The 55,530-nt window shown below is 70.3% G+C and carries 54 protein-coding genes and 4 tRNA genes (1 of these 58 only partly in view); 40 read left to right on the forward strand and 18 right to left on the reverse strand.

Going from position 1 to position 55,530, the window contains the following annotated elements:
• Positions 1 to 2,962, forward strand: partial view of a hypothetical protein gene (locus KNO15_RS22060; protein WP_241706108.1) — the 3' portion only. 608 nt of this gene lie to the left of the window's left edge; the window shows 2,962 of its 3,570 coding nt (coding positions 609–3,570); its start codon lies off the left edge, out of view; the stop codon is at positions 2,960 to 2,962.
• A 50-nt stretch (positions 2,963 to 3,012) separates the two neighbouring features.
• Here the strand turns inward: KNO15_RS22060 and KNO15_RS22065 are convergent, their stop codons facing one another.
• The 3 genes from KNO15_RS22065 to KNO15_RS22075 are packed head-to-tail and all read right to left on the reverse strand — an operon-like array spanning position 3,013 to position 4,486.
• Complete coding sequence (locus tag KNO15_RS22065; RefSeq protein WP_241706109.1) at positions 3,013 to 3,387, reverse strand: hypothetical protein; 375 nt, start codon at positions 3,385 to 3,387, stop codon at positions 3,013 to 3,015.
• Positions 3,384 to 4,166 carry a permease prefix domain 1-containing protein gene (locus KNO15_RS22070; RefSeq protein WP_241706110.1) on the reverse strand — a complete coding sequence of 261 codons (783 nt, stop codon included), beginning with the start codon at positions 4,164 to 4,166 and terminating at the stop codon, positions 3,384 to 3,386. The genes KNO15_RS22065 and KNO15_RS22070 overlap by 4 nt, the downstream gene beginning before the upstream one ends.
• Positions 4,163 to 4,486, reverse strand: a complete 324-nt coding sequence (locus KNO15_RS22075) for a PadR family transcriptional regulator (RefSeq protein WP_241706111.1) — start codon at positions 4,484 to 4,486, stop codon at positions 4,163 to 4,165. Before KNO15_RS22075 ends, KNO15_RS22070 begins: the two co-directional genes overlap by 4 nt.
• Before the next feature lie 211 nt (positions 4,487 to 4,697).
• Between KNO15_RS22075 and KNO15_RS22080 the strand changes: the two genes are divergently transcribed.
• The 5 genes from KNO15_RS22080 to KNO15_RS22100 all read left to right on the forward strand — a co-directional run bounded on the left by KNO15_RS22080 (position 4,698) and on the right by KNO15_RS22100 (position 7,659).
• The gene (locus tag KNO15_RS22080) at positions 4,698 to 5,582 is read left to right on the forward strand and encodes a methyltransferase domain-containing protein (protein ID WP_241706112.1); all 885 of its coding nucleotides are present in this window, start codon (positions 4,698 to 4,700) and stop codon (positions 5,580 to 5,582) included.
• A 120-nt stretch (positions 5,583 to 5,702) separates the two neighbouring features.
• Positions 5,703 to 6,440, forward strand: a complete 738-nt coding sequence (locus KNO15_RS22085; protein WP_241706113.1) for an SDR family NAD(P)-dependent oxidoreductase — start codon at positions 5,703 to 5,705, stop codon at positions 6,438 to 6,440.
• Between the two features lie 41 nt (positions 6,441 to 6,481).
• Entirely contained in the window at positions 6,482 to 7,060 is a 579-nt protein-coding gene (locus KNO15_RS22090; protein ID WP_241706114.1) for a TetR/AcrR family transcriptional regulator, read from the forward strand.
• An 80-nt stretch (positions 7,061 to 7,140) separates the two neighbouring features.
• Positions 7,141 to 7,213 (forward strand) — tRNA-Cys (locus tag KNO15_RS22095).
• A gap of 14 nt (positions 7,214 to 7,227) precedes the next feature.
• On the forward strand, positions 7,228 to 7,659 hold the full coding sequence (locus tag KNO15_RS22100) for an SRPBCC domain-containing protein (protein ID WP_241706115.1): 432 nt from the start codon (positions 7,228 to 7,230) through the stop codon (positions 7,657 to 7,659).
• Positions 7,660 to 7,683: 24 nt separating this feature from the next.
• Here KNO15_RS22100 and KNO15_RS22105 read toward each other — a convergent pair whose 3' ends face one another.
• The 5 genes from KNO15_RS22105 to KNO15_RS22125 all read right to left on the reverse strand — a co-directional run bounded on the left by KNO15_RS22105 (position 7,684) and on the right by KNO15_RS22125 (position 13,661).
• On the reverse strand, positions 7,684 to 9,210 hold the full coding sequence (locus KNO15_RS22105; protein WP_241706116.1) for an ATP-binding cassette domain-containing protein: 1,527 nt from the start codon (positions 9,208 to 9,210) through the stop codon (positions 7,684 to 7,686).
• A complete protein-coding gene (locus KNO15_RS22110) occupies positions 9,207 to 10,139 on the reverse strand; it encodes an ABC transporter permease (RefSeq protein WP_241706117.1) in 933 nt (310 codons plus the stop codon). Before KNO15_RS22110 ends, KNO15_RS22105 begins: the two co-directional genes overlap by 4 nt.
• Before the next feature lies 1 nt (position 10,140).
• Positions 10,141 to 11,181, reverse strand: a complete 1,041-nt coding sequence (locus KNO15_RS22115; RefSeq protein ID WP_241706118.1) for an ABC transporter permease — start codon at positions 11,179 to 11,181, stop codon at positions 10,141 to 10,143.
• Between the two features lie 60 nt (positions 11,182 to 11,241).
• On the reverse strand, positions 11,242 to 12,789 hold the full coding sequence (locus KNO15_RS22120) for an ABC transporter substrate-binding protein (RefSeq protein ID WP_241706119.1): 1,548 nt from the start codon (positions 12,787 to 12,789) through the stop codon (positions 11,242 to 11,244).
• Positions 12,790 to 12,866: 77 nt separating this feature from the next.
• Entirely contained in the window at positions 12,867 to 13,661 is a 795-nt protein-coding gene (locus KNO15_RS22125) for a DUF427 domain-containing protein (protein ID WP_241706120.1), read from the reverse strand.
• 144 nt (positions 13,662 to 13,805) lie between these two features.
• On the opposite strand from KNO15_RS22125, the gene KNO15_RS22130 reads away from it, so the two are divergent.
• From KNO15_RS22130 to KNO15_RS22140, 3 genes are read left to right on the forward strand one after another with little or no spacing between them, the layout of a single operon-like run.
• Positions 13,806 to 14,837 carry an LLM class flavin-dependent oxidoreductase gene (locus KNO15_RS22130; RefSeq protein ID WP_241706121.1) on the forward strand — a complete coding sequence of 344 codons (1,032 nt, stop codon included), beginning with the start codon at positions 13,806 to 13,808 and terminating at the stop codon, positions 14,835 to 14,837.
• Complete coding sequence (locus KNO15_RS22135) at positions 14,834 to 16,168, forward strand: LLM class flavin-dependent oxidoreductase (RefSeq protein WP_241706122.1); 1,335 nt, start codon at positions 14,834 to 14,836, stop codon at positions 16,166 to 16,168. The genes KNO15_RS22130 and KNO15_RS22135 overlap by 4 nt, the downstream gene beginning before the upstream one ends.
• Positions 16,165 to 17,490 carry an NtaA/DmoA family FMN-dependent monooxygenase gene (locus KNO15_RS22140; RefSeq protein WP_241706123.1) on the forward strand — a complete coding sequence of 442 codons (1,326 nt, stop codon included), beginning with the start codon at positions 16,165 to 16,167 and terminating at the stop codon, positions 17,488 to 17,490. The genes KNO15_RS22135 and KNO15_RS22140 overlap by 4 nt, the downstream gene beginning before the upstream one ends.
• Here the strand turns inward: KNO15_RS22140 and KNO15_RS22145 are convergent.
• Genes KNO15_RS22145 through KNO15_RS22155 form a run of 3 tightly spaced genes read right to left on the reverse strand, consistent with a single transcriptional unit; the run spans position 17,424 to position 21,146 of the window.
• The gene (locus KNO15_RS22145; protein ID WP_241706124.1) at positions 17,424 to 18,473 is read right to left on the reverse strand and encodes an EamA family transporter; all 1,050 of its coding nucleotides are present in this window, start codon (positions 18,471 to 18,473) and stop codon (positions 17,424 to 17,426) included. The two genes, KNO15_RS22140 and KNO15_RS22145, sit on opposite strands and share 67 nt — an antisense overlap.
• A 1-nt stretch (position 18,474) precedes the next feature.
• The gene (locus KNO15_RS22150; protein WP_241706125.1) at positions 18,475 to 19,794 is read right to left on the reverse strand and encodes an NtaA/DmoA family FMN-dependent monooxygenase; all 1,320 of its coding nucleotides are present in this window, start codon (positions 19,792 to 19,794) and stop codon (positions 18,475 to 18,477) included.
• Positions 19,795 to 19,802: 8 nt separating this feature from the next.
• On the reverse strand, positions 19,803 to 21,146 hold the full coding sequence (locus KNO15_RS22155) for an O-acetylhomoserine aminocarboxypropyltransferase/cysteine synthase family protein (RefSeq protein WP_241706126.1): 1,344 nt from the start codon (positions 21,144 to 21,146) through the stop codon (positions 19,803 to 19,805).
• 328 nt (positions 21,147 to 21,474) lie between these two features.
• On the opposite strand from KNO15_RS22155, the gene KNO15_RS22160 reads away from it, so the two are divergent.
• The 12 genes from KNO15_RS22160 to KNO15_RS23535 all read left to right on the forward strand — a co-directional run bounded on the left by KNO15_RS22160 (position 21,475) and on the right by KNO15_RS23535 (position 33,117).
• Positions 21,475 to 22,041, forward strand: coding sequence for a flavin reductase family protein (locus KNO15_RS22160; RefSeq protein WP_241706127.1), 567 nt, complete (start codon positions 21,475 to 21,477; stop codon positions 22,039 to 22,041).
• A 77-nt stretch (positions 22,042 to 22,118) separates the two neighbouring features.
• Entirely contained in the window at positions 22,119 to 23,189 is a 1,071-nt protein-coding gene (add, locus tag KNO15_RS22165; protein ID WP_241706128.1) for an adenosine deaminase, read from the forward strand.
• Between the two features lie 11 nt (positions 23,190 to 23,200).
• Entirely contained in the window at positions 23,201 to 23,914 is a 714-nt protein-coding gene (locus KNO15_RS22170; RefSeq protein ID WP_241706129.1) for a GntR family transcriptional regulator, read from the forward strand.
• A 176-nt stretch (positions 23,915 to 24,090) separates the two neighbouring features.
• Positions 24,091 to 25,116, forward strand: a complete 1,026-nt coding sequence (locus tag KNO15_RS22175; protein WP_241706130.1) for a BMP family ABC transporter substrate-binding protein — start codon at positions 24,091 to 24,093, stop codon at positions 25,114 to 25,116.
• Between the two features lie 19 nt (positions 25,117 to 25,135).
• The gene (locus KNO15_RS22180; protein ID WP_241706131.1) at positions 25,136 to 26,647 is read left to right on the forward strand and encodes an ATP-binding cassette domain-containing protein; all 1,512 of its coding nucleotides are present in this window, start codon (positions 25,136 to 25,138) and stop codon (positions 26,645 to 26,647) included.
• Entirely contained in the window at positions 26,644 to 27,729 is a 1,086-nt protein-coding gene (locus KNO15_RS22185) for an ABC transporter permease (RefSeq protein WP_241706132.1), read from the forward strand. Before KNO15_RS22180 ends, KNO15_RS22185 begins: the two co-directional genes overlap by 4 nt.
• Complete coding sequence (locus KNO15_RS22190; protein ID WP_241706133.1) at positions 27,726 to 28,700, forward strand: ABC transporter permease; 975 nt, start codon at positions 27,726 to 27,728, stop codon at positions 28,698 to 28,700. Before KNO15_RS22185 ends, KNO15_RS22190 begins: the two co-directional genes overlap by 4 nt.
• Positions 28,697 to 29,842 carry an acyl-CoA dehydrogenase family protein gene (locus KNO15_RS22195; RefSeq protein ID WP_241706134.1) on the forward strand — a complete coding sequence of 382 codons (1,146 nt, stop codon included), beginning with the start codon at positions 28,697 to 28,699 and terminating at the stop codon, positions 29,840 to 29,842. Before KNO15_RS22190 ends, KNO15_RS22195 begins: the two co-directional genes overlap by 4 nt.
• 2 nt (positions 29,843 to 29,844) lie before the next feature.
• Entirely contained in the window at positions 29,845 to 31,218 is a 1,374-nt protein-coding gene (locus tag KNO15_RS22200; RefSeq protein WP_241706135.1) for an LLM class flavin-dependent oxidoreductase, read from the forward strand.
• A gap of 471 nt (positions 31,219 to 31,689) precedes the next feature.
• The gene (locus KNO15_RS22205) at positions 31,690 to 32,421 is read left to right on the forward strand and encodes a helix-turn-helix transcriptional regulator (protein ID WP_241706136.1); all 732 of its coding nucleotides are present in this window, start codon (positions 31,690 to 31,692) and stop codon (positions 32,419 to 32,421) included.
• A gap of 37 nt (positions 32,422 to 32,458) precedes the next feature.
• Positions 32,459 to 32,809, forward strand: a complete 351-nt coding sequence (locus KNO15_RS22210) for a VOC family protein (protein ID WP_241706137.1) — start codon at positions 32,459 to 32,461, stop codon at positions 32,807 to 32,809.
• A gap of 2 nt (positions 32,810 to 32,811) precedes the next feature.
• Positions 32,812 to 33,117, forward strand: a complete 306-nt coding sequence (locus KNO15_RS23535) for a TfoX/Sxy family protein (RefSeq protein ID WP_374113195.1) — start codon at positions 32,812 to 32,814, stop codon at positions 33,115 to 33,117.
• Between the two features lie 31 nt (positions 33,118 to 33,148).
• Here the strand turns inward: KNO15_RS23535 and KNO15_RS22215 are convergent, their stop codons facing one another.
• The 4 genes from KNO15_RS22215 to KNO15_RS22230 all read right to left on the reverse strand — a co-directional run bounded on the left by KNO15_RS22215 (position 33,149) and on the right by KNO15_RS22230 (position 34,299).
• Positions 33,149 to 33,307 carry a hypothetical protein gene (locus KNO15_RS22215; protein WP_241706138.1) on the reverse strand — a complete coding sequence of 53 codons (159 nt, stop codon included), beginning with the start codon at positions 33,305 to 33,307 and terminating at the stop codon, positions 33,149 to 33,151.
• A gap of 668 nt (positions 33,308 to 33,975) precedes the next feature.
• A tRNA-Phe gene (locus KNO15_RS22220) sits at positions 33,976 to 34,051 on the reverse strand.
• Positions 34,052 to 34,112: 61 nt separating this feature from the next.
• Positions 34,113 to 34,189, reverse strand: a tRNA-Asp gene (locus KNO15_RS22225).
• Between the two features lie 37 nt (positions 34,190 to 34,226).
• Positions 34,227 to 34,299, reverse strand: a tRNA-Glu gene (locus tag KNO15_RS22230).
• A 347-nt stretch (positions 34,300 to 34,646) separates the two neighbouring features.
• On the opposite strand from KNO15_RS22230, the gene KNO15_RS22235 reads away from it, so the two are divergent.
• Positions 34,647 to 35,909 carry a M23 family metallopeptidase gene (locus KNO15_RS22235; protein ID WP_241706139.1) on the forward strand — a complete coding sequence of 421 codons (1,263 nt, stop codon included), beginning with the start codon at positions 34,647 to 34,649 and terminating at the stop codon, positions 35,907 to 35,909.
• 55 nt (positions 35,910 to 35,964) lie between these two features.
• Complete coding sequence (locus KNO15_RS22240) at positions 35,965 to 37,218, forward strand: C40 family peptidase (protein WP_374113196.1); 1,254 nt, start codon at positions 35,965 to 35,967, stop codon at positions 37,216 to 37,218.
• Positions 37,219 to 37,315: 97 nt separating this feature from the next.
• On the opposite strand, the gene ppa is transcribed toward KNO15_RS22240, so the two are convergent.
• Entirely contained in the window at positions 37,316 to 37,807 is a 492-nt protein-coding gene (gene ppa / locus KNO15_RS22245) for an inorganic diphosphatase (RefSeq protein ID WP_241706141.1), read from the reverse strand.
• Between the two features lie 45 nt (positions 37,808 to 37,852).
• On the opposite strand from ppa, the gene tilS reads away from it, so the two are divergent.
• The 14 genes from tilS (at position 37,853) to lysS (ending at position 51,248) form a co-directional block, all read left to right on the forward strand.
• Complete coding sequence (gene tilS, locus KNO15_RS22250; RefSeq protein ID WP_241706142.1) at positions 37,853 to 38,956, forward strand: tRNA lysidine(34) synthetase TilS; 1,104 nt, start codon at positions 37,853 to 37,855, stop codon at positions 38,954 to 38,956.
• 16 nt (positions 38,957 to 38,972) lie between these two features.
• Positions 38,973 to 39,524 carry a hypoxanthine phosphoribosyltransferase gene (hpt, locus tag KNO15_RS22255; RefSeq protein ID WP_241706143.1) on the forward strand — a complete coding sequence of 184 codons (552 nt, stop codon included), beginning with the start codon at positions 38,973 to 38,975 and terminating at the stop codon, positions 39,522 to 39,524.
• 152 nt (positions 39,525 to 39,676) lie between these two features.
• Entirely contained in the window at positions 39,677 to 40,027 is a 351-nt protein-coding gene (locus KNO15_RS22260) for a nuclear transport factor 2 family protein (protein ID WP_241706144.1), read from the forward strand.
• 101 nt (positions 40,028 to 40,128) lie between these two features.
• Positions 40,129 to 42,132 (forward strand): ATP-dependent zinc metalloprotease FtsH, encoded by a 2,004-nt coding sequence (ftsH, locus tag KNO15_RS22265; RefSeq protein ID WP_241706145.1) that lies wholly within the window; start codon positions 40,129 to 40,131, stop codon positions 42,130 to 42,132.
• Between the two features lie 12 nt (positions 42,133 to 42,144).
• Complete coding sequence (gene folE / locus KNO15_RS22270; protein WP_241706146.1) at positions 42,145 to 42,720, forward strand: GTP cyclohydrolase I FolE; 576 nt, start codon at positions 42,145 to 42,147, stop codon at positions 42,718 to 42,720.
• Positions 42,721 to 43,015: 295 nt separating this feature from the next.
• On the forward strand, positions 43,016 to 43,819 hold the full coding sequence (gene folP, locus KNO15_RS22275) for a dihydropteroate synthase (RefSeq protein WP_241706147.1): 804 nt from the start codon (positions 43,016 to 43,018) through the stop codon (positions 43,817 to 43,819).
• Positions 43,812 to 44,210 (forward strand): dihydroneopterin aldolase, encoded by a 399-nt coding sequence (gene folB / locus KNO15_RS22280; RefSeq protein ID WP_241706148.1) that lies wholly within the window; start codon positions 43,812 to 43,814, stop codon positions 44,208 to 44,210. The genes folP and folB overlap by 8 nt, the downstream gene beginning before the upstream one ends.
• Positions 44,207 to 44,833: a 2-amino-4-hydroxy-6-hydroxymethyldihydropteridine diphosphokinase gene (folK, locus tag KNO15_RS22285; protein WP_241706149.1), complete on the forward strand. Its 627-nt coding sequence runs from the start codon at positions 44,207 to 44,209 to the stop codon at positions 44,831 to 44,833. Before folB ends, folK begins: the two co-directional genes overlap by 4 nt.
• Entirely contained in the window at positions 44,830 to 45,306 is a 477-nt protein-coding gene (locus KNO15_RS22290) for a DUF3180 domain-containing protein (protein ID WP_241706150.1), read from the forward strand. The genes folK and KNO15_RS22290 overlap by 4 nt, the downstream gene beginning before the upstream one ends.
• Positions 45,290 to 45,775: a PH domain-containing protein gene (locus KNO15_RS23010; RefSeq protein ID WP_241706151.1), complete on the forward strand. Its 486-nt coding sequence runs from the start codon at positions 45,290 to 45,292 to the stop codon at positions 45,773 to 45,775. The genes KNO15_RS22290 and KNO15_RS23010 overlap by 17 nt, the downstream gene beginning before the upstream one ends.
• Positions 45,772 to 47,691 (forward strand): PH domain-containing protein, encoded by a 1,920-nt coding sequence (locus tag KNO15_RS22300; RefSeq protein ID WP_241706152.1) that lies wholly within the window; start codon positions 45,772 to 45,774, stop codon positions 47,689 to 47,691. The genes KNO15_RS23010 and KNO15_RS22300 overlap by 4 nt, the downstream gene beginning before the upstream one ends.
• Positions 47,688 to 48,482, forward strand: a complete 795-nt coding sequence (locus tag KNO15_RS22305) for a Rossmann-like and DUF2520 domain-containing protein (RefSeq protein ID WP_241706153.1) — start codon at positions 47,688 to 47,690, stop codon at positions 48,480 to 48,482. Before KNO15_RS22300 ends, KNO15_RS22305 begins: the two co-directional genes overlap by 4 nt.
• A gap of 174 nt (positions 48,483 to 48,656) precedes the next feature.
• Complete coding sequence (gene panC, locus KNO15_RS22310; RefSeq protein ID WP_241706154.1) at positions 48,657 to 49,532, forward strand: pantoate--beta-alanine ligase; 876 nt, start codon at positions 48,657 to 48,659, stop codon at positions 49,530 to 49,532.
• A gap of 174 nt (positions 49,533 to 49,706) precedes the next feature.
• Positions 49,707 to 51,248, forward strand: coding sequence for a lysine--tRNA ligase (gene lysS / locus KNO15_RS22315; protein ID WP_241706155.1), 1,542 nt, complete (start codon positions 49,707 to 49,709; stop codon positions 51,246 to 51,248).
• Positions 51,249 to 51,332: 84 nt separating this feature from the next.
• On the opposite strand, the gene KNO15_RS22320 is transcribed toward lysS, so the two are convergent.
• Entirely contained in the window at positions 51,333 to 52,244 is a 912-nt protein-coding gene (locus tag KNO15_RS22320) for a cytochrome c oxidase assembly protein (RefSeq protein ID WP_241706156.1), read from the reverse strand.
• Between the two features lie 27 nt (positions 52,245 to 52,271).
• Here KNO15_RS22320 and KNO15_RS22325 point away from each other — a divergent pair, with 27 nt between their 5' ends.
• Together KNO15_RS22325 and cls are read left to right on the forward strand one after the other, a co-directional pair.
• Positions 52,272 to 52,445, forward strand: coding sequence for a hypothetical protein (locus tag KNO15_RS22325; RefSeq protein ID WP_208040214.1), 174 nt, complete (start codon positions 52,272 to 52,274; stop codon positions 52,443 to 52,445).
• Between the two features lie 62 nt (positions 52,446 to 52,507).
• Entirely contained in the window at positions 52,508 to 53,986 is a 1,479-nt protein-coding gene (gene cls, locus KNO15_RS22330; protein ID WP_241706157.1) for a cardiolipin synthase, read from the forward strand.
• Between the two features lie 23 nt (positions 53,987 to 54,009).
• On the opposite strand, the gene KNO15_RS22335 is transcribed toward cls, so the two are convergent.
• Positions 54,010 to 54,993, reverse strand: coding sequence for a pirin family protein (locus KNO15_RS22335; protein ID WP_241706158.1), 984 nt, complete (start codon positions 54,991 to 54,993; stop codon positions 54,010 to 54,012).
• A 109-nt stretch (positions 54,994 to 55,102) separates the two neighbouring features.
• Between KNO15_RS22335 and KNO15_RS22340 the strand changes: the two genes are divergently transcribed.
• Positions 55,103 to 55,525: a hypothetical protein gene (locus tag KNO15_RS22340; RefSeq protein WP_241706159.1), complete on the forward strand. Its 423-nt coding sequence runs from the start codon at positions 55,103 to 55,105 to the stop codon at positions 55,523 to 55,525.
• Positions 55,526 to 55,530: the final 5 nt, after the last annotated feature.

A 55,530-nucleotide genomic window follows, 5' to 3' on the forward strand; every position in this document is an offset into this window, starting at 1 on the left:
CCGCTGGTCGATCGCGCGCACCTACCACCTCGCCGGCGCGACCGCGTTGACCCCCACGACCGGCGCGATCACCTGGGGTGCGGACACCTGGGAGAACGTCCGTCGTCCCGCCGACGGCGGAAACATCCCGGTCGGTGGCGCCGCTCTCGACGCAGCCTCGGACGTGTTCACCGAGCACGACGCGCTCCACCGCAATGGGATCCTGCTCGAGCGCGCGCCCAACCATGCCGTGTTCGACACCTCCCAGCTCGTCTACCTGACCCACGGGTCCGCCGCCGGGCTGTCCGTGACGGCGTCCTCGACCGGCACTGTCGCGGCCCTGCTGGCCCGCGAAGGCACCCCCACGGCTCGGGGCGGCCTCACCGGGGGCTGGCGTCTGACCGCGGGGGCGACAGCGTACGCCAACGGGAATCCGAAGGGATACAAGGGCCGCTTCTCCGAAGTCGCCGGCCAGGAGCTTCTCGCGCCCTCCACCTATTCCGACGGCGCGACCGAGCAGGCCGCCTTCACCGTCACGCCCGTGGCCACGGCCGACTACTACGGCTCGGACCAGCTCACCGGGTTCAACGACGCGGCACTGAGCGACCTGATCGGCGACTTCGGCCGCACGATCGTGCAGGGCGCCACGATCGGGGCCAGCTCGGAGCGTTCCTTCCGTGCGGGCGAGGCCCCCGGTTTCACGTCGCCGTGGAACGTGTGGTCGCTCGAGCTGCTGCAGGATCCCGGGGCCTTCGCCTCCATGCGCGGCCAGTTCGACGACATCTTCGCGGAGCCCAAGCGCAACCCGGACGACATCAACGCCCCGGTCGGCGGCAAACTCGGCGGCCTGCAGGACACCACAGGACGCCTGCACTGCTGCGACCCCTACGGGAAGCTGCTCGATGACGCGCAACCCACGTACGAGACCACCGACAACACGCTCAATGCCGTGTTCTCCGTGGCCACGCTCTACAACCTCGACCCCGACCGGGTCTGGCTCACCGGCGTGAAGGACTCCGTCAGGCTGGCGCTCGGCTACGCGGAGAACCACCTGCTGATCCGGTCCGGCCCGACCGCCGGCCTGTTCGCCAACGCCCAGTGCCCCGACCCGCAGAGTCCGACCGGATGCTTCACCGACTGGTCGGAATGGAACGACCAGTACGACATCGGCCAGGTCAGTGCCTACCAGAACGTCTTCGCCTACGGCGCACTCACCCGATGGGCGGAACTCGAACGGAACGTGCTGGGCGACTCCGCCAGAGCCGACCACTACGACCAACTGGCGGCGAACCTCAAGGCGGCATACAACCGGGGCACCGCCGACGGAGGCTTCTGGTCACCGGCGACCACGTCGTTCGCCTACACCCGTGACGCCTCCGGCGCGATCGTGAAGGACTGCTCCAACCTGTTCGCCAACGGCTACGCGTCGATGCTCGGCCTGGTCGACGGCCGACGAGAGCTCAGCTCGGCGCTCGCCGTCTCCGGCCGGTACTCCGCGCTGGAGCAGACCGGCTACGTCTACGATCACGGCGCCCAGGGCGGCACGGACTTCACCTGGAAACTCCCGGGATCGAGCCCAGCCGACTGCGCGTCCGGTGAGAAGCTGGACGACGGCGTCACCCCGCGCATGTACTTCCCGTTCTTCGAGGACGGCGGTGTGCACCCCCTGAACGTCCAGGCAGCTGCGCCGCTCGCGACGGCGACCGGGGACACGAGTGCGCTCGTCGACCAGGCGCGCACCGTCGTCGAGCGCTACACGGAGGACGGCTTCCTCGGCTGGAGCAACATCCAGCCCGACACCCTCCAACCGCGACGTGACATCTGGCAGGAGCCGTTCATGGTCAACAACGTGCTCGGCGTCTGGCCGCTCTACCACGACGTGCTCGGTTTCCAGCCTGCCTACGACCGGCTGGACATCGCTCCCGCGATCGACGCCTCGCTCGTCGGCAGTCACGTCACTTACCGGCTCCGCGGAACGCAGGACGTCGCCGTCTCGTACAACGGCGTCGCGGACTATACCGTGACGACCTCCGGCACGACGCCGATCCGCATCGGCTGGGCGCGCGAAGCGGGCGGGCAGTACACCGTGACGGTCGACGGGGCGGCGCGCACCGTCACGGCGGACGCCGACGGGATGGTGCGCCTCGACGGGCTGCCGAGCGGAACTCATCGGTACGCCCTCACCGGCGCTGCACCGCGAACGGAAGACGATACCGCCGTCCAGTTCTCGTCGCAGTGGTGGGCGGCGCCCGGCGACGCGTTCCTCGGCGGGAGCCTGCGCGGCACCTCCGAAGCGGGGGCGACCGCCCGTGTCGACTTCACCGGCACAGGCATCGACGTCCTCGGATCGGTGGGAGCGGACAAGGGCCGGGCGTCGGTCTCGATCGACGGCCAGGACCTCCCGGACGCCGATTGGTACTCCGCGACATCGGCGAACGGGGCACCGGTCGTCAGAGTCCGCGGGCTGGCGCCGGGCGCGCACGTGCTCACTCTGACCGTCCTCGGCACGCACTCCGCCGGCGCACAGGGCGATCAGGTCACCGTCGATGCCGTCACCGTCATCGGCGGCGCCACCACCCCTCCCGATCCGGCGGCCGGCGCCGAGACGGCCGTCCCCGCCGCCCTGATGACCTACTCCGCGGGCTGGTGGGCGGTCGGCGATCCGGCCTTCCGCTTCGGGCAATTGCGCGGGAGTTCACAGGCCGGCGCCTCGGCCGAGCTCACGTTCACCGGCACCGGGTTCGCGCTCTCCGGCTCCGTCGGCGGGGACAAGGGCATCGCCGTCGTCTCGGTCGACGGTGTCGAGGTCGGCCGCCCGGACTGGTACTCGGACACTCCGGCGAACCAGAGGCGGGTGTTCGAGCTCGGCGGCCTCGCGCCGGGCACGCACGTGCTCCGGGTCGTGGTGGCGGGCGAGCACGGCTCCGCTTCGGTGGGCGACCAGATCAATCTCGACGCGGTCCTCGTACGCACCGGTACCTGAACCGCGTCTCGGCGGACAGCCGTCCCCGCTCCGCCGCGCGCGGCAACCGCCTACCGGTCTCTCTCCATTCGGGCGCCTCGCCATCGTCGGAGGACACGCAGCCGGAGGAGCCGGGTGAGCAGTGTGAGCGCGATGGAGCAGAGGGGGCCGATGAGGGCGAGGGTGAGAGCGAAGAGGATGCGTTGGGCCGGCGGCGTGTTGCTGGTGTTCGCTGCGAAGAGGAAGACCGCCACGAGGAGATAGCCGTAGATCCCGGACGCCAGGAGGGCGGTGAGTCGGTTCGTGGGGATGAGGCCGATGGCGATCGCGACGATCGCCCAGGGGATCAGGTTCCACGCGGACCCGCCGAACAGGATGCGGCCGCTGAGGGCTCCGAGGCCGATTCCGATGGCGCCGCAGAGGATGACGGTGAGTGTCCGGCTCATGCTGCGGACGTGCGCACGGGACGGATCGTCAGAAGGAACCGGGCGAGGAAGACGATGCCGAAGATCAGCGCCACGACTCCGTCGGTGTAGAGCACGCCCTGCCCCCACGCGACGCGAGAGACGCCGTGGGCGGCTCCGGCGGCCAGCAGCGCGAGACCGGCGCCGAGGAACGCGGTCGCCCCGATCGACGTGACCACCGTGCGTGGGAGGCGAGCCCTGGCACCGAGTGGACGCCGCCGGGACAGCCGCATCGCTGTGAGTACCACGCCCGCGATGACCAGCCCGATGACGGCGGCGGCGAGGACGAAGAGGAAGGAGTCGTCGGAGCTCTCCAGTGCGGCCGCGGTGCTGCAGGTGCTCGCTCCGGGCTGGACGGCGAGCCAGTGCGCGCACTCCGCAGCGCTGAACCGGTAGGCGGCGGGCGCGCCGTAGACCCACTGGGTCGAGGTCACGAGCGCCAGGGCCCGGGCGAGGAGGGTGGCCAGCCCGATCGCGGCGAAGCCGTAGACGGCGAGCTGCGCGGCCGCGCGAACGCAGGCGGCGATCAGCTCGGCGGGTCGGCGGTGGTTGGCGACGCGTGCGATCGCCGGGGCGTCGCCGAAGGCGTCGATCGCCGCGTTCTGGGCGGCATCGGCGTCCATCCCGCCGCGCTGGAACGCGTCGGCGGAGTCGCGCAGGTGCGTTTCGGCCTCGGTGAGCATCCGGCGGCGCTCGGCCGGGGTGCCCTCCAGCCGGTCGAGCATGTCGTCGAGGTAGGCGTCGATGCGATCACTGGTCATGCGGATGCTCCCAACACTCGATTCATGCCGCTGGCGAAGCGCTGCCAGTCGGCGGCCTGCTGATCCCGGGCCTCGCGCCCGGCTCCGCTGAGTTCGTAGACGCGGCGGCGCCTGCCGGCGACGACCTCCCACGAGCTCGTGATCAGTCCGCGGGACTCGAGCCCGTGCAGCGCGGGGTAGACGGTGCCTTCGGCCAGCACGAACTCGCCGTCGCTGCGTTCCCGGATGCTCGCGGTGAGTTCGTACCCGTGCGCCGGGCCGGCGGCGAGAGCGGCGAGGAGGAGGAGGTCGAGGTTCCCCTTGATTCGGTCGTGGGCCATACCTAGGGATTCTAGGCATGGGAGTTCTAGGTATCAAGAGGCGGGGGAGGTAGAGTTCCGTTCACGGCGTGGCTCGCGCCGAACCTCGATGCCGGCACCCAGCGCCGGCCGCACGCGAGGCAAAGGGTCTCATCGACTCGGGCCGGTCAGGAATCCTGGATCGCCTCGAGGCGAGCCGCTGGGGGCATCGCTCGGGGTGTGAAGGAGCGCCATGACCAAGAACCGCAACCTCAAACGCCGGATCCGCGCGCGGGCGTCGAAGACCGGGGAGTCCTACTCGAGCGCGCGCCGGCACGTGCTGCCCCCCACAGGGCCGGTGTCGATCTTCGAAGGCGAGAGACCCGCTGACTACCTGCTCCGTGCGGCGGCATCCGCGGCCGGCCAGGCGTACAAGGCTCTGGCGATCGAGCAGCTCGCGGTGCAACCCGGCGACACCGTCCTGGACCTCGGGTGCGGCACCGGCGGAGAACTCGAGCCGCTGCTCCGCAGCCTCGGTCCGGGCGGCTCCCTGATCGGTGTCGACACCGACGAGAATGCACTCCGCGCCGCGCGGGAACGGTTCGCGGACCCGCGGCTTCGTCTGCTGACCGGCGACGCGCACGCCCTCCACTTCGGCGACGACGCGGTCGACCGGGTCTATGTCGACCGGACCGCGCAGCACCTCGCCGCTCCGGCGACCGCGCTGGACGGGCTCCGGCGGATCCTGCGGCCGGGTGGGCGGGTCGTCCTCGCCGAGCCCGACTGGCAGACCCTCCTCGTCGACAGCCCCGAGCCGGAACTCGCAGAGGCGTACCGGCGGTTCGTCATCGATCGGCTGATCCGCAATCCGCGTATCGGCAGCGAGCTGCCGCGGCTCGTGCAGGACGCCGGACTGCGGCTCGACACCGTGATCCCGGTCACCGCGACCTACACCGACCCCGTCGAGGGCGATCGCATCTTCGGCTTCGCCCGGGTCACGCGCCGGTCGGTGGCCGCGGGATACCTCGACCAGGCCCAAGCCGACCGCTGGCTCCAGCACCTCGCCGGCAGGACGTTCTTCGCGTCGTTGACGATCTTCATCACCGTCGCCCGTCGGCCGTCGGTCCCCCTGTGCTGAGCGTGTTCTCGCCTGGTTCGTTCGGCGAGCTCGATTCCTCCCGGTTGGGTATTGCGCTATTAGACAGACCTGTCTAAAGTGTCGTTTAGACAGATCGGTATAAACGAAAGGATCGATCCCATGGACACCCAGAACTCGTGGTCGCTCACCGGAAAGACAGCGCTCGTCACGGGCGCCACCTCCGGACTCGGGCGGGCTGCCGCCTTCCAGCTCGCCGCTCAAGGCGCGACGGTCGTCGTGCACGGCCGCAACGTCGACCGCGGCGTGCAGGTCGTGGAAGAGATCGAGCTGGCCGGAGGTCGAGCACGCTTCGTGGCGGCCGACCTCTCCGACGCCGACCAGGCCCTGCGGTTGGCGGAGGACGCGGGCGAGGTCGACATCCTGATCAACAACGCCGGGCTCGCGTGGTTCGGGCCGAGCAACCAGCTCTCGGCGGAAACCCTTGGCGAGCTGTTCGCCGGGAATGTGGAGTCGGCCTACCTCGTGACGTCCCGGCTGGCCGCGGGCATGGCCGATCGAGGCGACGGGGCGATCGTGAGCATCTCCAGCATGGCCGCCAACGTGGGCCTCGCCGGCGGCGCGGCCTACAGCGCGACCAAGGCCGCGTTGTCCGCGCTCACACGTGCGTGGGCGGCCGAGTTCAGCCCGCGAGGAGTCCGTGTCAACGCGGTCGCACCCGGCCCCGTCGCGACCCCGGGCGCCAAGGGTGACACCGTGGCGCTCGGCGAGACGACCATCATGGGGCGCCCGGGAACCGACCAGGAGATCGCGGACGCCATCGGGTTCCTCGCCTCTCCGGCGGCGAGCTACATCACCGGCGTCACCCTGGCGGTCGACGGCGGGCGAGCGGCCATCTGATCCGAGATCCCGCCGACGGGCGGAGAGGTACAGTGATCAGGATGACCGATTCTCCGGCCAAGAAGCCGTCCGCCCGTGAACGACTGCTCCGGGCGAGCGACGAGCTGTTCTACAACGAGGGCATCCACACCGTGGGCATCGATCGAGTGCTCGAGAAGGCGCAGGTCGCCAAGGGATCGCTCTACTACAACTTCGAAGGCGGCAAGGACGAGCTCGTCTCCGCCTACCTGGCCGGCCGCCACGCCGCCTGGGAGAAGACCATCGACGACGGTATCGAAGCCGCCGGGCCCGACCCCAGGGATCGTCTCCTCTCGATCTTCGACTCGCTCGGCATCCTCTTCGCCCGGCCGGACTACCGCGGCTGCGCGTTCGTGAACGCGGTCGCAGAAGCGGAGCCGGGTGGCGTGGAAGAGGCGGCGAGCGAGAAGTTCCGCGACTGGCTCCACGGACTCATCGGTGGGCTCGTCGCCGAGATCGGCGTTCGCGATCCGTCCTGGACGACGCAGCAGTTGGTGATCCTCTACGACGGCGCCACGACGACCGCGCAGATGGACAAGCAGGTCTCGGCCGCCGAGGCTGCACGACGGATGGCGGCACTGATCATCGACTCGTCACGGTGAAGGGCCGAGGGCCGAGCCCTCCTTCACTTTTCGCAACATCCCGTCGTCATCGCCTTCGGCCCGCTCTAGCGTTGCGCTATCGCGGCGAACCGGGCGGTCCCGGGCTTCGGCAGCAGACCAGAGGTGTTGCGGGTTCGACTCCTGCCGTCGCGTCGGAGGTGTCGAGGATGTTCTTTCGTGACGATCTGGTGGAGGTGAGCGCGGAAGCGGTGCTGGCTGCACCGGCCGCCTGGGTCTTCGACGGGTTGGTGCGCCCCACGGCGTTGTCCCGATGGTTCGCCGAGCGGGCCGAGGTGGAACTGCGGCAGGGCGGAGCGGTGCGGATCGAGCGGGGCGGCGCCGGTGCCACGGGTCGGATCCTCGACGTCGCACTCGGTCGGCGCCTGCTGATCGGGTGGGACGCGGTGCAGGAGTCGTCGCTCGTGTACCCCGGTTCAGACCTGGAGTTCTTCGTCTCCGCGTCGCAGGCCGGCTCGAACCTCCGGGCGGTCCTGTGGAAGATCCCGGCGAACGACGCGGCAGCCTTCGGCTCCGAGCTGACCGAGCAGCTCCAGCGTCTGACGAGCTTCGCTGCGAGAACGGGTCGCCCGGGAGCGTGACCGGGCCGGGCCGCCCTGCCGCGGTCAGCGCAGCGCGGCCCTCAGCGCCGTCGCAGCGCCGACCAGTTCCCTCGTGTACTCCTCGCGCGGGGAGGTGAAGAGCTCGTCGGGGCGCCCCTCCTCCACGATGCGCCCGTGTTTGAGCACGATGATGCGGTCCGCCAGCGAGCGGACGACCGCGAGGTCGTGGCTGATGAAGAGGTAGGCCACACCTGTGCGGTCCCGGAGGTCGGCCAGCAGGTCGAGGATCTGCGCCTGGACCGAGACGTCCAGTGCCGAAGTGACTTCGTCGCACACCACGAGTGGCACAGGCCCTGCGAATGCCCGCGCGATGGCGACGCGCTGCTTCTGGCCGCCCGACAGCGCCCTGGGAAACTTGTCGAGCACGTCGCCGGTCAGCCCGACCGCGCCGGCGAGCGCCCGGGGCTCCCAGTCGCCGCCGAGCAGGCGGATGGATCGGGTCAGGACCTGGCGGACCGTGCGGCGGGGATTGAGGGAGGCGTCCGGGTTCTGGAACACCACCTGGACCGGGATGCGTCCCGCTGGGCCGTTCAGCTCGCGGATCCCACCGTGCGAGGTGAGTCCGGCGGCGATGCGACCGAGCGTCGACTTCCCGCTGCCCGACTCGCCGACGACGCCGAGTGTCTCGCCGGCAGCGACGGTCAGGGAGACCCCGTCGAGGGCGCGCTTGCGGCCGAAGTCCTTCGTGACCGACCGGAGGTCCAGCAGCGTCCGTGACTCCGGCCGTTCCCGCCCTGGCCGGCCGTCGAGCGAGGGGAGCGCCGCCACGAGCTCGCGGGAGTACGGGTGCGTCGGCCGCGTCAGCAGCCGGCGTGCCTCTGCGCGCTCCACCACCGTTCCCTGACGCAGCACGGCCACGCGATCGCAGTGCGTCGCCACCAGCGGCAGATTGTGGCTGATGAGCAGCGTCGCGAACCTGCGCTCCCTCCGTAGCCGCTCGATGAGGTCGAGGATCCCGGCCTCCACCTTGCTGTCGAGACCGGTGGTCGGCTCGTCGAGGATCAGCAGTCGCGGATCGGTCGCGAGCGCCATGGCGATGATGGCACGCTGCTGCTGGCCACCCGACAGCTCGTGCGGGTACCGGCGCAGGATGGCCTCCGGTTCGGGAAGGTCGACGCTCGCCGCCGCGTCGACGGCGGCGGCCCAGGCGTCCGAGCGCGACGCGCCCGCGATGCGGTACACCTCGGCGAGCTGGGCCCCGATGCTGGAGGTGGGGTTCAGCGCGAGCCCCGGCTCCTGGTAGACGACCCCGACGGATCCGGCGCGGTACCGGCGCAGGGCGGCGGAGTCGAGGGCCGGCACGTCGTGGCCGTCGACGATGAGCCGATCGGCGGAGATGGTGGCGTTGGCGGGCAGATACCGGGTGAGGGCCAGCGCGATCGTGCTCTTCCCCGAGCCCGATTCGCCGACGAGCCCGTACGACTCGCCCGCGTGGATGGTCAGGTCGACGTCGGAGACCACCCGGCGCGCCATTGCGCCGATCCGGTACTCGACGTTCAGGGTCTTCACGTCGACGATGGGGTCGCTCAACGGTCGAGCACCTCCTTGAGGTTGTCGGCGATGAGGTGCACGGCCACGACCAGGGACGCGATCGCGGCGGCCGGGAACAGCACGGTCCAGCCGGCACTCTGCAGATACGCGCGGTTGTCGCTGATCGCGAGGCCCCAGTCCGGCGATGGCGGGGCGGAGGCCAGACCGAGGAACGACAGCGACGACGAGATGAAGATCGCCGCGGCGAGGCTGAGGGTGGCCTGGATGAGGATGGTCGGGAAGATGTTCGGCAGCAGCTCGCGGAACAGGATGCGCACCGTGGACTCCCGCTGCAGCTTCGCGCTCGTCACGTACTGCTTTCCCATCTCGGTCAGCACGGCGGCGCGGATGATCCGCGCGATGCCCGGGGCGAAGACGAGGCCGACGGTGAGGATCAGAGTCGGGACGCTCGCGCCGAAGGCTCCGACGATCACCAGGATGAAGATGAGTGTCGGCAGTGCCAGGAAGACGTCGAAGACCCGCATGAGCGCCGTGTCGACCCAGCCGCGGTGGTACCCGGCGATGAGTCCGAGGGTGCTTCCGAGCACCGTCGCGAGGATGGTCCCGGCCGGCCCGATCGCCAGAGCGGGCTCGGCTCCGGCCAGAACGCGCGCGAACACGTCACGACCGATGTCGTCGGTGCCGAACCAGTGGGAGGCCGAAGGAGGTGCGAGGTGCTGACCGGTGTCGGCGAACGGGTGGAGGCCGAACCACCGCCAGCCCACGGCGGCGACGATCCAGAACAGCACGACGAGCGCGCTGAGCACGAACGTCGGGCGCCGCAGCAGCTGGAGCGCGACCCTTCGCTGTGCCGCAGGACGGGGATCCGCCGGATCGGCGGTCTCCTTCGATTCGCCCCGTGATGCCCGGGCCGTGGCGGATGCCGCCTGCGCTTCCGTGTCCACCAGCCCCACGTCGTCGATCGCCATCTCACTCCTTCGCATCGAAGCGGATCCGTGGGTCGACGAGCGCGAAGACCACATCGGTGAGCAGGAGTGCCAGCAGCGAGACGACTCCGGTGATCATCACGCCGGCCTCCAGGAGCACGATGTCCTTCTTCTGCGTCGCGGTGACGAGCAGTGCTCCGAGTCCGGGGTAGCCGAACAGGGACTCGACGATGGCGCTGCCGCCGAGCAGGGTGCCCAGGTAGATGCCGAGGAGGGAGATCGTGGGGATCAGTGCGTTGCGGGCGACGTGCGACCGGACCACCTGCGAGGGGGTCAGACCTTTGAGCACCGCCGTGCGGTGGTACTGCGACGTCAGCGTCTCGAGGGTTCCGGTGCGGACCATCCGCACGAGGACGGCCAGATAACCGAGCGCCAGTGTGATCGCCGGCAGGGTCATGGCCCTCAGGTGCAGCAACGGATCGGCGGAGGTCGCATCCGCGGCCGAGCTGACCGGCACCCAGCCGAGCCACACCGCGAAGACGATGAGGAAGACGATGCCGATCACGAACTCGGGGACGGCGGACAGCGACATCAGCACCACGGTGATGAATCGATCGGTGCGTCTGCCCTCCCGGTACGCCTGCACCGCGCCGAGGGCGATCGCCACCGGCACGACGATCACGAAGGCGTACAGGCCCAGCAGCAGGGAGTTGCCGAGGCGGCCGAGGATGAGCTCCGACGCGGGCTGGGCGTAGATGAGGCTGACGCCCCAGTCGCCCGTGACGAATCCGCCGAGCCAGTGCACGTACCGTTCGACGATGCTCCCGTCGAGACCGTGCTCGGCGTTCCACGCGGCCACCTGGGTCGCCGTGGCGTACGGGCCCAGGGCGTTCCTCCCCGGGTCGCCGGGGACGACCTGGACGAGCCAGAACACCAGCACCGAGACCACGAGCAGCACCAGCGGGATCTGCACGAGCCGCCGGCCGGCGAGGCGGGTGAGCGCGAGGTGGCGCGGCGCGAGCGCACGCAGCCCCCGCCTGCGCGACGGATCGGCGTCGCGGAGGCGGGGGCTGGTGGTCGTCACGAGTCGTCTCCTGGTGGGATTCGTACGGGTGGGATTCGGTGCGGTGGGATAGCGGCGGGGTCAGCCGGTGATCGTGATGCCCTTGAAGGAATAGCCGGTGTAGAAGTCCAGCGCTCCCGGGAACTCGCCGTGCACCCGCTTGTTCTGCAGGACCTTGGCTTTGGCGAACGTGGGGACGATCACAGCCAGGTCCTTCCACTGGGTCGCGGCGATCTCGTTCACGAGCTTCTGGCGCTCGGTCTTGTCGGTCGCCTTGTCGTAGGCCGCCGAGGTCGCCTCCAGCTGCGGGTTGGAGTAGTGCGACGCGTTCCATGCCGCTCCGGAGGTGAAGATGAGCGAGATGTACTGCGACGGGGCGCGCACGGCCCAGTTGGTGATGGTCAGCGGCGCGTTCAGCCAGGGCGAGTCCGCACCGTCGGCGTAGTACTGCTCGCTCGTGAGCACCTTCAGGCCGACTTTGAAGCCCTTCACCGCGTTGAGCTGCTGCTGAAGCACCTCGCCGTAGAGCTTGTTGTCGGTGGTGATGTCGAACGAGACCGTCTTGCCGCCGAGGAGCCCGGCCACCTTGTCGGTGTTCTTCTGGCGCTGGTCGAGGCCCTGCGGCTGGAGCGGGTAGTCCGGGAAGTAGGTCGTGTCGTTCGCCACGACGGCGTTGCCGCCGTAGACGTTCTTCACCAGGCCGGGCCGGTCGATCGCCCAGGCGACGGCCTGGCGAACCTTCGGGTCGTCGAACGGCGCCGCGGTGACATTGAGGAAGATGCCGTCGAACTTGTTGTAGCCGGAGCTGACCTCGTTGTAGTCGGAGGCCTTCACCGCCGCGGCGACCTCGCTCGACTGGTCGATGCGGTCGATCTCGCCGGCCTGGAACGCGAGCAGCTCGGCCTGGGTGTCGGCGTAGACCTTGAGCTGGACGCCCGAGATCTTGATGTCCTTGGCGTCCCAGTACTTGGGATTCTTCGAGAACGTCGCCCCCTGGCCGGGAGTGAACTTGTCCAGGACGAACTGGCCGGCACCGACCGGGTGCTTGAGCCAGCCGCCCGGCGTGTAGCCGGCCGGCAGGATCGCTGTGTTCGCGCCCGTCAGCAGACGGGGGAAATCGGAGAACGGGCGTGCCAGTGTGAAGACGACGCTCTCGTCGTCGTTTCCCGCCGCCACGGACGAGAGGATGCCGTCGAACGAGCTCTTGCCCGGCGACTTGCTGTCCTTGGCGGTGATGGCGTCGAAGGTGGCGACGACGTCTTTCGCGGTGACGGGCGTGCCGTCGTTGAAGTCGGCCCCCTTCCGCAGGGCGACGGTCCAGGCGAGGCCGTCGGCCGACGGCTTCCAGGAGGTGGCCAGCCGGGGCACGAGTTCGCCCTTCGCGTCGAGGCTGATCAGGCCCTCGGACGCGAGGCCGGTCAGGAGCATGGCGTTGTAGTCGGCTGCGGTGAGCGGATCGATGTCGCCGCCCGGATCGGTGATCGGGATGCGGTAGACGCCGCTCGCGCCGCTCGACGATGTCGGTGTCGCGCCTCCCGAGGTGGCGCAGCCGGCGAGGAGCAGGGCGGCAGAGGCGAGAGTGGCGGCGAGTGCGGCCGCACGTCGTCGGTGGGACGTTCGGATGGTCATTCGGGTCTCCTGGCTGTGAGAGTTCGGGCTGTGAGCGGTCGGGCTGTGGCGTGGTGCGGATGGTGCGGGTGCTGCGGTCAGCGACGTTCGCCGTCGACGGTCAGGTCGAGGCGTTCGGTGTAGAAAGCGACGCGCCCCGCGATCGCGGCGACGTCCTCCTTCGGATCGCCGTAGGACCACGCGACATCGTCGAGGGATCCATCGGCGAGGCTCCAGTACTGCGTGGTATGCCCCTTGTACGGGCACGAGGACGCCGTGCCGCTCGCCGTCAGTGCGGAGAAGTCCACGTGCTCCGGCGGGAAGTAGTAGCGGGGGAGGAGCCCGGTCTCGTAGACGATGACGGTCTCGTCGCTGTCCGCGAGGACGACGCCGTCGCGCGAGACGGTGACGGGGCGGCTGCTGGGCAGCGCATCCACCCGGCTGAACTGATCGCGTGGATGCGTGAACACCGGCTGCTCCTCCTCCAGCCAGCGGTCGAGCACTCCGGGGAACCAGCTGACCCCGAGGAAGCCGCCCAACTCCGGGACGTCCCAGCTCCACGCGGCATGCCGGACGAGCCGGTCGCCGATCCGCAGGTCGTACCACTGCGCCGGCGCGCGGCGCGGACGGTAGTAGCCGAGGTCGGCCCCTGGCGGGTCCGCCTCCTCGAACAGGTCGGTTCGGATGTCGGCGAGCGGGAATCCGTACTCGGGGACCTTGTGACCCGGCTCCCAGACGAGGAGCTGCCGTCGGCTGTCGACAATGGCGACGTCGTCGGCGAAGCCGCGGACCCAGCGTTCGCTGGGCTGGAAGCTCCAGGTCTCCGGGTAGGCCGGGAAGCGCTGAACGAGGTTCGCGGTCACGGGTGGGAGCCATGTCTGATCGGTGGGCATGGGTGGAACCTTCACGCGGTTCGTGTCGGCAGCGCCACCCTCGCCGACACACAACGAAATCTCTGACATATCCCGCAACAGAGGCTCCCTCGACACCGGGAGCCGTGGCTAGATTGGCCGCCTTCACGAGAAACGGAGACCCCGGTGACCGATCGGATCGTCGACGCGCCCCTGCAACTCGGCCTCTTCGCGCACTTCGCGGAAGAGGCCGGCGAGGCGGAGTCGTACCGCGAATTCCTGCAGCTGTTCGAACACGCCGAGGAGGTCGGGTTCGGCTACGCCTGGGTCCGGCAGTTCCACTTCCGGAGCCCAGGGAGCACGCGCTCGGGCGGCCTGCCGTCGCCGTTCGTGCTGCTGGCGGCTCTCGCCGCGGCGACATCCCGGCTGCGCCTCGGCACCGCCGCGATCACCCTGCCACTGGAGAACCCGATCCGGGTGGCGGAGGACGCGGCGGTTCTCGACGCGATCAGCGACGGGCGTCTTGAGCTCGGCGTCGCGAACGGCGCGGGAGCGCCGGCGGCGGCCGAGGCGCTGGGCCGGCGGCTTCCGGAAGACCGCGACGAGCGCAGGCGGGCCTTCGTCGACGCGCTCGACGTACTGCTGGACGCCCTCCGCGGCGAGCCGGTCACCGCGGACGGGCACACCCTCGCCCCGACGGCGCCGACTCTTCCCGACCGCATCTGGGAGGCGACGCTGACCGCTGAGAGCGCCAGGGCCGTAGGAGAGCGCGGCTTCGGAGTGCTTGTCGGCACCACCCAGACCGTCCCCGCCGAGGTCACGGCCGCCGCCTATCTGGAGGGGCTGCGCCTCTCGGGCGCCGCGCCCCGGCTGGGGCTGTCAACGCTGGTCCTTCCCGGGCGTACCCGCGAGGAGGCTCTCGCCGCGGCTCGAGAGGGCATCGAGCGGAAGTGGGCGTGGGGCAAGGACTTCCTCCCGCCGGCGAGCACGCTCGCCGAGAAGGCGGCGTCGGTCGGCCTCCACTACGGCACGACCGACGACATCGTGGAGTCGATCGCGTCGCAGCCCGCGTTCCGCTTCACCACGCACCTCCAGGTGCAGCTCGAGCTGGTGTATGACGGCTTCGCGCGGCGGCACGACGCTCTGGAGCAGTTCACGGCCGAGATCGCGCCGGCCCTCGGCTGGACCTCACCAGTTCTCGCGGGGGCCGGGCGATGAGCGCGCAGCGGCACCCGATCGTCCTGGGAGCCGGGCTGTTCTATCCCGGTGGGGAGCACATCACCGGGTGGCGATCGCCGGCCGCGGAACCCGATCGCTATCTCGACCTCGACTATTACGCCGAGTTCGCTCGGACGGCCGAGGACGGCCGGTTCGCCACTGTGTTCATCGCCGATGAGCTCTACGTGTGGGATCGGTACGACTCGGGGATCGACCACGGTGTCAACATCCGGCCAGAGCCCCTCACGCTGCTCTCCGCCCTCTCGCAGCTGACGACGAAGATCGGCTTGGCTGCGACGGTCTCCACGACGTACAACGAGCCGTACCACGTCGCACGCAAGCTCGCATCGCTCGACTACCTCAGCGAAGGCCGGGCGGCCTGGAACCTCGTCACGAGCGCGAGCGACGAGGAGGCACGCAACTTCGGCAAGGACGCCAACCTCGATCACGCCGTGCGCTACCGACGCGGCGAGGAGTTCGTGGACGTGGTCCAGGGGCTCTGGGACAGCTGGGACGACGACGCGCTGCGCTATGACAAGGCGTCGGGGTTCTTCGCCGACCGCGGGAAGGTGCACGTCCTGGATCATCAGGGCGAGTTCCTCTCCGTCCGCGGCCCGTTGAACATCGCGCGGCCGCCGCAGGGTCATCCGCCGCTGTTCCAGGCGGGCGCGTCGGAGGCCGGCCGCGCGCTGGCCGGACGAACCGCCGATGCGGTCTTCACGCTCGGCTCCGACGACCTCGCCGCGGGGCAGCGGCTCTACCGTGACTACAAGCTCCGGGCCCGCCGCAGCGGCAGGGACCCGGAGGCGGTGAAGGTCCTCCCTGCACTGCAGCCCGTGATCGGCCGAACCCTTGCGGAGGCGGAGGAGAAGCTGCGGTCCATCGAAGAGCTCACGCCGGAGCAGGTCGCCCTCGATCTGCTGTCGCACTGGCTCGGTGAGGACCTCGGAGCGCGCGAGCTCGACGAGAAGTTCGAGTTCGACCCCGACGTCGCCGGGTTCAACCAGTCGAAGTCGCTCTACGCCTCGATCATCGCCCTCCTGGGCGAGCGCGACTACACCCTCCGGGAGCTGTACCGCACGGTGCTGCGCCGCCGTTTCGTGCTCGGGACGCCGGACTCGTTGGCCGATCGACTGGCCACGACCTACGAGGAGCACGCCGCTGACGGGTTCATCCTGATGTTCCCCACCCTCCCTGACACCCTCACCGACTTCGTCACCGAGGTCGTGCCGCGGCTCACCGACCGGGGCGTCTACCCCGCCGAGTACGCGGGCGACACCCTCCGCGAGCACCTCGGGCTCGCCCGACCGGGAAGCAGGTACGCCGCATGACCCGCCGCATCCACCTCGGCGCGTTCGCCTTCCACCCCGGCGGCGCCCACGTCACGGGATGGCGCCACGAGACCGCGCATCCCGATCGGCACCTGACGATAGGGCACTACCGGCACTTCGCCGAGACGGCGGAGCGCGGGGTGTTCGACACGATCTTCCTCGCGGACGGGCTCTACTTCTGGGATCGTCACCCGTCGGGCGTCGACCACTACGGCCAGCTGCGGCTCGAGCCGCTGACCCTGCTGTCGGCGCTCGCCGTGCACACGTCGCACATCGGCCTCGCTGCCACGATCTCCACGACCTACAACGAGCCGTACCACGTGGCACGTTCGCTGGCGTCGCTCGACCATCTCAGCCGCGGACGTGCGGCGTGGAACCTGGTCACGTCGCGCTACGACGAGGAGGCCAGGAACTTCGGCGGCGATCACCACCTCGACCACTCGCGCCGCTACGAGCGCGGCGAGGAGTTCGTGCGCACGGTCGAGGAACTTTGGGACAGCTGGGACGACGACGCGTTCCCCGCCGACCGGCAGAGCGGCATCTTCGCCGACCGCAGCCGGCTGCACACCGCGGACCATCGCGGAGAGTTCTTCCGGGTCAGGGGGCCGCTCAACATCGCTCGCCCGCCGCAGGGCCACCCCGTCCAGTTCCAGGCGGGCGGCTCACCAGCCGGCCAGCGGCTGGCGGCTCGGACCGCCGACGCCGTGTTCGCCGGGTACCGGCCGTTGGCCGAGGCGCAGGCGTTCTACGCGGGGCTCAAGCAGCAGGTGGCGGACGCCGGTCGCGATCCCGAGGCGTTCCACATCCTCCCGACGCTGCAGCCCGTGGTCGGCAGCACGCGGAGCGAGGCGGAGGATCTCGCCGAGCAGCTGCTCGCCTCGACACCGGATGCACTGATCGTGGAGGACGTCTCGCACTCGATCGGCCAGGATCTCACGGGGCGGTCGGCCGATGAGCCCTTCGAGTTCGATCCGGACATCGACACGTCGAACGAGTCGCGTTCGCCGAACCGCCGGGCCGAGGGGTTGCGCACCGGGGACGCCCCGGCGACGCCGCGGCAGGTGTACGCCCGCTCGTTCCGCGAGGGGATCGTCGTCGGCACTGCGACGGAGGTCGCCGATGTGATCGAGGAGCGGGTGGAGGCGCGCGCGGCCGACGGTTTCATCGTGCAGTCGCTGACGCTCCCGCACAGCCTCGACCGGTTCGTCGAACTGGTCACGCCGGAGCTGCAGCACCGTGGTCTGACGCCCGAGTCCTACGCGTCGGGCACCCTGCGCGATCGGCTGGGACTGGAGAGGCCTGCGCGAGTCGTGCCGGTCTGAACGTCCGACGCAGAGGAGTCCGACGCAGAGGAGCCCGGCGCAGAGGAGTCCGGTGCAGAGGCGTCCGTCGTGCGTTCGAGCCGGACGAGCACGACGCCGGCGATGATGCACGCACCGCCGACGAGCTGGCGCGCGTCCGGCTGCTCGCCGAGCAGGAGCCACGCGAGGATCACGGCCGACACCACCTCGGTGAGGCCCGCGAACGACGCGACGCGCGCCCCGAGGCGACGTGAACCGGCGATGCTCAGCGAGTACGCCGCGGCCGTCGCCACGAGGGCCACGACGAGCATGGGCTCCCACCACGCCATCGTGGTCCCGCCCAGCTCGACCTGGCCGGTCGAGAACGCGAGCGGGAGAATCCCGGTCAGTCCGACGCCCACCGTTGCGACCGCTCCCACGAGCAGGCCGGAGCTGACCAGTGCGACCGGCGGCAGCCCGGGCGTCGGGACCGCGGAGAGCACGTAGTACCCCGCGAGGCACACGGCGGCCGCGAGCGCGAGACCGATGCCCGCGGTGTCGAGACCGCCACCGGCGTGACCGACCCCGCCGACGCCGACGACGAGCACCAGCCCCACGACGCTGAGCACGACACCCGTGACGACGACCGGGCGGATGGGGACGCGTCGTGTCGCCCAGCCGAGCACGGCGATCATCACCGGGGCCGAATACTGCACCAGGAGCGCGACCGCGATCGGGAGCCGCTGGATCGCGGCGAAGTACAGCACCTGCGTCCCGGCCACGGCGATCAGTCCATAGCCGAGTACCAGCTTCCAGGACCGAAGCACGGGTCGCAGGCTTCCTCGCAGCGCGATCAGGGCGGCGGGTGCGAGCACCAGGCCGCCGAGTGCGACGCGCACGGAGACCGCTGCTGCCGGCGACCAGCCGGCCTCGAGCAGCGGCTTGAGCAGGATCCCGCTCGTGCTGAACGCGATCGCGGCGCCGACCATGGCCGCCAGCCCGACGGCCCCATCGGTCGCCCGCACGTCAGAAGTCCGCGAGGTTCGCGCGGATGCCTCCGTCTCCGTACTCCGTCCGCAGCACGCCGCGGCGACGCAGGACGGGGACGAGCTCGTCCAGGTTCCGGTGCAGCGTGACCGGGTGCAGGTCGCCGGAGAAGATCAGGCCGTCGTTGTCGGCCTCGTCGCCGAGCTCTTCGATGAAGTCGGCGATCTGCTCCGCCGTGCCGACGAACCCCGCGCGGTCGGTGATCCGGCCCTTGACCGTCTTCGGCGTGATGAGGTCGCGCAGGGTGACGCCCTCGCGCACGCCCTCCTTGCCGAACAGCCCCTTGATACTGCCGAGCGAGACGTGGTCGCCGAAGATCGACGCGTCGAACGGCTCGTCGAGCGAGAGGGCGTTCAGGTCGGTCTCGAGGTCGCTGGACTGGCCGGCGAGCACGCGGTAGAGCTCGGCGTCCGTCGGGTGCTTCGATGCCTCGACGACGCGGTCTGCCTCCTCGTCGCTCGCGACGATCTCCGGCTTGAAGACGAAGAGGACCTTGATCGCGTCGGGATCGCGCCCGGCGTCGATCGCTGCCTGGCGTACCTTCTGCCGGTAGGCGCGGACGCTCTCGGCGTCCAGCGGTGCGAGCGCCAGCTGCACGTCGGAGTGCGCTCCCGCGAAGGCGATGCCCCGCGGTGAACCGCCGGGGGAGACGATGGCCGGGTCGCCGCGCGTGAACGGCACGGCGTTGAGCGGCCCCGTCACGCGGAAGTACTCGCCCTCGTGCTCGAAGGCGCGGATCTTCGACCCGTCGGCGTAGCGACGGGTGCGCGGGTCTGCGATCAGCGCGTCGTCGTCCCAGCTGTGCCAGAGCCGGCGGATGACGCCGAGCCATTCCTCGGCGCGGTCGTAGGCGGCATCGTGCGCCAGCGGCGGGAGCCCGAGGTGGCGTGCGCTGCCGACGTCGGTGACGACGTTGATGCCGAGGCGGTGGTCGCTGAGATGGTGGAGCGTGGCGAACTGCCGCGCGGCGACATACGGCGGGTAGGCGCCCGCGTTGATGGTGGGTGCGACGCCGAGGTGCTCTGTCGCGTCGAGGAGGTAGGGCGACAGGATGAGCGGGTCGTGCTTCGGACCACCGTAGGCCTCCCGCACGCGCAGGTCGATGGTCTCGGGGAACCCGATCGAGAGGGCGTCCTCGATGATCACGAGGTCGAGCCCCGCCTGCTCCAGTTCCCTGGCGGCCTGCTGGTAGAGGCGCGGCTTGGTCCAGTCGTAGTTCCACTCGTAGGAGGGATGTCCCCACCCCTGCGGGCCGAACCCGCGGGCGAAGAACCAGCCGAAGTGCTGCAGCCTGGTCATGCGTCCCCCTAGTTGCCGGCCGCCGCGACGAGGCGGGTGTCTGCGATCGGGGTGGTCGTCGCCCGCGCGCGGGCGGCCGTCGCGACGGCCGCGATCCCGCGCTCGAGGTCGGCGATCAGGTCGGTGGGGTCTTCGAGGCCGATCGAGAGCCGCAGCAGCCCGTCGCCGATACCGGTGGCCTCCCGGACCTCGTCGTGCAGGTGCGCGTGCGTCGTGGTTGCCGGGTGCAGGATGAGCGAGCGGACGTCCCCGATGTGGGTCATCCGGCTGAACACGGTCACAGCATCGTAGAAGCGCTCGGCCGCGGCCGCGCCCCCGGCGAGGGTGAAGCCGAGGATCGCCCCGGCGCCGCGCGGCAGGTACCGCTGCGCGAGAGCGTGCGAGGGATGCGACTCGAGTCCGGCGTAGTCGACGCCCGCCACCTCGGGCTGACGCTCCAGCCAGCGTGCCACGGTCAGTGCCGTGTCCGATTGCTGCCGGAGCCGGAGCGACAGGGTCTCGATGCCCTGTTGGATGAGGAAGGCGTTGACCGGCGACAGGACGGGGCCGAACAGCGACGACACGACCGAGCGCGCGAAGGCGGTGTACGCCCCGGCTCCGTACGCGCCGACGTAGCTGTCCCCGTGGAGCCAGTCGTCCGGCGCGGTGAGGTGCTCGAAGGGGGACGCTGCCCAGTCGTAGCTGCCTCGGTCGACGACGACACCGCCGAGTGCCGAGCCGTGACCGCCGAGGTACTTGCTCGCCGAGTGCACCACGATGTCGGCGCCGTGCTCGCCCGGGCGGAGCAGGTAGGGGGTCGCGAGAGTGTTGTCGACGACGAGGGGAAGCCCGTGTTCGTGTGCTACGGCCGCCACCGCAGCGATGTCGAGCACATCGTTCCCGGGGTTGCCGATCGACTCGCCGAACAGCACGCGCGTGTTCCCCCGGATCCGCCGCCTCCACTCCTCCGGATCGTCGGGCCTGTCGATGAATTCGATCTCGACGCCGAGCCGCTTCAGCCCGGTCTCGAAGAGCCCGCGGGTGCCGGAGTAGACGCTCTGCGCGGAGAGCACGTGATCCCCGGCCTTCACGAGCCCCAGCACCGCCACGGTCAGCGCGGCCTGCCCGCTGCCGACCGCGATCGCCTCCCTGCCGCCCTCGAGGGCGGCCACTCGTCGCTCCAGCGACGCCGTCGTCGGGTTTCCCGATCGGCTGTACGTATAGCCCGGGTCATCGCCGCCGAACCGCTGCTCCGCGTGAGCGAAGCTGTCGAACTCGAAACCGGCAGTCAGATAGATCGGGGTGACGCGGGCACCGTGGGCGGCGTCACCCACCTCCCCTGCGTGGACCTGCGCTGTGCTGAACTCGGGCATGCGCACATCCTGCGCTTTGCCGGCCACTCGGCGAAGTCCGTGTTGCGCAAAGCTACGTGGCGGCGGCGGCCGCGGCGACACATTCGTAACATCCGTTGCGTTCCTGCACCCGCGGGATTACACCGACTCCATGACGATCGAGCATTGGTGGGTGTGCGGAGCCGCGCTGGTGAAACGTGTCGCTCCCAGCGGCGCGGAGTCAGAGGAGGAGAACGACGACGAGACGGCACCTGACCCCCCGCCGGCGTAAAGCTGCGTAACGCGACAGGGTGCGGCGGGCCAGGGAGGAGCAAGCTGCCCTCAGCTCGATGACACCACGGAGGACACCATGACCACGACGCAGACGCTGCGCGAAGGACAGCCCGGCGAGGGACCTGCCGCGCACCGTTTCCCGGTGGGGCTCACGCCGGATGAGTTCAAGCTCGCCTTCCGCAACCACGCGGCCGGAGTGGCGGTCATCACCGCGGACGCCGGCGACGGGCCGGTCGGACTCACCGCGACGAGCGTGTTCTCGGTCAGCGCCGAGCCGCCGCTGCTGGTGTTCTCGATCTCGGCGCACTCCTCCAGCGCTCCGACGATCCTGAAGGCCGAGCACGTCGTGGTGCACCTGTTGGCCGACGAGCAGCTCGACCTCGCGCAGCTGTGCGCGACCAGTGGAGTCGACCGGTTCGCCGATACCAGCATCTGGACGCGGCTGATCACCGGCGAGCCGTACTTCCCCGCCGCACACTCCTGGATCCGCGGCCGCGTCGTGGACACGATGAGCGCAGGCAAGTCCACGATCGTGGCGGTCCATGCCCTGCAGGCGCAGGTTCCGGAGGCGGAGGCGGCCCCGCTGGTCTACCACAACCGCACTTGGCACCGGCTCGGCGAGGCCTCGCGCCTGGAGGCGTGACACCGCTCCTTCAACTTGTCAACAAGCGTGACGGACGATTAGAGTCAGCGGGCCGTCTTCGAAAGGACCCGCCGCCGATGCCCACCGCCTCCACCGCCCTGTCGACCGGCCACCGCATCGACGAGACGTGGATCCGGCGGCTGCCGAAGGCGGAGACCCACGTGCATCTCGAGGGCAACTTCGAGCTGATCGATCTGCTCGACCTGGCGAAGGAGGCGGGCGAACCGCTGCCGGGACCCGCCGCCACGCTCTTCGACGTCACCACTCACGACGCCAGCGACGGCACCGGTGACCTCGCCGACTTCCTGCGGTTCCTCGACTGGGAATGCGGTCTGATCCGGACTCCGGAGCAGGCGGCCCGCCACGCGTACTCGTTCGCGGCGCGGCAGACCGCTTCGGGCATCGGCTACACCGACGCCGTCATCAACCCCACCCACTGGGCGGCCTGGTCCGGCCGGGTCCCCGCGCTCTTCGATGCGCTGGCGGCCGGCCTCGACGAGGCGGAGCAGGACGGCCTCGCCGAGGTGCAGCTCTGCTATTCGCTGCTCCGCCAGCAGAGCGCCGGCGAGGCCGGGGAGGTCGTCGAGTGGCTCGCCACCGCACGACCCAGACGCGTCGTCGCGCTCTCGATCGACGGAGACGAGCGCTCGGCCGGGCGGGTGAGCGCTCGGTTCGCCGAGGCGTTCACGGCCGCGAAGGACGCCGGTCTCCGGCGCACGGTGCACGCCGGCGAGTCCAGCGGCCCCGAGGGCGTCTGGGATGCCATCCGCCTGCTGCATGCCGAGAGGATCGACCACGGCGTGCGCGCGGTGGAGGACCCCGAGCTGCTCCGGTACCTGGCCGAGACGCAGATCCCGCTGGGCGTGTGCCCACGGTCGAACGTGGTGCTCGGCCTCTACGACGACTGGAGCGACCACCCCCTCGTCGCGCTGCGGGACGCCGGCGTGAACGTGACGATCAACACCGACGACCCCGCCCCGCTCGGCACGACCCTGGAGGCCGACTGGGCCGTCTGCGCCGAGACCTTCGGGCTGACCGAGGACGACCTGATCGGCTTCGCCCGTGCCTCGATCGCGGCGTCCTTCGCCGGGGATGCGACGAAGCGGGCTCTGGAGGCCGCGCTGCCGTCGTCCGCAGCAAGCCGCTAGATTCGGATCCTGTGACCGAGAGCCGCCTGCACAACGAACTCCTCCGCGAGGTCCGTGCGGCGGCGGCCGCCAACTCGGCGCTGCCCGGTGAGCTGGAGCTGACCGCCCGGCTGGGCTGCACGCGCCAGCAGCTGCGCAATGCGCTGGCGGAGCTGGAGCGCCAGGGCATCCTGCGCCGGCGCCAGGGCGCCCCCACCACCGTCGACCATGTCGGCCTGCGCATGAGCGTGCGGCTGGAGGACCAGTTCGAGCACACCGTGCTGCTCTCGCGCATGGGGTACCAGGCCGGTGTCGAGATCCTCAGCTCGCAGGTGGAGCGGCTCCCAGCGGAGGTCGCAGCCCTTTTGGACGTGCCGGAGGGCAGTCCCGCACTGCGCAGCGTCAAACGCTGGCGCGCCGACGGCCAGCCCGCCATGCTCGCCTCGGGCTACCTTCTGCTGCCCGACTTCGATGAGCGAGCGCTCGACGAGTCCGTGTTCACGGCCGTGACCCAGGTGTGGAACGAGCCGCTGGTCTGGGAGGTCGCCACCCCGGGAGCCGAGGCGCTCGATCCCGAGCGGGCCGAGCTCCTGGAGAGGCCGGTCGGGACTCCCGTCCTGACATTCGAGCTCATCGGCGTCTCGGTGAGCGGCCGCCGGCTGTTCTACGCGTTCGAGCACCACCTCCCGGAGGTCGTGCGCTACTCCTTCGCCCGGTCGGTGCGACCGCCCTGGGCCGTGCTCTGACCTCCTGAGCGACCCGGCGCTCATCCTCGATCGGTGTCTCGATCGGTGTCGTGTGTCGTTGTGTTTCGCGCGGCATGGCCTTCGGGTTGCGCGGCTGGGCAAACTTGTCGACAAGTTGCACCGCACTCACATTCCGCGACGTGCACACCCCCACAACCCGACGAAAGGCGCCCGCCATGAAGCTGCGCTCCCTCATCGCCCCGTTGATCGCCATCCCCGTCGTCGCGGTGCTCGCGGCGTGCTCCTCCGGCGCTTCCGCCGGCGGCGACGCGACCTCCTCCGCACACGAGCTGAAGGTCGCCGTCGTGCTCGGCGGTCTCGCCAACGACGGTGGCTTCAACCAGTACGCGGCCGACGCCGCACACGCCCTGGAGAAGAAGGGCGAGATCACGGCTCAGATCCGCGAATCGGTCACCACGTCCTCCGACGCCGAGGCGGCCTTCCGTCAGTACGCATCGCAGGGCTACGACCTCATCATCGGCTGGGGCCTCGACTTCGCCAACTCGGTCTTCACCGTCGCCAAGGAGCAGCCGAAGGCGCACTTCATCGCGACGGGCTCGGCCGACATCCTCACGAAGGCCACCGCCAACGTCGAGACCTGGACCTATGCGAGCGACCAGCAGGGCTACCTGACCGGCTGGGTCGCAGGCAAGACCGGTCTCTCGCCGGTCGGTGTCGTCGACGGTCAGCTGGCGCCGTTCAACGAGACCACCTACAAGGCGCTGACGTTGGGCCTGAAGGACGCCAACCCGTCGGCGACCGAGCTGAAGCCGATCTTCACCGGCAGCTGGGAGGACCCGGCCCTCGCCAACCAGGCGGCCAAGGCGCAGATCGCCGCGGGCGCCAAGCTGATCGTGACCGGCGCGGAGGGCTACACCCCCGGCGTGCTGTCCGCCGCGAAGGCGGGAGGCATCGCCACACTCGGTGCGTCCTCCACCTCCTCGTCCGACGCCAAGGCCGTCAACATCGGCCTGGTCAAGCTCGACTTCACTCCCACGCTTGAGGAGGTCGTCCGCCACCTGCAGAAGGGCGACTTCGGCAAGCACTCCTACACGTCCACGATCGCCAACAAGGGTCTGATCTTCGCCGACATCAACCAGGTCGGTGCGGCTCCCGGCCTGCCGAAGGACATCGCCGACCAGGTCGACGAGCTGGCCAAGAAGCTCGCCAGCGGCGAGCTGAAGGTCCCCTCGGTCGGCTGACACTCCGGACACACTGCCGATGAGTTCTGATCTCGCGCTCCTGGGCGTCTCCAAATCCTTCGGAGACGCCCAGGTTCTGCACGCCGTCGACGTGGCGCTCGCCCCCGGCACCATCCACGCCCTGGTGGGCGAGAACGGCGCAGGCAAATCGACCGCGCTGAAGATCCTGGCGGGGCTGGAGCAGCCCACCGAGGGTCGGCTGACGGTGGGCGGCGAGCCCGTCGTCTTCGGCAGCCGCCAGGCGGCCATCCGGCACGGGGTCGGACTCGTGGCCCAGCAGCTCAGCCTCATCCCCGAACTCACGCTGGCCGAGAACCTGATCCTGGTGCAGCCCGAGCGCATCGCGCGGCGAGGCCGAGCGGCGCGGCTGCTGCGCTCCGCGGCCGAGTCGGCCGGGCTGACGATCGAGCCGGATGCGAAGGTGCGCGAGCTGGGACTGGCGCAGCGCCAGCTGGGCGAGCTCGCGATCGCGCTGGCCCAGGGCGCACGCATCCTCCTGCTCGACGAGCCCACGTCCGCACTCGGCCCGTTCGAGACCGCCGCTCTGTTCGACCGCGTGCGCGCGCTCGCCGCGGGAGGCTATTCCGTCCTGCTCATCACCCACCGGCTGGACGAGGTCCGCGAGGTCGCGGACGACGTCACCGTCCTCTCCCACGGCCGGGTCGCCCTCGCCTCCCCGGTGTCGACGGTCTCGGACGATCAGCTCGTCCGCGCGATGGTCGGCTCCATCCCCGACGTCCCGCGACGCGGGCACGAGCTCACCGGCGACGTGCGCCTCGAACTGCGGGGAGTCTCCGGTTCCGGCGCGGGAGCCCGCATCCACGACATCGACGTGGCCGTGCGCGGCGGGGAAGTGGTCGGCGTTCTCGGCGTCGCGGGCAACGGACAGACCGCCCTCGCCGAAGCGGCCGCCGGCGTGCTCCCCGTCGAAGCGGGCACGATCGCCGTCGACGGAGTGCCGGTGACCGGCAGGCCGGAGCGAGCGGCGAGCGCCGGCCTCGCCTACGTGCCGGAGGTGCGCGAGGAGGCCCTGCTGCCCGATGCGACGCTCACGCGCTCAGCGGTGCTGCGCACGCTCGGTGGCGGCGGCCGGTTCGTGCGCCGCGGTCTCGTGGACTGGAAGGCCGCCCGCAGCTTCACCTCCGAGCTGCTGCGCCGTCACGACGTGCGACCGCCGAACCCCGACCTGACGGCTCGCACGCTCTCGGGCGGCAACCAGCAGAAGCTCCTGGTCGGCCGCGAACTGGACGGCGCGCCCGCGGTCGCGGTGCTGCACGGACCCACACAGGGTCTCGACCTGCACGCGAGCGCGGTGATCCGCGGCGAGATCCGTGCCGCTGCCGCAGCCGGCGCCGCCGTGCTGCTCGTGAGCGCCGACATCGACGAGATCCGCGACGTGGCCGATCGGATCCTCATCCTCTCGAAGGGCCGCATCGTGGACGCTCTCGCGGCCGACGACTTCGACAGTGCACGCGTGGGGCGGGCCATGGCCGGCCTCATCGCTCAGACCGAGGGAGGCGCGTCCCGATGAACTCCGCTCTCGCCTTCGCGCGCCGTCGCCGCGGTCTTCTGATCGCCGCTCTGTACGTGGTCGCCGGCTTCGCGATCGTCCTCCTCCTGGTCTCGTCCACCGGAGGCGATCTGGGAGTCGCGCTGAACGGCTGGTTCACCGGCGCGTTCGGCGACGGCTACAACCTCACCCAGACCCTCGCGAACGCGACGCCGCTCGCGCTCGTCGCGATCGGGGTCTCCGTGGCGCTGCGAGCGGACGTGATCACGATCGGTGCAGAGGGCCAGGCCATTCTGGGCGCCGTGTTCTCGACCGTGCTGGCCCTGTGGCTCGGCCCGCACGCGAGCCCGGTGCTGGCTATTCCGCTCGGAGCACTGGCCGGTGTGCTCGGCGGCGTGCTGTGGGCGCTTCCCGCCGCGGTCGCGAAGATCCGGTGGGGCGTGACCGAGATCCTCTTCACCCTCCTGGCCAACTACCTCGCCATCGCGCTGCTGACCTATCTGCTGCGCACGGCGCTGCGGGACCCGGCGACGAACGCCAGTCCGCAGAGCCCACCGCTGCCGGTTCCCTCGCAGCTCCCGATGCTGCCCGTGCCTGGACGCATCCACGTGGGCATCGTCGTCGTCGCCGTGCTGCTCGTCGTCGCGTGGTGGTGGTCGCGCAGCCGCAACGCGTTCGTCCTGGACGTCTACGGCTCACGTCCGTTGCTCGCGGCCCGCCTCGGGCTCACGCCGCGCCGGGCGGTGCTCACCGCCATGATCGTCTCTGGCGCGACGGCCGGGCTCGCCGGGTGGATGCAGGTCGCCGGTGTGACTCAGCGACTCGAACCCGATGTCTCGGCCGGGATCGGGTTCGCCGGTCTCGCCGTGGCCGTCCTCGGGCGCGGGAATCCGCTCGGCATCGCCATCGCGGCGGTCGTCTACGCCTCCCTCGGCACAGGCGCGGCGGGCGTGCAGATCGCGACAGGGACGGTCCCGACCGCGATCGGGACCGTGACGCAGGGCGTGCTGCTGCTCACCGCGGCCCTGGCGCTCGCCGCCGTCAAGCTGAGCGGACGCGAGCGCGCGGACGCCGCGGCCGCGAAGGCGGAGGTGGCGTCGTGAGCCCGGTGGACTTCTGGACGGTCGTCCTCGCGGGTGCGCTCGCACTCTGCGCGCCGATCGTGATCGCCGGGCTGGGTGAGATCTTCCTCGAACGCACCGGCGGCTTCAACGTCGGCATCGAAGGGATGATGCTGGTCGGGGCGGTCTTCGGCGTGCTCGGCTCGCACCTCGGCGGCGTCTGGGTCGGAGTGCTCGCCGGCATCGTCGCCGGGCTGGTGCTCGGCCTGCTCGTCGGCGCGGCCTCCGCGCTGGCCAAGGCCGACATCATCATCGTCGGAATCGCGATCGGCCTGCTCGGCTCGGGCCTCAGCGTGTTCCTGTACCAGGTGCTCAACCCGGCGGGCCACACCAACCAGACCGTGCAGACGCAGCCGCCCCTGCATCTGCCGCTTCTCGAGAGCATCCCGATCGTCGGGCCGGGCCTGGCCGGAGCCGGCGTCTTCTTCTACCTCTCCGTTCTGCTCGTCGTCGTCTCGTGGCTCGTGCTCGACCACACCCGTTTCGGTCTGCGGCTCCGGGCGGTCGGCGACGACGAGGGGGTCGCACGCACGCGCGGCATCTCTCCCGTGGCGTTCCGGATCGTCGCCGCCGTCATCGCCGGCGGGTTCGCGGGCCTGGCCGGTGCCACGGTCCCGCTCGCCGAGATCGGCACCTTCTCGCCCGGGATGACCGGAGGGACCGGCTTCATCGCCCTCGCCGTCGTCATCATCGGCCGGCGCACTCCGATCGGCCTCATCGCGGGCGCCCTGCTGTTCTCCTTCTTCAACAGCCTGGCCCTGCTCGCCCAGACTCAGAGCCTCGGCCTGCCGGTCGAGCTGTTCCAGGCGCTGCCCTACCTCGCCACGCTCTTCGTGCTGTGCGTCGTCTCGCGGCGCGTCTACCGGCGCACCCGCGCCCGACGCTCCGTCGCCCGACCGCTTCGCTCCACCAGCTCAGAACCTGTCAGTCCCGAACCCGAAGGAGTCCGATGACCGCCCCGACCAGCCTCCACGACCTGCCTGCCGCCGAGCGCGACCTGCTCGACCGCATCGCCGGTCTCGCCGAGGGATTCGCCGCGGAGGCCGGCGGCTTCGACGAGCGCGCCGAGATCGCGGTCGGCAACCTCGACGTGCTGCACGAGGCGGGGCTGGACGCCGCCGTGCTCCCCGCTCACCTCGGCGGCACCGGACTGAGCTACCAGGCGTTCGGCGAAGCGGTGCGCATCCTCGCCGCCGCCGACCCGTCGACCGCGACGATCGTCACCATGCACTCGGGCGCCGCCGTCGGCCTGGCCGAGCTCACGCGCGAGCGGCAGGGCGGCTTCTTCGCCGACGAGCTGCTCGCCGGAAAGCGATTCGCCAACGCGCTCTCCGAGCCGACCAGCGGCAATCGCTTCCTCAACCCCCAGCAGGAGGCCAGGCGCGCCGAGGGCGGCTGGCTGCTCGACGGCACCAAGCGCTTCGTCTCCGGCAGCGAGATCGCCGACTACCTGCTCGTCAACGCGCTCGTCGACGGCGAGCCCACCTTCTTCGCCGTCATCCCGGACGAGACGGTGACGATCATCCCGATCTGGGACACCCTGGGCCTGCGCGCCACCCGCAGCCAGCTGCTGTCGTTCAGTGACACCCTGCTCCGCGAGGAGTACCGCGGTCGCTCACCGCGACCGGGGGACTTCGCCGCCGTGCCCGCCGGCCTCCCGGCCATCTCGCTCGGCATCGCGGACGCGGCGCTGGCCTCGCTCGTCGACCACGCGCGGGGCCGCGCGATCCTGGGCAAGCCGCTCTCGCACCAGCAGTGGATCCAGCACGAGGTGGCCGACGCGCAGTCGCGGTTGGAGGCCGTGCACGCGTTCTTCCAGCGCACGCTCGCCGAGGCCGACGCCGGCCGGCCGGAGTTCTTCAGCAACCTGTCACGCGCGAAGTACCTCGCCAACAAGATCGCGGTCGATGTCGCCCAGCTCGGCGTGCGCGTCGGCGGCGCGTCGGGCTACCTCAAGCAGTCGCCCATCCAGCGCCACCTCCGCAACGCGCAGGCCGGCCAGCTGATGGCCTACTCCACCGAGGTGCTGGCCACCGAGATCGGCAAAGAGGTGCTCGGCGTCGTGGAGACTCCCGAGAACGAGGAGGTGGCCTGACCATGGCCGATCGCCAGCGGATGATCTTCAACGCGTTCAACATCTTCTCGGTGTCGCACCACGACCAGGGGATGTGGGCGTGGCCCGGCAGCGAGCAGCTGCGTTACAACGATGTCCACTACTGGGCGGACGTGGCGAAGCTGCTCGAGCGCGGCCGCTTCGACACCCTGTTCTTCGCTGACGTCCTCGCACCGTACGAGGCGTTCGAGGGCTCGCGCGAGCGCGCGGTTTACAGCGGGATGCAGTTCCCGATCAACGACCCGGGCGAGCTCATCCCCGCGCTCGCCTACGCCACCGAGAACCTCGGCTTCGTGCTGACGCAGAACATCCTGCAGGAGCCGCCGTACGCGTTCGCCCGCAAGATGTCGACGCTCGACCACCTGACGCGTGGACGCATCGCGTGGAACATCGTCACCACGTTCCTCCCGGGCGCCGGCCGCAACCTCGGCTTCGGCGGCCTCCCGGAGCACGAGGACCGCTACGCGCGCGCCGACGACTACATCGATGTCGTCTACAAGCTGTGGGAGGCCAGCTGGGAGGACGACGCGGTCGTCCGCGACAAGCGTCTCCAGCAGTACTCGGACCCCGCGAAGATCCACGAGATCAATCACGTCGGCCCGTTCTACGACGTCGTCGGCCCGCACCTCACGGAGCCGTCCCCGCAGCGCACGCCGTTCCTCATTCAAGCCGGGGTGTCGCCGCGCGGTCGCGACTTCGCCGGCCGCAACGCCGAGGGCCTGTTCATCAACGCGCTCAGCCCTCAGGAGGCCGAGCCGGTCGTGAAGGACGTGCGCGCGGCCGCTGTGCGCCACGGCCGCAGGGCGACGGACGTCAAGCTGTTCGGCATCCTGGGTTTCGTGGTCGGCAGCACCGAGGAGGAGGCCCGGCGGCTGCACGAGGAGATCACGGACTTCCAGAGCATCGACGCCAACCTCGCCAAGCAGAGCGTCTTCCTCGGCTACGACTTCAGCCGGCTCGACCCGAAGGAGCCGATCGGCGAGATCGCGAAGCGTCCGGAGGGCCAGGAGGGCATCGTCGGCAAGCTCATCGCGATGTCCCCGAACCCGCAGTACACGATCGGCGAACTCGTGCGCTGGTTCGGCAACCTCCGCGTCGTCGGCACGCCGGAGCAGATCGCCGACCATGTGGAGGCGTGGAACGACGCCGGCGTCGACGGGATGAACGTGCAGTACGTCGTCTCGCCGGGCTCGTTCGAGGACTTCGTCGACCACGTCACCCCTGTGCTCCAGCAGCGGGGACTCATGCAGTCGGAATACCGCGAGGGCACGCTTCGCGAGAAGGTGTTCGGCAACGGCCCGTATCTGCCGGAGGAACATCGCGCGCGCGGGTTCCGGAGGGCGGCGTTCGGCCGCTGATCGCGCGCGGTGTCAGATCGGGAACCGGTAGCTCGATCGGACGGCGCCGGCGTCGAGCTGCCGGGTCTGTTCGAGCTCTGCCTGGACCGGGGCACCGAGGTGGCCGAACAGCGGTGGGACGAACGGGCGACGTAGCGGCCACGGGGCACTCGGTCGGGATTCCGCCAAGCTCCTCGAGCTGGGCTGCGCTCATGCCGGTCAATACCGACAGCGCGGCAGACTTGGATCCGTCGAAGCGCGCGCCGAGCCCCATGTGGCCTGGCTGCCTGAAACGACACATCAACTGTCCGAGGAACCGGGGGAAGATCAGTCTTCTCTCGCAGTCGCTTCGTCGCCGTCAATTCGCGAACAGTCGCTCTTGCCGGACGGGAAACCAATGCTGTAGGCGCTGGAATCGAATCCGTTCTTCCTGCCGACGGTGTTAGCGTCGCAAAGACCGCGGGATGCTACGACTAATTGGAAACGAAAGTCATGATTCGATACGCCGAGTCGGCGCCGCCGCCAGACCTCAGCGCAGTGGTGGAGGCCGAGTGGCGTGTGGAGGGCATTCCCGGGGAGCGAGTCCGGATACTTGCTGATGCCTGCACCGATCTGATCGCACTCGGTCCAGGAGCGCGTGAGATTCTCTTCAACGGGCCGATGGCCGTCGCGGACATCACCGAGCTTCAGGTGCCCGTCACATTCGGTCTTCGGTTCAGACCGGGGATCCTCGCTGAAGTGGTGCCGTCGCTACGGCTGAGCGAGATGCGGGATAAGGAAGTCATCGTCGCCAACCCGATTGCGGCGTCTTCGGAGATCGATGGTCTTCGTGCGTTCGCTCGGCATCTGATCGCGACAGATCGCTTGAAGACGAACCCCGTCGTTGACGCGATACTCGAGATGCTGGCCGACCGTCCGGACAGCCGGACCCTGATGGTGGCGATGGCTGCTGCCCCCGCGAGCGAGCGCACGATCCAGCGCTTCTTTCTAGAGTTCGTTGGACTGACGCCGCAGCAGACTGTCGGGGTGATTCGGCAGAACAATGTCGGTCGTGCGCTTCGGACGCGAATCGGTGGTCTTGCCGAGCTTGCGAACGCGCATGGGTACGCTGATCAATCCCATCTGACCCGCGACTTCACTCGCTTGGCCGGCCTGCCGCCGGGTCGCTATGCGCGCGAAGTCGCATTCGACGGATTTGTTCAAGACGACGTGCGCGACGCCTGAGACGCTTGAGACATTCAGCGTGAAAGGACCGCTTCGCATGCTCACCGGAATCGCTTCCGTCATCCACCCCAGCACAGATCTCGCGACAGATACGGCGTTCTGGCAGGCCGCGCTCGGCATCGAGCCTTATTTCGACCAGCCCTTCTACGTCGGCTTCCAGATCGACGGTCAGGAATTCGGCCTTGATCCTGACGCCGCTGGCGAGGGCCTGAGCTACCCCGTTGTTTACTGGCATACGACAGACATTGCGGCGACAATCGTTTCGCTTTCTGCCGCGGGTGCCCGGATCAACGGCCAACCGCGCGATGTCGGGCAGGGCGTAATGCTGGCCACTCTCCGGGACGCGTCTGGCAACCTCTTCGGTCTCCTCCAGCGCCCTACTGACTGAGCATGGCAACCCGTCCAGCAACTATCGCTTTCCTCACCGACCAGCTCGCCACCGCTGGTACGATCACCGCGAAGCGAATGTTCGGTGAATACGGTCTCTATTGCGACGGAATACTCGTAGCCCTGGTCTGCGACGACGAACTGTTCGTCAAACCGACGCCGGCAGGGGAGGACTTCGCCATAACGGCACAGAGAAGACCACCTTACGAGGGCGCGAAGCCCTACCTTCTTATCCCACCCGAGTCTTGGGACGACCACGATCGGCTAGGTCGACTCGTCAAACTCACTAGATCGTCCTTGACCGGCTGAAACGCCAGCTCCCTCTTGCCTGTCTGCCAGTTCAGCGACGGATTCCGACTGCGGGCATGCCGAGGTTGGTTGCGGTTCGTCGCATCTGGGGGAGCATGGGGCGTACGGCGTCGAGGCCGACCGTGAGTCCTGCGACGTCGTCGAGCCGGCCGCGGTCGCTTGCCTCGGCGATGCGGTCCGTGAGGTTCACGATGAGGATGCAGGCATGCTCATGCTGGCAGCCGCTTCCGTAGGCGCGCCCGCAGGGGCCGAGTTCGAGTTTGCGGGCGGCGAAGTGTCCGAGGAACCCCGTCCCATTCGCTGTCTGTTGGTTCGGGCAGTTCTTGGGAGACGGCCTCGGGGGCGAAGGTGCGGCGGAAGTCGCGCGGGCTGACCCTGACGGGTGCCGTCGGTGGTGGTCCATGCGAGGCCGCGGAGCTCGGCGGCAGCAGCGACGGCAGCGTCTGTCGGGCGTGATCAGGAAGGCTGACGGAGTCCGAACGATGCCCCTCGCAAGCCAATGGCGAGCGGGTCGACCCGACGAAGGCGAGTACGCCGTCTCGCACGTCGCCGACACGTACGTTTTCCTTGCTGGGGCAGCACCCGACTGGTCGACGTGCGGCACAGCGACGTCCGAGCGTGGGTGGGGGAGCTCTCGACCGCCCTCGGCCCCTCGATGGTGCTCGGCATAGCCCGAGCGATTTCCGAACCGCGGGGAGTGATCGTGTGGGGGACGCCGAAGAATCACGAGCGGCGCTCTGTCGCTTTCCCCGGTCTGCCGATCGCACCAGCAGTCACAAGGTAGTCAAACGGCGATTCGACAGCCTCGACGAGCAAATGAAAAACCCCCGGTTTCCGTTTAGGACCGGGGGTTCTTCTTGGTGGCTCCGACCGGCATCGATCCGGTGACCTTTCGATTTTCAGTCGAACGCTCTACCAACTGAGCTACAGAGCCGGAGGACATGAGACATGTCCACCTAGACGGAAGCCCTTCCGACTGGAAGGGCTTGTCGCCGTGGCGACCCTGACGGGACTTGAACCCGCGACCTCCGCCGTGACAGGGCGGCACGCTAACCAACTGCGCTACAGGGCCTAATTGTGTTGCTGTTCAATTGTAGAGGATGCCATCGTGACCCCAACGGGATTCGAACCCGTGCTACCGCCGTGAAAGGGCGGCGTCCTAGGCCACTAAACGATGGGGCCGGATCGCCTCGGATCACTTTCGTTTTCCGATGACCACCGACGAACAAGCATACGGAAGTCCCTGACAGAAAGCGAATCGAGGCTGCATCCCGGGCGGGTCGATCGTTGCCGGGTTCCCGCCACGCCCCGGCGCAATGCCCGGGGGCCCAGTCGGCGCACGGGTAGATTGCCAGCGACGGCCCCCCTGTCGTCCGTGCGACCCGCACGCGGTCCGAACGTGCACCGACGCCCTCCCGACCCGGGCGGCGGCACTGCGATGTTGCTAAAGTTGCATCTGGTGATAGCGCGACCCGTGTGATTCGTGTGACTGGTGATACTGACTGCGACGGGTTCGAGGTGACGAACGAATGAGACGCGAGACGAGAGACGAGCTCCCCGGGCGGGGGCGAACCCGTCGAGCCCTGATCCGCCTGCTCTCAGTGGGCGCCGTCGTCGCAACCGCCGCGGTCGGGTCGATCGCCGCGCCGGCGTACGCCGACCAGTACCCGAGCTGGCAGGACGTGCAGAACGCCAAGGCCAACGAAGGGGCGGCTGCCGCACAGGTCACGCGCATCACGACCCTGATCGCGCTGCTGAACCAGGAGGTCTCCGACACGCAGGCGGCCGCCCAGAAGCGCGGCGAGGAGCTGCAGGCGGCGGAGGCGGCCTACGACAAGGCCGACATGAGGGCGCGCGACCTCGAGTCCCAGGCCGCCGCGAGTCAGCAGAAGGCCGACGCGGCCGCAGCGCAGGCGGGCAAGCTCGCCGCCCAGCTCTACCGCACGGGCGGCCGCAACCTCACGGCCAATCTCTTCCTGAGCGGCAACGGCGCCAGCGGGTCCACCCCGGAGCAGCTGCTCTCCGACCTCGGCAGCATGTCGAAGCTGACCCAGCAGTCTGACAGGATCTACACCGACGCGAAGGTCGCCCAGAACACCTCCAAGTCGCTCTCGGCGCAGGCGGACGTCGCCAAGGCCGAGCGGGAGAAGCTGCGGATCGCGGCGCAGAGCGCCCTCGAGGCCGCCGTCGCCGCCGCGAAGGCCGCCCAGGACAAGCTCGCCGAGCAGCAGAAGCAGATCGTCGTCATGCAGGCGCAACTGGCCGCGCTGCGCGACGTCACGGCCAAGGAGGTCGCGGGCTACGAGGCCGGCGTCGCCGCGGCTGCGGCCGCCGCGGCCGCAGCCGGATCGGGAGGCCTCCCCGGCGGGTACGTCGGCCCGCAGGGCTGGGCGGTCCCGGCAGCAGGGCCGATCACCGACGGCTTCGGCGCACGGCCGTCGCCCGGCGGCGTCGGCAGCACCTACCACATGGGCATCGACATCGGCGCGGGCTGCAACGCGCCCATCTACGCCGCCCACAGCGGCACGGTCATCTACGCGGGGCCGGACGGCAGCTACGGCAACTTCATCCTCATCAACAACGGCGGCGGCATCAAGACCGGCTACGCCCACATCCGCAACGGCGGAATCCTCGTCGGCATCGGCCAGAACGTCGGTGCCGGCCAGCCGATCGCGCGCGTCGGCACCACAGGCGCGTCGACCGGTTGTCACTTGCACTTCGAAGTCCGGGTGAACGATCAGAAGATCGACGGGATCCCCTTCATGAGAGACAGGCAGGCACCCCTTGGCTAGCGACTCCTCGAAGAACTCGCGCATCCGACCCGGGCTGGCGATCGGCGCCGGCGTCATGGGCGCCGTCACGGCCTCCATCGGCATCGTCACGCCGGCGCAGGCGGTCGACTACCCCTCGTGGAACGACGTTCAGCAGGCGAAGGCCAACGTCGCGAACCAGCAGGCGATGGTCGCCAACATCACCGCGCTGATCGGCAACCTCCAGTCCACCGTCGATGCGGCGCGCATCGCGTCAGAGAAGGCGGCGGAGGCCTACTTCCAGGCCAAGGACGCCCTCGACAAGGCGACGGCCAAGGAGAGCGACCTCGAGGCGCAGGCGTCGTCGGCCGCGAGCAAGGCCAAGACCTCCCAGATGCGTGCCGGCCTGCTCGCGTCGCACCTCGCCAAGGCAGGCGGCGGTGGCGACGTCAGCACCGAGCTCCTGCTCAAGGGCGGAGGCTCCGGGGCGAGCGCCGACAAGCTGCTGTTCCAGCTCGGCACCATGAGCAAGCTGACCGAGCAGTCGAAGGCCGTCTACGACCAGGCCACCAAGGACAAGAACACGGCGGAGGCCCTGACCGCGCAGGCGAAGGTCGCCAAGACCGAGCGCGAGTCGCTCAAGGCCGACGCCGACAAGGCGCTCGCCGCAGCACAGAGCGCGCAGGCCGCAGCGCAGAGCGCGCTGGCGGAGCAGCAGACCAAGTCCACCGAGTTGGTCGCCCAGCTCGCGACCCTGAAGAACACCTCCACCCAGGTGGAGGCCGCGTATCTGCAGGGGGAGGCCGTCAAGGCCCAGCAGGAGGCCGCGCGCAAGGCGCAGGAAGAAGAGGCGCGCCGCCAGCAGCAGCAACAGCAACAGCAGCAGGGCGGCGGGTCCTCCGGCGGCGGCTCGTCCGGCGGAGGCTCGTCCAGCGGAGGCTCCTCGGGCGGCGGCCCGGTCGTTCCGCCCAACGGCAACGTCGTCCAGACCGCCATCGCCTACGCGAGGCTGCAGCTCGGCAAGCCGTACATCTTCGGCGGTGAGGGCCCGACCGGCTACGACTGCTCCGGGCTCACGATGAAGGCCTACGCGTACGCCGGGCTCTACATCGGGTCGCATTCGGTCAACGACCAGTACTACACGGCGCGAAGCCGCGGACAGATCGTCCCCTACAGCCAGCGCCAGGCCGGCGACCTGATCTTCTGGGGTTCCGGCCCTGGAAGCTTCTACCACGTGGGCATCTACATCGGCGGCGGCATGATGATCGCCGCCCCCACCGAGGGCGACGTCGTCAAGATCCAGTCCGTCTGGGGCTCGCCGTGGTCCCAGGTCGCCCGCCCCTCCGCCTGACGCGCCTCGCGCCGCCGAGACGGCGCGAACCGCACGAAGAACCGCCGAGGCGGGCAGAGAATCTGCCGCCTCGGCGGTTGCGTCTACACGAGAGGGGTCAGTGGCCCTCGGCGGCGAGCTTGGCGAAGCCCTTCTGGATGATCGCCTCGGCCTCCGCGGCGTCGCCCCAGCCCTCGATGTTGACGAACTTGCCCGGCTCGAGGTCCTTGTAGCGGGCGAAGAAGTGCTCGATCTCCTTGCGGGTCTGCTCCGGGACGTCGTTCACGTCCTGGATGTGCAGCCACCGCGGGTCCTTGTAGGGCACGGCGATGATCTTGGCGTCGCCGCCGGCCTCGTCCGACATGTTCAGCACGCCGACCGGACGGACCTTGACGCCCACACCCGGGAACACCGGGTACTCGAGCAGGACGAGCACGTCCAGCGGGTCGCCGTCGTCGCCGAGCGTGTTCTCGAAGAAGCCGTAATCGGTCGGGTAGACGAAGCTGGTGAACAGCACCCGGTCGAGGTACACGCGGCCGGTCTCGTGGTCCACCTCGTACTTGTTGCGGCTCCCCTTCGGGATCTCGATGACGACGTCGTATTCGGCCATGCCGTTTGCTCCTTAGCTGTCGGAAATCTGCACTAACGTTACTGGATGCACCTCAACGGCTCATCGGGCGACGTGTCGGGTGGGGCAGCCGCAGACGCCCCCCGCCGCCCCCGGTTGACTCCGCCGATCGCCGATGCCCGCCGGGCGGTGCGCGAGGCTCTGGCCGCCGCAGCCGGCCTCCCCGCGCCCGACCCGCACGACGATCACGGCCCCGCCCGGCCGGCGCCGCTCGCGCCGGGGGCGCTGGTGCTGGTGGGGCTGAGCGGGGGAGCCGACTCGCTGGCGCTCGCCGCCGCGACCGCCTTCGAGGCGCCACGTCGCGGCTACCGGGCGGGCGCGATCGTGGTCGACCACGGCCTGCAAGCCGAGTCGGCGGAGGTCGCGGAGGCCGCGGCCGCGCAGGCGCGCGGGCTCGGTCTCGACCCGGTGCTGATCGACCGGGTGGAGGTCGGGTCGGGAACCCGCGGGCCGGAGGGCGAGGCGCGCGCCGCCCGGCACGCTGCGTTCGATCGTGCCCGCCGGGCGACGGAGGCGGAGCGCGTCCTGCTCGCGCACACGCTCGACGACCAGGCCGAGACGGTGCTCCTCGGGCTCGCCCGCGGTTCGGGCCCGTCGAGCCTGCAGGGCATGCGGCCCGACACGGGTGCGCTGCTGCGCCCGTTCCTCGGGCTGCGCCGCAGCACGACCCGTGCCTTCTGCGCCGACAGCGGCCTGACGCCGTGGGACGATCCGCACAACGTCGACCCCTCCTATGCGCGCGTGCGCGTGCGAACCCGGCTGCTGCCGGCGCTCGAGGACGAGCTCGGCCCCGGCGTCGCCGAGGCGCTCGCCCGCACCGCCGAGCAGCTGCGCGAAGACGACGAGGCGCTCGACGGCCTCGCCCTCGAGTGGGCGCAGGAGCTGGTGAGCCAGACCGACGAGGGGGCGGTCGCCCTCGACGTCCGTGGGCTCGCCGCCGACCCGGCCGCGCTGCGCCAGCGCATCATCCGCCTGGTCGTCTCCGCCGAGTTCGGAGTGTCGCTCAGCCGGGCGCACACCCTCGCCGTGGCGGAGCTGATCACGGGGTGGCACGGCCAGGGGCCACTCAGTCTGCCAGGCGTTAGAGTTGTCAGGCAGAACGGCCTGCTCACGTTTCACCCCGACAGCTAAGGACAGCGCCTCCCCCATGGAACTCACGGACGTTCACGACGACCTGACCGAGATTCTGATCACCGAGGAGCAGATCCGCTCCCGGATCGCCGAGCTCTCCCGCCGGCTCGAGGCCGACTACGCCGGCAAGGACGTCCTGCTGATCGGCGTGCTCAAGGGCGCTGTCATGGTCATGGCCGACCTGTCGCGCGAGCTCCGCATCCCGGTGACGATGGACTGGATGGCCGTCAGCTCGTACGGCAGCGGCACCGCGTCGAGCGGCGTCGTCCGTATCCTGAAAGACCTGGACACCGACCTCAGCGGCAAGACCGTGCTGATCGTCGAAGACATCATCGACTCAGGGCTCACGCTCTCGTGGCTGCTCGCGAACCTGCACAGCCGCGGCCCGGAGTCGATCGAGATCTTCACCCTGCTGCGCAAGCCGGAGGCCGCCCGCGTCGAGATCGACGTCAAGTACGTCGGCTTCGAGATCCCCAACCAGTTCGTCGTCGGCTACGGTCTCGACTACGCGGAGCGCTACCGCAACCTGCGCGGCGTCGGCATCCTCGCGCCCGCCGTCTACAGCTGACGGGACCCCGGTGGTGGCCGAGCCGAAGGCGAAGCCGACCGAGGCCGACGTCGACGCCTTCCTCGACGATAGCGTGGGGGCGCGGGGACGACGAGGCTCCCTGACCGGTCCGTCCACTTGCGGAGCGGGCCAGGCGGTGATCCGATGTCCCCATGCCTGACGATCCCACAGAGCTCTACCGGCGCTGGCTGGCCGCGTGGAGCGACCGGCACTCCGCACTGGAGCCGATCATCGCTGCCGAGGCCGTCGGGCACTGGCCGGAGGGCGACGTCGTCGGCCCGCGCGGGTTCGCCCGCGCGATCGCCGAGACCGTCGACCAGTTCGACAGTGTGGAGTTCGACGTCCAGGCCGGGCCGCTCGCCGGCGACGGGATCGTCGCGGCGCGCTGGATCGTGAACTGCCGGCTGGGCGACGAGACGATGGCCTTCGCGGGGCACGACTTCGTGCGCGTCGCCGACGGGATGATCGTCGAGTACTGGCCTGCCATCCTCGCGGTGGCGTGACGGGCCCGTCCGGGCCGCGTTCTCCGGCCCGGCGGCGGTAAGCGCGCCCAGAGCGAACACGCAGCCGACCCACAGCGGTCAGGCGGTACTGTGGTCGCACCATGAACGTCAAGAAGATCTTCCGCGGCCCGATCCTGTACGTCGTGCTCGCGATCATCATCGTGTGGATCGGCTCCAGCCTGATCACGATGTCGGGGTTCAAGAGCGTCACGACGCAGGAGGGCCTCGATCTCCTCTCGCAGGACAAGGTGTCGAGCGCGAAGATCGTCGACGGTGAGAACCGCGTCGACCTGACGCTCAAGCAGGCGGACGGCTCGCTCGGCACGCAGGTGCAGTTCTACTACGTCACCCCGCGCGGCCAGGACGTCGTCAAGGCGATCGACGACGCGAAGCTGCCCAAGGGGTACGACGACGAGGTCCCGCAGCCCAACTGGCTCGTCAACATCCTCGGCTTCCTGATCCCGGCGCTGCTGATCGGCGTGTTCTTCTGGATCATGATCTCGGGCATGCAGGGCGGCGGCAACAAGGTCATGCAGTTCGGCAAGTCGCGGGCGAAGCTCGTCACCAAGGAGACGCCCAAGGTCACCTTCGACGACGTCGCCGGCTCCGACGAGGCCATCGAGGAGCTGCAGGAGATCAAGGACTTCCTCAAGGAGCCCGCGAAGTTCCAGGCGGTCGGTGCGCGCATCCCCAAGGGTGTGCTGCTGTACGGCCCTCCCGGAACCGGCAAGACGCTGCTGGCCCGCGCCGTCGCGGGTGAGGCGGGAGTGCCCTTCTACTCGATCTCGGGCTCCGACTTCGTCGAGATGTTCGTCGGTGTCGGCGCGAGCCGCGTGCGCGACCTGTTCCAGCAGGCCAAGGAGAACTCGCCAGCGATCATCTTCATCGACGAGATCGACGCCGTCGGCCGCCACCGCGGTGCCGGCCTCGGCGGCGGGCACGACGAGCGCGAGCAGACGCTCAACCAGCTGCTCGTCGAGATGGACGGCTTCGACCCCAAGACGAACGTCATCCTGATCGCGGCGACCAACCGTCCCGACATCCTCGACCCCGCGCTGCTGCGCCCCGGCCGCTTCGACCGCCAGATCGGCGTCGACGCCCCCGACCTGCTCGGCCGCAAGAAGATCCTGGAGGTGCACGGGCGCGGCAAGCCGCTCGCGGCCTCCGTCGACCTCGAGGTCCTGGCGCGCAAGACGCCCGGCTTCACCGGCGCCGACCTGGCGAACGTCCTCAACGAGGCCGCCCTGCTCACGGCGCGCTCCAACGCGCAGCTGATCGACAACCGGGCGCTCGACGAGGCGGTCGACCGCGTCATCGCCGGCCCGCAGAAGCGCACCCGCGTGATGAAGGACCAGGAGAAGCTGATCACCGCGTACCACGAGGGCGGTCACGCCCTCGCCGCCGCGGCGATGCGCCACACCGACCCCGTGACCAAGATCACGATCCTCCCGCGTGGACGCGCCCTCGGCTACACGATGGTGATGCCGCTGGAGGACAAGTACTCGGTCACCCGCAACGAGCTGCTCGACCAGCTGGCGTACGCCATGGGCGGGCGCGTCGCCGAGGAGATCGTGTTCCACGACCCGACCACCGGCGCCTCCAACGACATCGAGAAGGCGACCTCGATCGCCCGCAAGATGGTCACCGAGTACGGCATGAGCGCCGACATCGGCTCGGTCAAGCTGGGGCAGGCGAACGGCGAGATGTTCCTCGGCCGCGACATGGGTCACCAGCGCGACTACTCCGAGCGCATCGCCGAGCGTGTCGACGCCGAAGTGCGCGCCCTCATCGAGAAGGCGCACGACGAGGCGTGGGAGGTCATCAACGACAACCGCGCCGTGCTCGACCGGCTCGCCGCGTCGCTGCTGGAGCACGAGACCCTCGACCACAACCAGATCGCCGAGATCTTCGCCGACGTCAAGAAGCTCCCGGAGCGCCCGCAGTGGCTCTCCAGCGACAAGCGACCGATCTCCGACCTGCCGCCGATCGAGTTCCCGAAGGCGCCGATCGACGCCGGTGCGGTCGACGGTGGAGTGGACTCCGAGCCGCCGTCGTCGAAGCCGAAGCGCTCCCCCGCCATCAAGCCGCGGCCGGCGACCGCCTAGGCCGCGCGCCGCATGACCGGTTTCGATCGCGCACGCATCGAGGCGGCCGTCGCCGAGATCCTCGCCGCCATCGGCGAGGATCCGTCGCGTCCGGGGCTGGGAGAGACGCCGTCCCGCGTCGCCGACGCCTACGAGGAGTTCTTCGCAGGGGTCGGCGTCGACGCGCGCTCGGAGCTGGGCGACCCGGTGCCGCTGGAGGGTGCGACCGCCGAGACGGTGGTCCTGCGCGATATCCGCTTCCGCTCGGTCTGCGAACACCACCTGCTGCCGTTCCTCGGAGTCGCGCACGTCGCCTACCTCCCCGGTGAGGCTGTGATCGGCCTCGGCCGCATCCCGCGGGCGATCGAGATCCTGTCGGCGCGCCCGCAGCTGCAGGAGCGGCTCACCGAGCAGATCGCCGACACCATCGAGAGCGGAGCCGGAGCGCGCGGTGTGCTCGTCGTCCTCGACGCCGCCCACGAGTGCGTGACGACCCGCGGCGCGCGGCAGACCGCCGCGACGACGGTGACGATCGCCGCACGCGGCGCGTTCACGGAGCCCGCGGCCCGCGCCGAGCTGATCGCCCTCATCGGCCGGGGCATCGCGTGACCGCGCCCCAGCGCGAGGCGACCTCCCGCCGACGAGCGCGTGCGAGTTTCGTGACGAATCGCGACTTTCGTGACGAATGCGTCGCGCCACTTCGCCCGGCGGGGCGCCGATTTGCGGCAAATGTTGCGATAGACGCCGCGTATCGCGTCATTTGCGGCAAATGCGCGGCCCCCTCCCGCGAGCGGGCGGGGCGGCGATTCGTGACGAATCGCGACATTCGTGCCACGAATCGCGACATTCGTGACGAATGCGTCGCGGTGCTGCGTCGGGTGCGCTCCGCGAGGCGGGCGCGCGCGTGACCCTCATCATGGGCGTCCTCAACGTGACGCCCGACTCCTTCAGCGACGGAGGCCGGTGGCTGGAACCGGAGGCCGCCGTCGCGCACGCCCTCGACCTCGTCGCCCAGGGTGCCGACCTGATCGACGTCGGTGGCGAGTCCACGCGTCCGGGTGCCGTGCGGGTCGACCCGGCGGAGGAGCGCGCCCGCGTCGTCCCCGTCATCCGCACCCTCACCGGGCTCGGCGTCACCGTCAGCGTCGACACGCTCAACGCCTCCACCGCCCGGGCGGCGGCCGACGCCGGCGCCGCGATCATCAACGACGTCTCGGGAGGCCTCGGCGATCCCGCGATGCCCGACGCCGTTCTCGAAACCGGCCTGCAGTACGTCGTCATGCACTGGCGCGGCCGGCTCGACCCGGCGGATTCCCGGGCCGTCTACTCCGACACCGTGGCGGAGGTCCGCTCGGAGCTGTCCGCCCGGGTCACCGACCTCCTCGACCGCGGGATCGACCCGGCCAAGCTCGTGCTCGATCCGGGTCTCGGATTCTCCAAGAACGCCTCCCACAACTGGCAGGTGCTGGCCGGTCTCCACGAGTTCGAGACCCTCGGCTACCCGGTACTCATCGGCGCCTCGCGCAAGCGGTTCCTCGGTGCGCTGCTGCCGGAGGACGCCGCCGTGGAGGACCGCGACGCGCCGACGGCGGTCATCTCCGCCCTCGCCGCCCAGGCGGGCGTCTGGGCCGTGCGGGTGCACGACGTGGCGTCGACGCGGATCGCCCTGGATGTCGTGCGGGCGTGGCAAGCTGGACGCGATGACTGATTCCGATGCCGCGACCGCCTCGCTGCGGCCGACGGACGCGATCGTGCTGACCGGGCTGCGCGTGCGCGCCCACCACGGTGTGTTCGATTTCGAGCGGGAGAACGGCCAAGACTTCGTGGTCGACGTGACGGCCTACCTCGACCTGTCGCCGTCCGCGGCATCCGACGACCTGAGCCGCACCGTCCACTACGGCGAGCTCGCCGTCGAGGTCGCCGACGCGGTGCGCCGCGACCCCGTCGACCTGATCGAGACCGTCGCCGAGCGGGTCGCGGCCGTGGTGCTCGCGCACGAGCCGGTCCACTCGGTCGAGGTGACGGTGCACAAGCCCGACGCGCCGATCGAGGTGCCTTTCGGCGACGTCGCCGTGCGCATCCTCCGGGGCCGGTCGTGAACGCCCCGCGCCCCGAGCGACTGCGGGTCGGTGCGCCCGCGGTGCTGGCGTTCGGCAGCAACCTGGGCGACCGCGCGGCGACGATCCGGGAGGCCGTGCGGATGCTCGGCGAGGACGCGGGCCTCCGCGTGGAGGCGGTCTCCCGCCTCTTCGAGACCCCCGCGCTCAAGCCGGACGGCATCTCCGAGGAGGCGCCCGCCTACCTCAACGCCGTCGCCCGCGTGCACACCATCCTCGACCCGCTGGCGCTCCTCGCGGCCGTCAACCGGGTGGAGGACGCCCTCGGTCGCGTGCGCCACGAGCGCTGGGGCGACCGCACGCTCGACATCGACATCGTGGACTACGACGGCATCGTCGCCGACGACGACCCGCGGATCGTCCTCCCGCACCCCCGGGCGCACGAGCGCGCGTTCGTGCTGGTCCCGTGGCTCGATGTCGACCCCGACGCGGTGCTTCCCGGGTACGGCCCCGTTGCGGCACTCGCCGCCGCGGCGACCGACCCGGTCGTGCCTTATGACGACGGGCATGCCGACGGTGGGCGCGTCGAGGACCGGCACGGTGACGACAGTCATGCCGACGGTGGGCGCGGCGACGACGGGCACGACGACGGGAGCGCATCGTGAAGCGCACGCGGCCGGCCTCCCTCATCGGGCTCGGCGTGCTCGGGGTGGCCATCGGCTTCCTGGTCGAGCTCGCGGCCTCCGGCATGGGCATCGCCGTCTTCGTTCCGCCGCTCACCCTGCCGATCACGCTCGTCGCCGTCGCGATCATCGTGGTCGCGTTCGCCATCCCGATCCGGCGGGCGGTGCGCGGGCGCAGCTCCCGGCGGATCGACCCGTTCCAGGCGATGCGCATCGTGGTGTTCGCCAAGGCGTGCAGTCTGAGCGGCGCCCTGCTGACCGGCGTGGGCATCGGCATCCTGATCTACCTGCTGACCAGGGATGTGCTCCCGGCCTCCAACGCCGTGCTGTTGACGGCTCTCGGGACGGCGGGCGCGATCATCCTGCTGGTCGCCGGCCTGCTCGCCGAGTTCTTCTGCACCCTTCCGCCCGACAACGACGACGACCCGGAGACCGCCCGTGCCCGCTCGCATTGACCTCTCCGTCGGAGAGTGGAACCGCGTCTCGCCGAAGTACGTCGTGGTGGTGGTCGTCAGCACCCTGCTCAGCGGTCTCGTGCTCAGCGCCGCGTCGGTGTTCCTGTGGCTCGTCGCCGGCTGGTCGTGGGCGTGGATCGCGTTGATCGTGATCGTGGTGGTCACCCTGATCTCGCTGTTCGTCGCCAACCGGCGCACGCGGTCGATCGGCTACCGTCTGCGCGACGACGACCTGCTGTTCCGCCGCGGAATCATGTACCAGCGGTTCGTCTCGGTGCCGTACGGGCGGATGCAGCTCATCGACATCACGCGCGGGCCGGTGGGCCGGATCCTGGGCCTGGCCGACCTGAAGTTCGTGACGGCTGCCGCCGCGACGAGCGTGGTCGTCCCCGGCCTCCCGGAGGCCGAGGCGGCGGAGCTGCGCGACCGCCTCGTGGAGCTGGCGGAGAGCCGCCGGGCGGGACTGTGAACCTGCAGGACCCGCCGCCGGGCGGCTCGGAGCCGAGCGATCCGCAGCCGGGTGGCGCGGACGCGGGTGGCCTGCAGCCGGCCAGCTCGCAGCCCGGTGCCCCGCAGCCCGTGACCCCGCAGCCCGGCTTCCCGCCGTCCACCACTCCGCAACCCGCCCCCGACGCGCTTCCCGGCGGCCCGCTGAGCGCGGCGGAGCGCGCCGCCGAGCACCTCACCGACGGCGAGTGGCACCGCCTCCACCCGGCGACGCCCCTGCTGCGCGGTGGCATCGTGTTCATCGCCGTGCTCGGCTTCGTGCTGTCCAATCTGCGCGAGCGGCTCGTGGGGTTCTTCGTGGGCGCGCCCGACGTCGGCGGCGACCCCATCGACGCGATCTACAACCACGGCTGGGAGGGCTGGGCGCTGCTCGGCATCGCCGTCGTTCTGCTCGGCTGTCTCGCGGCGTTCTACGTATCGTGGCGGATGCACAGCTTCCGGATCACCGACGACGCCGTGGAGGTGCGCAGCGGGATCCTGTTCCGCACCCAGCGCAAAGCGCGCCTCGACCGCATCCAGGGCATCAACATCGTGCGACCCGTGCTGGCCCGCATCTTCGGCGCGGCGAAGCTCGACATCACGGTCGCCGGCCACGACGCGAACGTGCAGCTCGCCTACCTCGGCTCGGTGCTGGCCGACGGATTGCGGTCGGACGTGCTGCGGCTCGCGTCCGGCGTGCGGGCTGTGGAGGCGGCACAAGCCTCGGCCGGTGCCGGCTCCGGTGCCGGCGTCGCGGCGGGTGCGTCCGGCCCGGGACTGGCACCCGCGCCCTCCCGCGGCGCCCAGGTGACCGACTTCGTCGGCCGCCGGGTCAACGACTTCCTCGCTCCCGAGCTCGACCCGAACACGGCGCCGCCCGAGTCCGTGGTCAAGATCCCGCCGCTGCGTCTCGCCGGTTCCCTGGTGCTAAGCGGATTCTCCATCTTCGTCGTCGTCGTGATCGTGCTGCTGGTGATCGGGTCGGCGGGAGGCGCGCCCTGGCTGCTCATCGTCGTGCTGCCCGGTCTCATCGGCTCCGCGAGTTTCTACATCAACCGCTTCACCAAGTCGCTGCGCTACTCGATCGCGGGGACCCCCGACGGCGTGCGTGTCGGCTTCGGCTTGCTGAGCACGAGCAACGAGACGCTCCCGCCCGGTCGGGTGCACGCCGTGGAGGTGCAGCAGCCGCTGCTGTGGCGTCCGTTCGGCTGGTGGCAGATCCGCATCGACACCGCGGGCCACTCGCGCGAGAAGGGCGCGGCAGGCCAGCCGAACACGACAATGCTGCCGGTCGGCGACCAGGCCGACGTTGCGCGGGTGCTGGCGCTCGTGCTGCCGACGTTCACGGCCGAGCACAGCGACGCCGTCCTGCAGGGGATGACGTCGCGGGGCCGCGACGCCTTCACGGGAAGCCCGCGTCGAGCAGCGTGGTTGCGTCCGCTGTCGTGGCAGCGCACGGGCTTCCGGATGGTGGACGGCGTCGTGCTGCTGCGCCGCGGCTTCGTGTGGCGCAGCCTGGCGATCGTTCCGCTGGCCCGGCTGCAGAGCCTGGAGCTGCAGCAGGGCCCGATCGACCGTCTGCTCGGGCTGGCCGAGACCCGGTTCCACACCGTCTCCGGGCCTGTGCACCCGCGGCTCGGCGCGATGGACTCGGCCACCGGTGTCGAACTGTTCGAGACCGTCGCCGCGCGCGCGGTGGAGGCCGCGGCCGGCGACCGCAGCCACCGCTGGGGGGTGCAGGGGCCGGTATCCGGGGTCGCCGCGCAGCCCGCAGCCGGTGCTCAGGGCGCATCCGGTGCTCAGCCCGCGCCTGGCGCACAGACCGCGCCGCCCACGCCGCCACCGGCCTCCCCGAGCATCGACGACACATCCCGCACCACGCCTGGGGAGGACGCATGAACGCCGCAGCACGCTCGGGCCGGCTGGGCCTCGGTATCGTCGGGGCCGGCAGGGTCGGGCCCGTGCTCGGCGCCGCGCTGGCCGGCGCCGGCCACGCGGTCGTGGGCATCTCGGCGGTGTCGGCCGAGAGCCGGGAGCGCGCGCAGGCCATGCTGCCGCAGGCGCCGATCCTGGACGTGCCGACACTCGTCGAGCGCAGCGAGCTCGTGATCCTCGCCGTTCCCGACCGCGAGCTCCCCGAGCTGGTGGCGGGACTCGCCGCGACCGGGACGTGGCAGCCCGGCCAGCTCGTCCTCCACACCGCCCCGGGTCACGGCGTCGGCGTGCTGCGTCCAGCGGCCGAGGCCGGCGCAATCCCGCTCGCCGTGCACCCGGCCCTGGAGTTCACCGGCACGAGCCTCGACCTCTCCCGCCTGGGCGAGAGCTGGTTCGCCGTCACGGCGCCGACGCCGGTGCTGCCGATCGCGCAGGCGCTCGTCGTCGAGATGGGAGGTGAGCCCGTCGTGATCGCCGAGCAGGACCGGCCCGCGTACGCGGAGGCGATCGCGACCGCCACGGCCTTCTCGCGATCGATCGTGGAGCAGTCCACCGGCATCCTCGCGGGCATCGGCGTCGAGAACCCCGGCTCGTTCCTCAGTTCGCTGCTACGCTCGGCGGTCGACAACGCGCTCACCCGCGCCGGTGCGCCGAGCTCCCTCGACGTCGGCCTGCTCGACGAGCTCGGCGGCGCGCGCCCCGGCGACGGCCCGGCCGACGACGATGGGCGCGGCTGGTACCTGCGCGGCGAGTAGCCTGGATGCGGCCGCGCGCAGCGGAGGCCGAGCCGGTGGGTCGTACCCCAGCTGCCGCAGCGCACTGCGCAGTCTGGACTGCACCGCACGCACCAGACCGCGCCGCACCGCACCACCGCAAGCACCACCCCGCAGCACACGCACCACCCCGCACCACCTCGGAGGAGACCCGCCATGCCGGACGTCGTGACCACCATCGCCGAACTGCGCGAGCGCGTCGCGAACGCCCGGCGGGAGGCCGCGCTCGACGGCCCCGCCGACGCCCCGGTCGGCCGCGTGGTCCTCGTGCCCACGATGGGCGCGCTGCACCGCGGGCACCTGCAGTTGGTGAGCCGCGCGCGCGACCTCGGCGGTCTGGTGGTCGTCTCCGTCTTCGTCAACCCGCTGCAGTTCGGGCCGGGGGAGGACCTCGACCGCTACCCGCGCACGCTCGACGCCGACGTGGAGGCGCTGGACGGCCTCGCCGACCTTGTGTTCGCGCCGACCGCCGCCGAGATGTACCCGCAGGGGCCGACCTCCACCCGGGTCACCGCCGGCGACGTCGGCCGCACCTTCGAGGGGGCGTCCCGGCCGGGGCACTTCGACGGCATGCTCACCGTCGTCGCCAAGCTGCTCAACATCGTCCAGCCCGACGTGGCCGTGTTCGGCCAGAAGGACGCTCAGCAGGTGCACCTGGTGGGCCGGATGGTCGACGACCTCGACCTCCCCGTCTCCATCGCCGTGGTCGACACCGTGCGCGAAGACGACGGGCTCGCGCTCTCCAGCCGCAACCGCTTCCTGGACGACGACGAGCGTCGCGCGGCCGTCGCACTGTCGCAGGCGCTCGCCGCGGGCGCCCAGGCCGCTGCCGGGGGAGTGGCGGCCGCGCTGGCCGCCGCGACCGCGCGCGTGGAGGCCGAGCCGGTCGTTAAACTGGACTATCTCGCGATCGTCGATCAGGACACGTTCCTCGAGGCGGGCGCCGGGCTGCAGGGCCCGGCTCTGCTGCTGATCGCGGCGCGCGTCGGTTCCACCCGCCTGATCGACAACGCCAGGATCACGCTGGGCTGATCGCGGCGCCCGCACCACAGAGCACGACCACCGCACGAAGCACCGCCAGCACGGCACGAAACACAGCAGCACGAAGCACCGCCAGCACGACCCAAGCCAGCAGCATCCAGAACCATCCAGAGCCAGCGCCACCACGACGCCGCCAGCACCGAACCGCCGGAACGGAAAGACACGATGACCGAAGCTCCCCCCACCTCCAGCACCCCCGAGGGTGGAGTCGTCGACGGTGACCTCACCGCCGACGAGATCTCCGAGCAGAAGGCCGTGCGCCTGGCCAAGCGCGAGCGCCTGATCGCCGAGTCGGGCGACGCGGGCGGTGGCGCCTACCCGGTGCAGGTCCCGGTGACGACGACCATCCCCGAGGTGCGCGCCGCGTGGGGGCACCTGGAGGCCGACCAGTCCTCCGGCGAGACCGTCGGCATCGCCGGCCGCGTCGTGCACCAGCGGAACACCGGCAAGCTGTGCTTCGCCGTGCTGCAGTCCGGCGACGGCTCCCGCATCCAGGCGATGCTGTCGCTCGCCGAGGTGGGCGAGGAGTCGCTGGCGCGCTGGAAGGAGCTCGTCGATCTCGGCGACCACGTCTTCGTCTCCGGCGAGGTGATCTCCAGCCGCCGTGGCGAGCTGTCGATCATGGTCCGCGGCTGGGAGATCGCGTCGAAGGCCATCCTGCCGCTGCCCAACCTCCACAACGAGCTCAGCGAGGAGACGCGCGTGCGCTCGCGCTACCTCGACCTGATCGCCCGCGAGCAGGCGCGCCGCAACGTGCTCGACCGCGCGGCGGCCGTCGCGAGCCTCCGCAGCACCTTCGCGTCGCAGGGCTTCGTGGAGGTCGAGACGCCGATGCTGCAGGTGATGCACGGCGGCGCCTCCGCCCGCCCGTTCGTCACCCACTCCAACGCCTTCGACACCGAGCTGTACCTGCGCATCGCGCCGGAGCTCTACCTGAAGCGTGCCGTCGTCGGCGGCATCGACCGGGTGTTCGAGATCAACCGCAACTTCCGCAACGAGGGCGCGGACTCCACGCACTCGCCCGAGTTCGCGATGCTGGAGGCCTACCAAGCGTACGGCGACTACAACTCGATCGCCGACCTGACGCAGCAGCTCATCCAGGATGCGGCGGTCGCGATCTCCGGTTCGCACGTCGTCACCTGGGCCGACGGCACCGAGTACGACCTCGGCGGCCAGTGGGACCGCATCCGTATGTACGACAGCCTCTCGGAGGCCATCGGCGACGAGATCACCCCGCAGACGCCGATGTCGCGCCTGCGCGAGCTCGCCGCCGAGGCGGAGATCGAGGTGCCGCACCCGCTGCCCGGCAAGTACGTCGAGGAGCTGTGGGAGCACCACGTGAAGTCGGGCCTGGTGCGCCCGACCTTCGTGATGGACTTCCCGGTCGACACCAGCCCGCTGGTGCGCGCGCACCGTTCGCGTGACGGCGTGGTCGAGAAGTGGGACCTCTACACCCGCGGCTTCGAGCTGGCGACGGGCTACTCCGAGCTGGTCGACCCTGTCGTGCAGCGCGAGCGCTTCGTGGAGCAGGCCCGCCTGGCCGCCGCGGGCGACGACGAGGCGATGCGCCTCGACGAGGAGTTCCTGCGCGCCCTCGAGTTCGGCATGCCGCCGACGGGCGGAATGGGCATGGGCATCGACCGCCTGCTGATGGCCCTCACCGGCCTCGGCATCCGCGAGACCATCCTCTTCCCGCTGGTGAAGTGAGCCCGAAGGGCACGTTGTTGTCGCTTTTCGCGCTCGAAAGCGACAACGACGTGCCCTTCGAGCGATGGGGAGGAGAGCACGCGCTCACCCGTGCTGGCGCAGGTGGGCCTGCGTCAGCGCCTCCATCTCCTCGTCGCTCAGCTCGTCGAGCTTCTTGCCCTCGCGGCGGTCGAGTCGCATCCAGCGCACGAACAGCAGCACCAGCACGGGCACGTCGGCGACCTCCGCGATGAACCAGAGGAAGTCGCCGGACAGATGCTGGTCGTGCAGAGCGCTCGGGAACCAGGACGGCACGGCGCCGACGACCGCCGGTGCGTGGTCCAGGACGGCGTCGTTCAGCCGCAGCAGGAGGCCGGGGATCGCGTCGAGGATCATCGCGACGAACGCGAGCAGGAACTCCACCGTGATGAAGAAGCTGGTGTGCAGCACGGAGTGCGCCGCGATCGGCAGCACCATGAGCAGCCCGGCGAGCGGTACCAGCACCGAGATCGTCCACTCCGACCACGGGTTGTCGCGCAGCACGGCGGCGATCGGCGTCAGGAAGATCATGAAGGCGACGCACGCGAACACGGTCGCGAAGATCGCGTTGCCGAACAGTCGCACCGGGCGGGACTGCAGGAACCGGTCGGTGCGCCCCTGCCCGGCCGCCCCGAGCGCCGCGCGGGCGAGGGCGATCGGCCTCCCGAGGCTCACCAGCGCCGGGACGACGAAGAGCAGCAGTGCGATCCGGGTGGTGAACGCCCAGCGCAGCTCGTGACTCTCGGCACCCAGGAAGCCGAACGAGATGAACGCGTACGACCCGAGGCCGAGCAGGAAGTACAGGGCGGTCAGGCGCGCCGGCCAGTGGTGGCCGCGCCGCCGCAACGACCGCACCCCGCCGAGGTAGAGCGCGGCAGCGGCCACCAGCACGATCGCGGCTGCCGGATCGAACGACCAGGTGGTCAGGAAGACGAGGAAGGGAGGCGTGGCGCTGCTTTCGGGAGGATCGGCATTCACATGAACGGGAGGTACCATTATCCCGCTATGGGAGACATCATCGGTGGAATCGTCTGGTCGCTGGCCCCGACTGTGCTCGTCGGCCTGCTGTTCTGGATGATCATGCGCGCGATCGTGCGTGCCGACCGCACCGAGCGCAAGGTCTACTCCCGCATGGAGGCCGAGGAGCGCGCCCGACGCGGTCTCGCCCCGAAGGGCTGACCGCCGCTACGGTAGGGCCTGAGGGCGTTTTCCCTCGACGCGCGACGCCGGAGGGGGCCTGAATGGACGCGGGTTTCCTGACGACGGCGATCGTCGTTCTCCTGCTCCTCGTCGACTTCGTCATCCGCGTGATCGCGATCATCGTCGTCCCGCGCAACCGCAAGCCCACGTCGGCGACGGCCTGGTTGCTTGCGATCTTCCTCATCCCGTACATCGGCGTGCTGTTCTTCCTGCTGATCGGCAGCTACAAGCTCCCCAAGGCGCGGCGCGAGAAGCAGGACGAGATCAACCGCTTCATCATCGACAGCACGGAGGGCATCGAGCGGGTGCGCCGCGACCATCCGTGGCCGCCGTGGCTGGAGTCGGTGGTCGAGCTGAACCGCAATCTGGGCGCCATGCCGCTCGTCGGCGGCAACCGGGCGCGGCTCAACGGGCACTATGAGGAGTCGCTGGCGGCGATGACGGCCGCGATCGACGAGGCGAAGCGCTATGTGCACGTCGAGTTCTACATCCTCACCCTCGACACGACGACCAGGCCGTTCTTCGAGGCGATGGAGGCCGCGGTGAAGCGCGGCGTCGTCGTGCGGGTGCTGCTCGACCACATCGCGTCGCGGCGCACCCCCGACTACAAAGCCACCATCGAGCGGCTCACGGCGATGGGTGCCACGTGGCACCTGATGCTTCCCGTGCAGCCGTTCAAGGGGAAGTACCAGCGGCCCGACCTGCGCAACCACCGCAAGCTGCTCATCGTGGACGGCCGGGTGGCGTTCATGGGGTCGCAGAACGTGATCGACCGCAGCTACAACAAGAAGTCGAACATCAAGCGCGGGCTCAAGTGGAAAGAGCTGATCGTGCGGCTCGAGGGGCCGATCGTCGCCGGCCTGAACGCCATCTTCATCACCGACTGGTACAGCGAGACGGACGAGCTGCTGCGCCGCGAGACCGAGCCGATCACCGAGGAGGACCTGCGGAACGCGGAGAACCCGGACGAGTTGGACGCCCAGGTCGTGCCGTCGGGACCCGGATTCGCCGGCGAGAACAACCTCCGGCTGTTCCTCGCGCTGCTGTACTACGCGCAGGAGCGCATCGTCATCACGTCGCCGTACTTCGTGCCGGACGAGGCGATGCTCACCGCCATCACCACCGCGACGCAGCGCGGCATCGCGGTCGAGCTGTTCGTCTCCGAGATCGGCGACCAGGCGCTCGTCTACCACGCGCAGCGCTCGTACTACGAAGCGCTGCTGCGTGCCGGCGTGCGCATCTGGATGTACAAGGCGCCGTACATCCTCCACGCCAAGCACTTCACCATCGACGACGACGTCGCCGTGATCGGGTCGAGCAACATGGACATGCGCTCGTTCCTGCTCAACATGGAGGTGTCGCTGATGGTGCGCGGCCGCTCCTTCGTCGAGGAGATGCGCGAGGTGGAGGACGGCTACCGGCGCGACAGCCGCGAACTCACCCTCGAGGAGTGGATGAAGCAGCCGCTGCGGTCGACCGTGCTGGACAACCTGGCCCGCCTCACGTCCGCACTGCAGTAGCGCGCGGCGATTGCTCCGGGACGCTAGCCGCGCGGCTTCAACCGCACCGTCGGCAGCTCCGGAGCGGGGAGGGCGCCGCCGTCGAAGCCTCGCACGGTGCCGAACCGGCCGTCCGGGTCCTCGCCGTCGATCACGTCGCGCTGCCACTCGGCGCGCGCTGCGACCACGTCGTCGTGGCTGCGGCCGATGAAGTTCCACCACATCACGATCTCCTCGCCCAGCGGCTCGCCGCCGAGCAGCAGGAGGCGCGCCGGGCCGGCCGATCCCGCCACCAGTTCCACCGCGTCGCGGCCGGGGCACAGATAGGCGAGGTGCGCGAGCGGCACCGGCGAACCGTCCACCGTCACGTCACCCGTGTCGAGGAGAACGCCGTGCTCGAACGACGGATCGAGCGGAACCGTGACGCGTGCCCCGGCCGGCACGAGCAGCTCGGCGCCGACGAGGGGCGAGAAGACCGTCGCCGCCGTTCCGCTGCCCGCGAGCGCGCCGACGAACGTCCGCACGGTGGCCTCCCCGAGCACCGACGCCGAGGGGACGTGATGCTCGAAGAACGGCTCCACGTCGCGCGACGCGCTCGGCAGCGCCACCCACAGCTGGACGCCGTGCAGGCGACGGGTCTCCGGCGTCGAGACCTCCGAGTGGCTGATCCCGTGCCCGGCGGTCATCAGGTTGAGCTCGCCCGGCCGCACCCGGGCGTGACTGCCCACACTGTCCCGGTGGTCGATCTCGCCCTCGAACAGCCAGCTCACGGTCTGCAGTCCGGTGTGCGGATGCGGTGGGACCTGCATGCCGCCGGTCTCCGCCACGTCGTCCGGGCCGTAGTGGTCGACGAAGCACCAGCCGCCGATCAGTGAGCGGCGGCGCTGTGGGAGGGTGCGCCGCACGGTCATCGCGCGCGGGCCGCCGAGCGGAACCGCCCTCGGCTCGAGGATCTCCACCCTGGCGTCGTCGACGACCGCGTCGTCGCCGACCAGGACCTCCACCGGGTCGCGTTCGAGGTTGCTCATAGCGGCATCCTAGGCTCCCGGAGGCGCTCCGCGACCGCCGGCGGGAGTGCCGCGCGACCGCCGCCGCGGGCGCCCGGGATCCCCCAGGCCCCCGCCCTAGAATGAGCGCGTGAACCGAGCAGCGCGTCCCCTGACCTCCTTCGTCGCCGTCGCCGCCGCAGTGCTGCTGCTCGCCGGCTGCTCGAGCGCTCAGGTCAAGCCCGTCAGCGATTACGCGGGTGAACCGAGGGGCGTCGATGCCCCCGCGAGCAGCGCAGGCGGCGCGTCCTGGGCGACCTGGATGCAGAGCGGCAAGCAGTTCGGGATCGTGCTCTACGGCAGCTCCACCTGCCCGCCGACCGTGCAGTCGGTGAAGGTGACCGCCTCCAACCAGCTGGAGGCCACGCTCTCGCCCGCCTCCGGCGGCGTCTGCACGCACGACCTCGTGCCGCACACCACCGTCTTCGCGACGCCGAGCGGAGTCACCACGAGCTCCGACGTGACCGTGAAGCTGCCGGACACCACTCTCACCATCCCGGCCCTGCGCGGCTGACCGGG

The sequence above is a fragment of the Leifsonia shinshuensis genome, assembly GCF_022606355.1.
Classification (GTDB): Bacteria; Actinomycetota; Actinomycetes; order Actinomycetales; family Microbacteriaceae; genus Leifsonia; species Leifsonia shinshuensis_B.

What these genes read in the sequence shown, in the direction of transcription:
- KNO15_RS22065 (WP_241706109.1), bottom strand. Translation starts at nt 3,387, where the DNA reads ATGAGCCGGACACTCACCGTCATCCTCTGCGGCGCCATCGGAATCGGC.
- KNO15_RS22070 (WP_241706110.1), bottom strand. Translation starts at nt 4,166, where the DNA reads ATGACCAGTGATCGCATCGACGCCTACCTCGACGACATGCTCGACCGG.
- KNO15_RS22075 (WP_241706111.1), bottom strand. Translation starts at nt 4,486, where the DNA reads ATGGCCCACGACCGAATCAAGGGGAACCTCGACCTCCTCCTCCTCGCC.
- KNO15_RS22080 (WP_241706112.1), top strand. Translation starts at nt 4,698, where the DNA reads ATGACCAAGAACCGCAACCTCAAACGCCGGATCCGCGCGCGGGCGTCG.
- KNO15_RS22085 (WP_241706113.1), top strand. Translation starts at nt 5,703, where the DNA reads ATGGACACCCAGAACTCGTGGTCGCTCACCGGAAAGACAGCGCTCGTC.
- KNO15_RS22090 (WP_241706114.1), top strand. Translation starts at nt 6,482, where the DNA reads ATGACCGATTCTCCGGCCAAGAAGCCGTCCGCCCGTGAACGACTGCTC.
- KNO15_RS22100 (WP_241706115.1), top strand. Translation starts at nt 7,228, where the DNA reads ATGTTCTTTCGTGACGATCTGGTGGAGGTGAGCGCGGAAGCGGTGCTG.
- KNO15_RS22110 (WP_241706117.1), bottom strand. Translation starts at nt 10,139, where the DNA reads ATGGCGATCGACGACGTGGGGCTGGTGGACACGGAAGCGCAGGCGGCA.
- KNO15_RS22120 (WP_241706119.1), bottom strand. Translation starts at nt 12,789, where the DNA reads ATGACCATCCGAACGTCCCACCGACGACGTGCGGCCGCACTCGCCGCC.
- KNO15_RS22125 (WP_241706120.1), bottom strand. Translation starts at nt 13,661, where the DNA reads ATGCCCACCGATCAGACATGGCTCCCACCCGTGACCGCGAACCTCGTT.
- KNO15_RS22135 (WP_241706122.1), top strand. Translation starts at nt 14,834, where the DNA reads ATGAGCGCGCAGCGGCACCCGATCGTCCTGGGAGCCGGGCTGTTCTAT.
- KNO15_RS22140 (WP_241706123.1), top strand. Translation starts at nt 16,165, where the DNA reads ATGACCCGCCGCATCCACCTCGGCGCGTTCGCCTTCCACCCCGGCGGC.
- KNO15_RS22150 (WP_241706125.1), bottom strand. Translation starts at nt 19,794, where the DNA reads ATGACCAGGCTGCAGCACTTCGGCTGGTTCTTCGCCCGCGGGTTCGGC.
- KNO15_RS22155 (WP_241706126.1), bottom strand. Translation starts at nt 21,146, where the DNA reads ATGCCCGAGTTCAGCACAGCGCAGGTCCACGCAGGGGAGGTGGGTGAC.
- KNO15_RS22160 (WP_241706127.1), top strand. Translation starts at nt 21,475, where the DNA reads ATGACCACGACGCAGACGCTGCGCGAAGGACAGCCCGGCGAGGGACCT.
- add (WP_241706128.1), top strand. Translation starts at nt 22,119, where the DNA reads ATGCCCACCGCCTCCACCGCCCTGTCGACCGGCCACCGCATCGACGAG.
- KNO15_RS22175 (WP_241706130.1), top strand. Translation starts at nt 24,091, where the DNA reads ATGAAGCTGCGCTCCCTCATCGCCCCGTTGATCGCCATCCCCGTCGTC.
- KNO15_RS22180 (WP_241706131.1), top strand. Translation starts at nt 25,136, where the DNA reads ATGAGTTCTGATCTCGCGCTCCTGGGCGTCTCCAAATCCTTCGGAGAC.
- KNO15_RS22185 (WP_241706132.1), top strand. Translation starts at nt 26,644, where the DNA reads ATGAACTCCGCTCTCGCCTTCGCGCGCCGTCGCCGCGGTCTTCTGATC.
- KNO15_RS22195 (WP_241706134.1), top strand. Translation starts at nt 28,697, where the DNA reads ATGACCGCCCCGACCAGCCTCCACGACCTGCCTGCCGCCGAGCGCGAC.
- KNO15_RS22200 (WP_241706135.1), top strand. Translation starts at nt 29,845, where the DNA reads ATGGCCGATCGCCAGCGGATGATCTTCAACGCGTTCAACATCTTCTCG.
- KNO15_RS22205 (WP_241706136.1), top strand. Translation starts at nt 31,690, where the DNA reads ATGATTCGATACGCCGAGTCGGCGCCGCCGCCAGACCTCAGCGCAGTG.
- KNO15_RS22210 (WP_241706137.1), top strand. Translation starts at nt 32,459, where the DNA reads ATGCTCACCGGAATCGCTTCCGTCATCCACCCCAGCACAGATCTCGCG.
- KNO15_RS23535 (WP_374113195.1), top strand. Translation starts at nt 32,812, where the DNA reads ATGGCAACCCGTCCAGCAACTATCGCTTTCCTCACCGACCAGCTCGCC.
- KNO15_RS22235 (WP_241706139.1), top strand. Translation starts at nt 34,647, where the DNA reads ATGAGACGCGAGACGAGAGACGAGCTCCCCGGGCGGGGGCGAACCCGT.
- KNO15_RS22240 (WP_374113196.1), top strand. Translation starts at nt 35,965, where the DNA reads ATGGGCGCCGTCACGGCCTCCATCGGCATCGTCACGCCGGCGCAGGCG.
- ppa (WP_241706141.1), bottom strand. Translation starts at nt 37,807, where the DNA reads ATGGCCGAATACGACGTCGTCATCGAGATCCCGAAGGGGAGCCGCAAC.
- tilS (WP_241706142.1), top strand. Translation starts at nt 37,853, where the DNA reads ATGCACCTCAACGGCTCATCGGGCGACGTGTCGGGTGGGGCAGCCGCA.
- hpt (WP_241706143.1), top strand. Translation starts at nt 38,973, where the DNA reads ATGGAACTCACGGACGTTCACGACGACCTGACCGAGATTCTGATCACC.
- KNO15_RS22260 (WP_241706144.1), top strand. Translation starts at nt 39,677, where the DNA reads ATGCCTGACGATCCCACAGAGCTCTACCGGCGCTGGCTGGCCGCGTGG.
- ftsH (WP_241706145.1), top strand. Translation starts at nt 40,129, where the DNA reads ATGAACGTCAAGAAGATCTTCCGCGGCCCGATCCTGTACGTCGTGCTC.
- folE (WP_241706146.1), top strand. Translation starts at nt 42,145, where the DNA reads ATGACCGGTTTCGATCGCGCACGCATCGAGGCGGCCGTCGCCGAGATC.
- folB (WP_241706148.1), top strand. Translation starts at nt 43,812, where the DNA reads ATGACTGATTCCGATGCCGCGACCGCCTCGCTGCGGCCGACGGACGCG.
- KNO15_RS22305 (WP_241706153.1), top strand. Translation starts at nt 47,688, where the DNA reads ATGAACGCCGCAGCACGCTCGGGCCGGCTGGGCCTCGGTATCGTCGGG.
- panC (WP_241706154.1), top strand. Translation starts at nt 48,657, where the DNA reads ATGCCGGACGTCGTGACCACCATCGCCGAACTGCGCGAGCGCGTCGCG.
- lysS (WP_241706155.1), top strand. Translation starts at nt 49,707, where the DNA reads ATGACCGAAGCTCCCCCCACCTCCAGCACCCCCGAGGGTGGAGTCGTC.
- KNO15_RS22325 (WP_208040214.1), top strand. Translation starts at nt 52,272, where the DNA reads ATGGGAGACATCATCGGTGGAATCGTCTGGTCGCTGGCCCCGACTGTG.
- cls (WP_241706157.1), top strand. Translation starts at nt 52,508, where the DNA reads ATGGACGCGGGTTTCCTGACGACGGCGATCGTCGTTCTCCTGCTCCTC.
- KNO15_RS22335 (WP_241706158.1), bottom strand. Translation starts at nt 54,993, where the DNA reads ATGAGCAACCTCGAACGCGACCCGGTGGAGGTCCTGGTCGGCGACGAC.